General features: G+C 69.2%; 58 protein-coding genes and 1 pseudogene (1 of these 59 running past the window's edge). 23 read left to right on the top strand and 36 right to left on the bottom strand.

Going from position 1 to position 54,863, the window contains the following annotated elements:
• Together ABEA43_RS57635 and ABEA43_RS57630 are read right to left on the bottom strand one after the other, a co-directional pair.
• Positions 1 to 810: the 5' portion of a haloalkane dehalogenase gene (locus ABEA43_RS57635; RefSeq protein WP_345576182.1), read on the bottom strand. 156 nt of this gene lie to the left of the window's left edge; the window shows 810 of its 966 coding nt (coding positions 1–810); it begins with the start codon at positions 808 to 810; the stop codon falls past the left edge of the window.
• Positions 811 to 837: 27 nt separating this feature from the next.
• On the bottom strand, positions 838 to 1,692 hold the full coding sequence (locus ABEA43_RS57630) for an NmrA family NAD(P)-binding protein (protein WP_345576180.1): 855 nt from the start codon (positions 1,690 to 1,692) through the stop codon (positions 838 to 840).
• 148 nt (positions 1,693 to 1,840) lie between these two features.
• On the opposite strand from ABEA43_RS57630, the gene ABEA43_RS57625 reads away from it, so the two are divergent.
• Positions 1,841 to 2,002 carry a hypothetical protein gene (locus ABEA43_RS57625; RefSeq protein WP_345576178.1) on the top strand — a complete coding sequence of 54 codons (162 nt, stop codon included), beginning with the start codon at positions 1,841 to 1,843 and terminating at the stop codon, positions 2,000 to 2,002.
• Positions 2,003 to 2,339: 337 nt separating this feature from the next.
• Here ABEA43_RS57625 and ABEA43_RS57620 read toward each other — a convergent pair whose 3' ends face one another.
• The 5 genes from ABEA43_RS57620 to ABEA43_RS57600 all read right to left on the bottom strand — a co-directional run bounded on the left by ABEA43_RS57620 (position 2,340) and on the right by ABEA43_RS57600 (position 7,352).
• Complete coding sequence (locus tag ABEA43_RS57620) at positions 2,340 to 2,963, bottom strand: MFS transporter (RefSeq protein ID WP_345576293.1); 624 nt, start codon at positions 2,961 to 2,963, stop codon at positions 2,340 to 2,342.
• Between the two features lie 7 nt (positions 2,964 to 2,970).
• On the bottom strand, positions 2,971 to 4,851 hold the full coding sequence (locus ABEA43_RS57615) for a CocE/NonD family hydrolase (RefSeq protein WP_345576176.1): 1,881 nt from the start codon (positions 4,849 to 4,851) through the stop codon (positions 2,971 to 2,973).
• A 519-nt stretch (positions 4,852 to 5,370) separates the two neighbouring features.
• Positions 5,371 to 6,147 (bottom strand): MerR family transcriptional regulator, encoded by a 777-nt coding sequence (locus ABEA43_RS57610; protein WP_345576174.1) that lies wholly within the window; start codon positions 6,145 to 6,147, stop codon positions 5,371 to 5,373.
• Positions 6,144 to 6,950, bottom strand: a complete 807-nt coding sequence (locus tag ABEA43_RS57605) for an alpha/beta fold hydrolase (RefSeq protein WP_345576172.1) — start codon at positions 6,948 to 6,950, stop codon at positions 6,144 to 6,146. Before ABEA43_RS57605 ends, ABEA43_RS57610 begins: the two co-directional genes overlap by 4 nt.
• Positions 6,951 to 6,983: 33 nt before the next feature.
• Positions 6,984 to 7,352, bottom strand: a complete 369-nt coding sequence (locus tag ABEA43_RS57600) for a recombinase family protein (RefSeq protein ID WP_345576170.1) — start codon at positions 7,350 to 7,352, stop codon at positions 6,984 to 6,986.
• On the opposite strand from ABEA43_RS57600, the gene ABEA43_RS57595 reads away from it, so the two are divergent.
• Positions 7,339 to 7,821, top strand: a complete 483-nt coding sequence (locus ABEA43_RS57595; RefSeq protein WP_345576168.1) for a carboxymuconolactone decarboxylase family protein — start codon at positions 7,339 to 7,341, stop codon at positions 7,819 to 7,821. The two genes, ABEA43_RS57600 and ABEA43_RS57595, sit on opposite strands and share 14 nt — an antisense overlap.
• A 385-nt stretch (positions 7,822 to 8,206) precedes the next feature.
• Here the strand turns inward: ABEA43_RS57595 and ABEA43_RS57590 are convergent, their stop codons facing one another.
• From ABEA43_RS57590 to ABEA43_RS57580, 3 genes are read right to left on the bottom strand one after another with little or no spacing between them, the layout of a single operon-like run.
• Positions 8,207 to 8,389 carry a hypothetical protein gene (locus tag ABEA43_RS57590; RefSeq protein ID WP_345576166.1) on the bottom strand — a complete coding sequence of 61 codons (183 nt, stop codon included), beginning with the start codon at positions 8,387 to 8,389 and terminating at the stop codon, positions 8,207 to 8,209.
• 6 nt (positions 8,390 to 8,395) lie between these two features.
• Positions 8,396 to 8,992, bottom strand: coding sequence for a hypothetical protein (locus ABEA43_RS57585; protein ID WP_345576164.1), 597 nt, complete (start codon positions 8,990 to 8,992; stop codon positions 8,396 to 8,398).
• A complete protein-coding gene (locus tag ABEA43_RS57580; protein WP_345576162.1) occupies positions 8,992 to 10,221 on the bottom strand; it encodes a M24 family metallopeptidase in 1,230 nt (409 codons plus the stop codon). The genes ABEA43_RS57585 and ABEA43_RS57580 overlap by 1 nt, the downstream gene beginning before the upstream one ends.
• Before the next feature lie 96 nt (positions 10,222 to 10,317).
• On the opposite strand from ABEA43_RS57580, the gene ABEA43_RS57575 reads away from it, so the two are divergent.
• Complete coding sequence (locus ABEA43_RS57575; protein ID WP_345576160.1) at positions 10,318 to 13,089, top strand: helix-turn-helix transcriptional regulator; 2,772 nt, start codon at positions 10,318 to 10,320, stop codon at positions 13,087 to 13,089.
• 328 nt (positions 13,090 to 13,417) lie between these two features.
• Here ABEA43_RS57575 and ABEA43_RS57570 read toward each other — a convergent pair whose 3' ends face one another.
• Positions 13,418 to 14,770 carry a hypothetical protein gene (locus ABEA43_RS57570; RefSeq protein ID WP_345576157.1) on the bottom strand — a complete coding sequence of 451 codons (1,353 nt, stop codon included), beginning with the start codon at positions 14,768 to 14,770 and terminating at the stop codon, positions 13,418 to 13,420.
• Between the two features lie 203 nt (positions 14,771 to 14,973).
• On the opposite strand from ABEA43_RS57570, the gene ABEA43_RS57565 reads away from it, so the two are divergent.
• The 3 genes from ABEA43_RS57565 to ABEA43_RS57555 all read left to right on the top strand — a co-directional run bounded on the left by ABEA43_RS57565 (position 14,974) and on the right by ABEA43_RS57555 (position 16,309).
• Complete coding sequence (locus ABEA43_RS57565; protein WP_345576153.1) at positions 14,974 to 15,483, top strand: hypothetical protein; 510 nt, start codon at positions 14,974 to 14,976, stop codon at positions 15,481 to 15,483.
• A 107-nt stretch (positions 15,484 to 15,590) separates the two neighbouring features.
• Entirely contained in the window at positions 15,591 to 15,803 is a 213-nt protein-coding gene (locus tag ABEA43_RS57560) for a sigma factor (protein WP_345576151.1), read from the top strand.
• 29 nt (positions 15,804 to 15,832) lie between these two features.
• Complete coding sequence (locus tag ABEA43_RS57555) at positions 15,833 to 16,309, top strand: hypothetical protein (RefSeq protein WP_345576149.1); 477 nt, start codon at positions 15,833 to 15,835, stop codon at positions 16,307 to 16,309.
• An 18-nt stretch (positions 16,310 to 16,327) separates the two neighbouring features.
• On the opposite strand, the gene ABEA43_RS57550 is transcribed toward ABEA43_RS57555, so the two are convergent.
• Positions 16,328 to 17,098, bottom strand: coding sequence for an SDR family oxidoreductase (locus tag ABEA43_RS57550; RefSeq protein WP_345576147.1), 771 nt, complete (start codon positions 17,096 to 17,098; stop codon positions 16,328 to 16,330).
• A 382-nt stretch (positions 17,099 to 17,480) separates the two neighbouring features.
• On the bottom strand, positions 17,481 to 18,281 hold the full coding sequence (locus ABEA43_RS57545; protein WP_345576145.1) for an alpha/beta hydrolase: 801 nt from the start codon (positions 18,279 to 18,281) through the stop codon (positions 17,481 to 17,483).
• A 61-nt stretch (positions 18,282 to 18,342) separates the two neighbouring features.
• Between ABEA43_RS57545 and ABEA43_RS57540 the strand changes: the two genes are divergently transcribed.
• From ABEA43_RS57540 to ABEA43_RS57520, 5 genes and pseudogenes are all read left to right on the top strand, one after another.
• Complete coding sequence (locus ABEA43_RS57540) at positions 18,343 to 18,687, top strand: aldo/keto reductase (RefSeq protein ID WP_345576143.1); 345 nt, start codon at positions 18,343 to 18,345, stop codon at positions 18,685 to 18,687.
• 121 nt (positions 18,688 to 18,808) lie between these two features.
• On the top strand, positions 18,809 to 18,985 hold the full coding sequence (locus ABEA43_RS57535; protein WP_345576141.1) for a hypothetical protein: 177 nt from the start codon (positions 18,809 to 18,811) through the stop codon (positions 18,983 to 18,985).
• A 14-nt stretch (positions 18,986 to 18,999) separates the two neighbouring features.
• The gene (locus ABEA43_RS57530) at positions 19,000 to 19,200 is read left to right on the top strand and encodes a hypothetical protein (RefSeq protein ID WP_345576139.1); all 201 of its coding nucleotides are present in this window, start codon (positions 19,000 to 19,002) and stop codon (positions 19,198 to 19,200) included.
• A gap of 75 nt (positions 19,201 to 19,275) precedes the next feature.
• A pseudogene (locus tag ABEA43_RS57525) lies at positions 19,276 to 19,368 on the top strand (DUF4277 domain-containing protein); the annotation flags it as partial.
• Positions 19,369 to 19,420: 52 nt separating this feature from the next.
• The gene (locus ABEA43_RS57520) at positions 19,421 to 19,732 is read left to right on the top strand and encodes a hypothetical protein (protein ID WP_345576302.1); all 312 of its coding nucleotides are present in this window, start codon (positions 19,421 to 19,423) and stop codon (positions 19,730 to 19,732) included.
• 118 nt (positions 19,733 to 19,850) lie between these two features.
• Here ABEA43_RS57520 and ABEA43_RS57515 read toward each other — a convergent pair whose 3' ends face one another.
• The 10 genes from ABEA43_RS57515 to ABEA43_RS57470 all read right to left on the bottom strand — a co-directional run bounded on the left by ABEA43_RS57515 (position 19,851) and on the right by ABEA43_RS57470 (position 29,757).
• Complete coding sequence (locus ABEA43_RS57515; protein WP_345576137.1) at positions 19,851 to 20,114, bottom strand: hypothetical protein; 264 nt, start codon at positions 20,112 to 20,114, stop codon at positions 19,851 to 19,853.
• Positions 20,115 to 20,150: 36 nt separating this feature from the next.
• A complete protein-coding gene (locus ABEA43_RS57510) occupies positions 20,151 to 20,627 on the bottom strand; it encodes an aromatic-ring-hydroxylating dioxygenase subunit beta (RefSeq protein WP_345576291.1) in 477 nt (158 codons plus the stop codon).
• Positions 20,628 to 20,632: 5 nt separating this feature from the next.
• Positions 20,633 to 21,946: an aromatic ring-hydroxylating oxygenase subunit alpha gene (locus ABEA43_RS57505; RefSeq protein ID WP_345576135.1), complete on the bottom strand. Its 1,314-nt coding sequence runs from the start codon at positions 21,944 to 21,946 to the stop codon at positions 20,633 to 20,635.
• A 96-nt stretch (positions 21,947 to 22,042) separates the two neighbouring features.
• Entirely contained in the window at positions 22,043 to 23,260 is a 1,218-nt protein-coding gene (locus tag ABEA43_RS57500) for an NAD(P)/FAD-dependent oxidoreductase (protein WP_345576133.1), read from the bottom strand.
• Positions 23,257 to 23,451, bottom strand: a complete 195-nt coding sequence (locus ABEA43_RS57495; RefSeq protein ID WP_345576131.1) for a ferredoxin — start codon at positions 23,449 to 23,451, stop codon at positions 23,257 to 23,259. Before ABEA43_RS57495 ends, ABEA43_RS57500 begins: the two co-directional genes overlap by 4 nt.
• Positions 23,452 to 23,542: 91 nt before the next feature.
• Positions 23,543 to 25,303, bottom strand: coding sequence for a thiamine pyrophosphate-binding protein (locus ABEA43_RS57490; protein ID WP_345576129.1), 1,761 nt, complete (start codon positions 25,301 to 25,303; stop codon positions 23,543 to 23,545).
• Between the two features lie 41 nt (positions 25,304 to 25,344).
• The gene (locus ABEA43_RS57485; RefSeq protein ID WP_345576127.1) at positions 25,345 to 26,790 is read right to left on the bottom strand and encodes an aldehyde dehydrogenase family protein; all 1,446 of its coding nucleotides are present in this window, start codon (positions 26,788 to 26,790) and stop codon (positions 25,345 to 25,347) included.
• Positions 26,791 to 26,951: 161 nt separating this feature from the next.
• Positions 26,952 to 28,007 carry an ABC transporter substrate-binding protein gene (locus ABEA43_RS57480; protein WP_345576125.1) on the bottom strand — a complete coding sequence of 352 codons (1,056 nt, stop codon included), beginning with the start codon at positions 28,005 to 28,007 and terminating at the stop codon, positions 26,952 to 26,954.
• Complete coding sequence (locus ABEA43_RS57475) at positions 28,004 to 28,858, bottom strand: ABC transporter permease (protein WP_345576123.1); 855 nt, start codon at positions 28,856 to 28,858, stop codon at positions 28,004 to 28,006. The genes ABEA43_RS57480 and ABEA43_RS57475 overlap by 4 nt, the downstream gene beginning before the upstream one ends.
• Entirely contained in the window at positions 28,855 to 29,757 is a 903-nt protein-coding gene (locus ABEA43_RS57470) for an ABC transporter ATP-binding protein (RefSeq protein ID WP_345576120.1), read from the bottom strand. Before ABEA43_RS57470 ends, ABEA43_RS57475 begins: the two co-directional genes overlap by 4 nt.
• A gap of 249 nt (positions 29,758 to 30,006) precedes the next feature.
• Between ABEA43_RS57470 and ABEA43_RS57465 the strand changes: the two genes are divergently transcribed.
• Complete coding sequence (locus ABEA43_RS57465; RefSeq protein WP_345576118.1) at positions 30,007 to 31,104, top strand: substrate-binding domain-containing protein; 1,098 nt, start codon at positions 30,007 to 30,009, stop codon at positions 31,102 to 31,104.
• A gap of 83 nt (positions 31,105 to 31,187) precedes the next feature.
• Here ABEA43_RS57465 and ABEA43_RS57460 read toward each other — a convergent pair whose 3' ends face one another.
• Complete coding sequence (locus ABEA43_RS57460) at positions 31,188 to 32,138, bottom strand: VOC family protein (protein WP_345576116.1); 951 nt, start codon at positions 32,136 to 32,138, stop codon at positions 31,188 to 31,190.
• A 264-nt stretch (positions 32,139 to 32,402) separates the two neighbouring features.
• Here ABEA43_RS57460 and ABEA43_RS57455 point away from each other — a divergent pair, with 264 nt between their 5' ends.
• The 11 genes from ABEA43_RS57455 (at position 32,403) to ABEA43_RS57405 (ending at position 43,266) form a co-directional block, all read left to right on the top strand.
• Positions 32,403 to 33,392: an ornithine cyclodeaminase family protein gene (locus tag ABEA43_RS57455; RefSeq protein WP_345576114.1), complete on the top strand. Its 990-nt coding sequence runs from the start codon at positions 32,403 to 32,405 to the stop codon at positions 33,390 to 33,392.
• 52 nt (positions 33,393 to 33,444) lie between these two features.
• A complete protein-coding gene (locus ABEA43_RS57450) occupies positions 33,445 to 34,461 on the top strand; it encodes a dihydrodipicolinate synthase family protein (RefSeq protein ID WP_345576112.1) in 1,017 nt (338 codons plus the stop codon).
• Between the two features lie 120 nt (positions 34,462 to 34,581).
• Positions 34,582 to 35,286: a GntR family transcriptional regulator gene (locus ABEA43_RS57445; RefSeq protein WP_345576110.1), complete on the top strand. Its 705-nt coding sequence runs from the start codon at positions 34,582 to 34,584 to the stop codon at positions 35,284 to 35,286.
• A gap of 152 nt (positions 35,287 to 35,438) precedes the next feature.
• Positions 35,439 to 36,251 carry a prephenate dehydratase domain-containing protein gene (locus tag ABEA43_RS57440; protein ID WP_345576108.1) on the top strand — a complete coding sequence of 271 codons (813 nt, stop codon included), beginning with the start codon at positions 35,439 to 35,441 and terminating at the stop codon, positions 36,249 to 36,251.
• A 43-nt stretch (positions 36,252 to 36,294) separates the two neighbouring features.
• Positions 36,295 to 37,257, top strand: a complete 963-nt coding sequence (locus tag ABEA43_RS57435; protein WP_345576106.1) for a cyclase family protein — start codon at positions 36,295 to 36,297, stop codon at positions 37,255 to 37,257.
• Between the two features lie 38 nt (positions 37,258 to 37,295).
• A complete protein-coding gene (locus tag ABEA43_RS57430) occupies positions 37,296 to 38,762 on the top strand; it encodes an NAD-dependent succinate-semialdehyde dehydrogenase (protein WP_345576104.1) in 1,467 nt (488 codons plus the stop codon).
• Positions 38,763 to 38,819: 57 nt separating this feature from the next.
• On the top strand, positions 38,820 to 39,710 hold the full coding sequence (locus ABEA43_RS57425) for a fumarylacetoacetate hydrolase family protein (protein WP_345576102.1): 891 nt from the start codon (positions 38,820 to 38,822) through the stop codon (positions 39,708 to 39,710).
• A complete protein-coding gene (locus ABEA43_RS57420) occupies positions 39,707 to 39,988 on the top strand; it encodes a CoA transferase (RefSeq protein ID WP_345576100.1) in 282 nt (93 codons plus the stop codon). Before ABEA43_RS57425 ends, ABEA43_RS57420 begins: the two co-directional genes overlap by 4 nt.
• Positions 39,985 to 41,487 (top strand): carboxyl transferase domain-containing protein, encoded by a 1,503-nt coding sequence (locus ABEA43_RS57415; RefSeq protein WP_345576097.1) that lies wholly within the window; start codon positions 39,985 to 39,987, stop codon positions 41,485 to 41,487. The genes ABEA43_RS57420 and ABEA43_RS57415 overlap by 4 nt, the downstream gene beginning before the upstream one ends.
• 521 nt (positions 41,488 to 42,008) lie before the next feature.
• Positions 42,009 to 42,731, top strand: coding sequence for an SDR family NAD(P)-dependent oxidoreductase (locus tag ABEA43_RS57410; protein ID WP_345576095.1), 723 nt, complete (start codon positions 42,009 to 42,011; stop codon positions 42,729 to 42,731).
• Complete coding sequence (locus ABEA43_RS57405; protein WP_345576092.1) at positions 42,721 to 43,266, top strand: MarR family winged helix-turn-helix transcriptional regulator; 546 nt, start codon at positions 42,721 to 42,723, stop codon at positions 43,264 to 43,266. Before ABEA43_RS57410 ends, ABEA43_RS57405 begins: the two co-directional genes overlap by 11 nt.
• Positions 43,267 to 43,384: 118 nt before the next feature.
• On the opposite strand, the gene ABEA43_RS57400 is transcribed toward ABEA43_RS57405, so the two are convergent.
• From ABEA43_RS57400 to ABEA43_RS57345, 12 genes are read right to left on the bottom strand one after another with little or no spacing between them, the layout of a single operon-like run.
• Positions 43,385 to 44,578 carry an MFS transporter gene (locus ABEA43_RS57400; protein ID WP_345576090.1) on the bottom strand — a complete coding sequence of 398 codons (1,194 nt, stop codon included), beginning with the start codon at positions 44,576 to 44,578 and terminating at the stop codon, positions 43,385 to 43,387.
• Positions 44,579 to 44,628: 50 nt separating this feature from the next.
• A complete protein-coding gene (locus ABEA43_RS57395) occupies positions 44,629 to 45,417 on the bottom strand; it encodes an amidohydrolase family protein (RefSeq protein WP_345576088.1) in 789 nt (262 codons plus the stop codon).
• A complete protein-coding gene (locus tag ABEA43_RS57390) occupies positions 45,404 to 46,120 on the bottom strand; it encodes a maleate cis-trans isomerase family protein (protein WP_345576086.1) in 717 nt (238 codons plus the stop codon). The genes ABEA43_RS57395 and ABEA43_RS57390 overlap by 14 nt, the downstream gene beginning before the upstream one ends.
• Entirely contained in the window at positions 46,117 to 47,490 is a 1,374-nt protein-coding gene (locus ABEA43_RS57385; RefSeq protein WP_345576084.1) for an MFS transporter, read from the bottom strand. Before ABEA43_RS57385 ends, ABEA43_RS57390 begins: the two co-directional genes overlap by 4 nt.
• Before the next feature lie 3 nt (positions 47,491 to 47,493).
• Entirely contained in the window at positions 47,494 to 48,327 is an 834-nt protein-coding gene (locus ABEA43_RS57380; RefSeq protein ID WP_345576082.1) for a fumarylacetoacetate hydrolase family protein, read from the bottom strand.
• Positions 48,328 to 48,330: 3 nt separating this feature from the next.
• Positions 48,331 to 49,110, bottom strand: coding sequence for an SDR family oxidoreductase (locus ABEA43_RS57375; RefSeq protein ID WP_345576080.1), 780 nt, complete (start codon positions 49,108 to 49,110; stop codon positions 48,331 to 48,333).
• Positions 49,095 to 50,081: an amidohydrolase family protein gene (locus tag ABEA43_RS57370; RefSeq protein WP_345576078.1), complete on the bottom strand. Its 987-nt coding sequence runs from the start codon at positions 50,079 to 50,081 to the stop codon at positions 49,095 to 49,097. Before ABEA43_RS57370 ends, ABEA43_RS57375 begins: the two co-directional genes overlap by 16 nt.
• Entirely contained in the window at positions 50,078 to 51,010 is a 933-nt protein-coding gene (locus ABEA43_RS57365; RefSeq protein ID WP_345576076.1) for a VOC family protein, read from the bottom strand. Before ABEA43_RS57365 ends, ABEA43_RS57370 begins: the two co-directional genes overlap by 4 nt.
• Positions 51,011 to 51,859 (bottom strand): hypothetical protein, encoded by an 849-nt coding sequence (locus ABEA43_RS57360; RefSeq protein ID WP_345576074.1) that lies wholly within the window; start codon positions 51,857 to 51,859, stop codon positions 51,011 to 51,013.
• Complete coding sequence (locus tag ABEA43_RS57355; RefSeq protein ID WP_345576072.1) at positions 51,856 to 52,737, bottom strand: ABC transporter substrate-binding protein; 882 nt, start codon at positions 52,735 to 52,737, stop codon at positions 51,856 to 51,858. The genes ABEA43_RS57360 and ABEA43_RS57355 overlap by 4 nt, the downstream gene beginning before the upstream one ends.
• Positions 52,734 to 53,540 carry an HpcH/HpaI aldolase family protein gene (locus tag ABEA43_RS57350; RefSeq protein WP_345576070.1) on the bottom strand — a complete coding sequence of 269 codons (807 nt, stop codon included), beginning with the start codon at positions 53,538 to 53,540 and terminating at the stop codon, positions 52,734 to 52,736. The genes ABEA43_RS57355 and ABEA43_RS57350 overlap by 4 nt, the downstream gene beginning before the upstream one ends.
• Before the next feature lie 8 nt (positions 53,541 to 53,548).
• Positions 53,549 to 54,592: a sialidase family protein gene (locus ABEA43_RS57345; RefSeq protein WP_345576067.1), complete on the bottom strand. Its 1,044-nt coding sequence runs from the start codon at positions 54,590 to 54,592 to the stop codon at positions 53,549 to 53,551.
• Positions 54,593 to 54,863: the final 271 nt, after the last annotated feature.

Here is a 54,863-nt window from a genome sequence, read left to right as displayed (position 1 = left end):
GTAGTCCCTGTCGCTGAACGCGACCAGGAACGGGGTGTGCAGGCTCTCCAGCACCTCCCACGCCTTGCGGTTCGCGGGCGTCGCCTCATCGACGGGCGTGATCGGGATGAGCAGCGGGAACTGGCGCGCCCCTTGCAGGTACGACTCGTCCGGGAACGGCGCGTTGTACGCGGCGCCCACGGCCGGGTCCAGCGCGTTCACGGTGCCCCTGTCGATGACCTTGGCGATGTCGAACGGGTTCGACCGCTGGCTGAGCTGCAGCCAGATGGCGAAGCTGGCGACAAGCTCCTCTTCTCCCGTGGGGAAAGAGGTGTTGGTCGCCAACACGCGACGGAACCGGCCGGGGTTCTCGGCCACCATGCGAATCCCCAGCAGGCCGCCCCAGTCCTGGCCCACCAACGTGATGTCGTGCAGGTCGAGGCGGTCGAGCACCGTCTCGGTCAGCCAGCCGACGTGGCTCTGGTAGGTGTAGTCGAACCGGTTGCCGGGCTTGTCGGACTTGCCGAAGCCGACGAGGTCGGGGGCCACGCAGCGATGCCCGGCCGCGACCAGCGGCGGGATGATGTGCCGGTAGATGTAGCTCCACGTCGGTTCGCCGTGCAGCAGCAGAACCGTCTCCCCGGACGCCTTGGCCGGATCGCTCGGTCGTTCGTCCACATAGTGCACGCGCAGCCGGGTGCCGGCGCCGTCGTTCGCGTCGATCTCGACGTAGTGCGGCGTGAACGGGTAGTCGGCCAGGCCCTCGAAACGTGCCTCCGGCGTGCGTAACACCTGGATGCCCTGCCGTGTGGTGCGCTCTGCGTCAATCATGGTTTTCTCCTTCGTCTCTGGCCGGTGTCAGTTCTGGAAGGCGGCGGCATGGTCGGCGACCCACTCGCTGAAGGTGCGCGCGGGGCGGCCGAGGATCTTCTCCACCTCGTCGGTGACGCCCTCGGCGGGCCCGGCGCCCCGGGCGTACCTGGCCATCAGGGCCTCGATGAACGGCTTCGGGAGGCCACGCTGGATCATGCTCTGCTCGAATGCCTCCGGCGGAACCTCCTGATAGCGCAGCGGCCGGCCGATCACCTCGCCGATGGCCGCCACCAGCTCTTCGTGGGACCGGGAGCGCGGGCCGGTGAGCCGCACCTTCTGGAAGGTCAACTCGGCGCTGAGCAGCGCGCGAGCGGCGACCTCCGCCAGATCCCCTTCGTGGATCAAGGGCTCGGCGAACGCGGCGTACGGGCCGCGGACGACGTCACCGGCACGGACCTGAGGGGCCCACGTGCGGAGGGTGTTGACGGCGAAGGAGGCGGACCGCAGGCTCACCCAGTCCAGGCCGCTCGCGACGGCGGCGTCCTCGGCCTCCTTGTTCCTATCCCCCTGGAAGCGGGACGGCTGGTCGGCCAGGTCGTCGTCGACGTTGACGGCCGAGAGCGCCACCACTCTCCCGACGCCACGCTCCTTGGCGAGCGCCAGCAGGTCGGCGGCCGCTTCTCCCACGGCGCGCGGGTGCAGGAAGAGGGAGGTGACGCCCTCCAGAACCGCGCCCATGGTGTCCGGCCGCGACGGGTCGCCCACGACGACCTCGACGCCGGCGGGCAGGCCGGCCGCCTGCGGGTCGCGGGTGACGGCACGCACCTTGACGCCTTCGCCGGCGAGCACGCCGACCAGGGGGCGTCCGACGGTGCCGGTGGCACCGGTTACCAGGATCATGGCAGGCCTTTCCTTGAAGAACTTTCCTACGAGACTCATATTATATGAGTTAGGTACAGGATGTGCGGCGGGGGTCGGCTCGCCGCGTTGGCGCCGGCCGGACCGGCCCCGCGTTGTCGTCAGGAACCCGAGCAAGCTCACCGCGGACGTGAGCGACCCCGACCTCGTGACGCTCGCGTCCGCGATCGAGGGCGCAGACGCGGTGCTGTCCGCTCTGGGCCGCGAAAGTCCGCAGCGGCCGAGCCGGCGCGGCGCACCTCATGCTCAGGTGAAGTCCTACGCCGCTGAGTACGCCGCCACCTGGCGGTGACCCGGCCAGCCTCATTCGTCCCAACAGTCGCGCTCGGCCGGCCATTGCGGCGTCGGGACACCGGCCCCACCTGGGCGCCGAGGCCCGCGCGATCCAATGGATATGAGCGAGATCCCGGCAGCGAGCATGCCGATCGTCCAGCGGGTGGCGGGCCCGCCGGTTCGTCAGGAAGCCGTGTGAGCTGCGTGGTCTCCGGTATGGCGGCCCGTGTCCGGCGATTCGGCCTCGTGGGGCGGCGGCTCTTGCGGGCCTCGGGGCCGGACAGGAGCGGTGCTGATCAAGAAAGCGACCAGGACGAAGATCGTTGCGACGGCGAAGGCCGCGTTGATGCCGTGTGTCATGCCCCCGTGGCGAGCGGCCACGCCGTACACGGAGACGAGCACGGAGACGAGCACGGCCATTCCCAGCGCGCCGCCGACCTGCTGCGTGGTCTGAAGCACGCCGGAGGCGATTCCCGAGTCCTCGCGCGCACACCGGACAGGACGGTGAGCGTGAGCGGCAGGAAGCTCAGTCCCGCGCCGACGGCGAACAGCGTCAGCGGCACCAGGGCGCCCAAGACGTAGCCGTCGTGGACGGAGGGGCGTGTCAGCCAGGCCGTGGCGACGGCGATCAGCGGCAGGCCGGTGAGCGTCAGCCTCCGGGTGCCGAACCGGGAGATCAGGCGAGGGGTGACGCGCCCGAACGCGAACAGCAGTCCCGGCATGGGCAGGAACGCCAGCCCGGCCGCCAGCGGCCCGAGCCCCCGGGCGTTCTGCAGGAACTGGCCGAGGAGGAACAGGAGCGCGAGCGTCACCGCGGCCAGGAGCAGCATGTTGAGATAGGCGCCCGAGCGCGGCCGGTCGGCGAACAGGCGCGGAGGCGTCAGGGGATCGCGCAAGGCGCGCATCTGGCGTGGGGAGAAGGGATCTGTGACACCGAGGTGGTGCCGGCGGGCACCACCTCGAAGATCGCGAGTGTCGATCTTGCTGTTACTTGCTGGTTGTGCCGGTGACCAGCGGCAGCGAGATCGACGTGCCGGCCAGGTCGACGGTGACCTTGGCCCCGGTGCCGGGTTCGACGTTGCTGCTCTCGTCGAGGTTGAGGTCGTCGTTGGTTCCGGTCAGTATCAGGCCCAGCCGGTGCCCGGCCTTGAACTCGTAATCCAGCGGCAGCATCTTCCAGGTGACCTGGTAGGCCTTGCCAGGCGTCAGCGGCGCCTGGCGGCTCAGCGACTCGTGGTTCTGCGCGTCCAGGATTCCCCGGGTGACCACGTGGAAGTCGGAAGTCGCCAGGTTGTCGCCGGCCTTGAGGTAGCAGCCATCGTCATCGTCCGTGCTCTGACCGGCGCAGGTTTCACCGCCGATGAACTTCAGGCCTTCCGCGGACGTCGCGCTGCGTTCGCGGTAGTCGATGCGGGCGTCGGTGCCGTAGTCGACGAGCGCGACACCCAGGTTGGCGGTCGGCTCGTCCAGGGTGACCCGCAGGCTCACCGACGGCGTCCCGGACAGCCGCATCGCCTTCTTCAACGGCGGGGTCAGGAAGGCCAGCCGGTGGGGGTCGGCGGTGTCGGGGTTGTCGGCCATCGCGATCTCAGTCTGGGCGGTGTCGAGGTAGCTGCCGGTCCCGGTCGAGGGCTTGCGGCCCAGGGAGCCGTCCTGCTGCGGCCGCAGGGTCGTCGTCCGCGCCGCGGGTGCGGGCCAGTCGGCCTGGGTGATCCACCGGTCCGGACCGAGCTGCACGTCGACGCGCGGCCGGCGCGTGATGTCGTTGGAGACGCCCATGAGTTCGTGGTCGAACCACTGGTGCAGGGTCTCTACCCACACCTCACGGCGGGCCCAGAACGGGTCGAGGTGCCCGTACTGCGTCACCCACGCCTTGCGCTGCACGTCGCGAGGCAGTTGGGTCCACCAGGTGGAGAACTGGTCGGCCATCACGTTCCGGTCCTGCATCCCCATCACCGAGAAGACGCTGGCGCGCACGTTGCGCGCCTTCGAGACCGGCCCGGTCCGGTAGTCGAGCTCGCGCCAATAGGCGTTGTCGTTGCCGGTGGCGTCGTCAGAGCCCTCGCTCATGCGCCGGCGCACCGCCGCGCACTTCTCGTCCGGATCCTCGTCAATCCGTGCGGCCATCCAGGCCTGCCCGTCCTTGATGTCGGTGAGCGTGCCGTTCGCGCGCCACATGTCGTACCAGCTGCTCGGCCCCGCGATCGGCACGATCGTCTCCAGCCCTCGCACCCCGGTGCCGGCGACTGCCATGGCGAGGGCACCCTCATAGGAGTGCCCGATCATCCCGGTACGGCCTGTGGTCCAGGACGCCTTGACCGGAGCGCCCTTGGCGTCGTAGGCGACCGCGCGGCCGTTGAGCCAGTCGACGACCGCCTTGCCGCCCAGCACGTCGGACGGACCGCCGCTCGTCGGACAGCCGTCCGACAACCGGGTGCCGATCATGTCAACGGACACGAACGCGTACCCGCGCGGCACGAAGTAGTTGTCGTAGAACATCGGAAACTTCGTCAGGTTCCCGTCCGCGCCGTACTTCTTCTTTTCGACCTCGAAGCCGACACCCGGCTCACCGAAATACGGGCTCTGGTGCATGATCACCGGAACCTTGAGCCCGGAACCGGACTCCTTCGGCCGGATGATGTCCACCCGGACCAGATCCTTCTTACCGTCGCCGTCACTGTCGACCGGCGCCTGCACCCGGACGTGCTCACGGATGGCGTCGGCGTAGGAGAAAGCGGGCTGCGTGAGCCCGCCGGAGACTTTGATCTTCGGTTTCGCCGTCGCGGCCGCGGCGGGAGCAACGTGGACCACGAGCGGAATCGCGAGTGCGACTAGAGCGAGGAACCTTCGCCGTTTCAAACTGGACATGTGCCCTCCTCAGGGCTGGTAACTGCTATCGATGAAGCGCCACAGCACGGGGATCCGGCGAGAACCTCGGGACAAGCCCGTCAAGCGGCGTCGAGGACTTCGGTGATCTTGCCGGCCATGTCCGCCAGGGTGAGGCTGGGCCGGCTCTGGTGGGTGCGGGCGGCCGCTTCGACGGCGACGAGGACGGCCCCACTCGGGTCCGCGCCACCAGCCGCAAAGTAACCCTATGTGACTACTTTCGAGCGATCTGGCCACGAACTCACTCGTCAGGCCAGCCGCAAGGTAGCAGAGAGTTATATAGCGGATCGACCGTGAAGTGGGACGAGGGCGCGGCTCCGGCCGATCGGGAACAGCCCACCTCGAGCATGAGTACCCACGCTCATGACCCGGCGGCTGAGCAGGAAGAAGCCGCTGACATGGGCCCGAAAGCCAACGGCTGCGCCGTGGGCCGCCAGAGTGCCCTGGCTCAGAAGGCCGGAGTGGGGCCCGACCTACGCGGTGGAAGCCAAGGATGCGATTTCAGAGTTCAGTCAAGTCGATGCCGGCCGAGCGCAGACGCGTTTCGATCAACGCGGTCAGCCGGGTCCAGGCCGGCTTCTGCTCTTGTCCGTGGTGAGTGAGCAGGCTGTACCGGATCGCACTGTCGGTGCGGGCCTGGAGTCCGGCCGGGATGGGCAGCAGTGCGGGATGGGCGAGGAAGTGGTCCGCGATGGCCGTGGCGAGTTCGTCGATGCGGGGGTCGTCCGGCTCCCACTCGGCGGCCCGCCACATGCGCTTGATCAAGGACATGTACCGAGGATCGTCGAGGGCGCGCTCGATCCGGGAGATGTAGTCGTCGAAGCCCTCCGGCACCAGGGCTTTGATCAGCACCAGGCCCTCCCGGGCCATCGTCACGTCGTCCGGGGTGAAGCCGAGATCGGCGGCCCTGTCCAGGAGGGCGAGAGCGCGATCGGGCAGCAGGGCCCGGTCTCCGGCGGCGAGCTGGCGCAGCGTGTCACGCCGCGCGATCAGATCGTCGATCCGGTCGGTGAGGCGCCGTTCGACGTCGACGAGTGCGTCGGCGAACCGGTCGGGATCGGCGTCGAGGACCGCCCCGATCTCGGCCAGCGGTACGCCGGCGGCGGCCAGCGTCCGGATCTGGACCAGTCGCAGCAGGTCAGCCGATCCGTAGCGCCGGTAGCCGGAGCTGTCGCGGCGGGGTTCGTCGATCAGTCTGTGCTGGTGGTAGTGCCGGATGGCTTTCACCGTGACGCCGGCGAAGGCCGCCGCCTGGCCGATCGTGACGCCGTCCGTCATCTGCTCTGCCGGCCCCGTGCTCGTGGCGTGCCGGCGAGCTCGCGAACCGCGTCCGCGACCGCGCGGAAGTCCTTGCGCACGATCTTGCTGTGGTTGCTGGCAACCTTCGCACTCACCTCGATGTTCGGGTTGCGGGCGAGCACCGGGTCGAGGGTGGCGCGCGCGCTTTCCATTTCATCATGGCCGCCCCCGAGGTTGGCGCCCGTGGCGACGACGTACCGGACCGGGACGGTCACACCGTCCAGGATCGGGCCGAGAGCGGCGCTGATCTCGATGAGCTCGATGTTGCTCTGGGCATGCTGCTCGGCGGACATCTTCGCGGCCATGCCCAGCCTGGAGAGCAATGGCAGCAGCCAGCGCATCCGGCGCCAGAACTGCCGGACCCGTTCCGGGGGAGCGTCGGGGTAGTCGTGCGGGTAGGCGCCGTCCACGGGCACCACCCCCAGGGCGCGGTCCGGATTCCGGCCGGCCCAGTGCACCGCGACCGCCGCGCCGTAGGACCAGCCGACCACAATCGCCCGGTCCACACCCCTGGCCGCAAGGACGCTGCCGACGTCACGGACATGCGTCTCGAATGAAGCGGCCGCGGCCGAACGCCTCGATCGGCCGCGGGCCCGCATGTCATAGGTGATGTGCCGGCACTCGCCCCCGAGCTCAGCGATGACCTGCCGCCAGTACGCCTGACTGGCGAACTGACCATTGAGGTAGATCACGCAAGGGCCGGGTCCACCGGTGTCGGTCACGGCCAGCGCGGTGTCGTCGACCGGCACCATGCCGGTCCAGGCGGAGTTGAAGTTGCTCACCCGTTCAGCGTGCACCCTGACCTAGGGTCAAGGTCAAACCCAAGCGCAGGCATCGCGCACATTCGCTGAGGGGGCATGCGACCAAGCGCCTGACGTCGTCTGAACGCAAGGCGGGCAGTCACTCGGGACCGGTAGGCCAGTCACAACAAGGCGAGGGCGACGGCCCCCGACCCGACCGCGCGCACGGGCGGAGGCCAGGCCGTCCATCGTGTTGGCGACGATCAGTTCGCGCTGCAGCTCGGCCAGGACCGACAGCATGCCGAACATTGCGCGGCCCTCCATCGTGCCGGTGTCGATGCTCTGCTCGATCACATGCAGTTCCACCCCGCGCATCCGCAGGTCCGCCCCGAGGGTGACCAAGTGTGAGATCCAGAATGGAAGACCCACCATGACGACGCCCACGATCCCGCAGGAGAGCCTCCAGGCGCGGCTGCCCAACCCCACCACACTCATCCCCGAGCTGGGAGGGGTCGCCGGAGCCCTGTTCAAGGCCACCGGGAACGGCTCGATCCCGAAAACCACGATCAGCCTGGTCCAGCTGCGCGCCGGCCAGCTCGTCGGCAACACCTACCTGACCGTCCTGCACACCAGCGACCTCCGCAAGGCAGGGGAAGCGGAAGAGCGCACCACCGCCGTGGCGTCCTGGCAGGACGCGCCCTACTTCACCGACGCAGAGCGGGTCGCACTGGCGCTCGTGGAAGCCGTCCTCACCCGCTCCGACGACCTGTATGCCCAGGCGTCCGCCCACTACGACGACAAGGCACTCGCCACGCTCATCATGACGATCGGCCAGGTCTTCTTCTTCATCCCCCTCGCCCTCATCGGCAAGCGGCTCCCGGGCGTGTCGCCTGCGGAGCAGTGGAGGAAGTAGCACCCAACATGCTCAGCGTGAGGACACGGCAGTCGTTCCTCACCCTGAGTGCTTCCAGCTCAAAGCCAGCTCGCAAGTGACCTGACCCGCGCAAAACCGAATCGGGTGCAGCCCGTGTGCTCAGTGACCTAAGCGATCAAGCAGAGAGCGCATATCCGTCCCTGGTAGCCGGAGTCCCCAGCGCAAGGACCGCCCGAAACGGAGCCTGGCTGTCCCTGGTCGGCGCCGTTCGCTGGAAGATGCTCGCCGACCTCCTCGGAGCCGCCGACAGCACCGCCAGTAACTGGTACAAGGCGAATGGAACAGATCGTGCAAGCCACATCGCCAGTCGGCTCCGCCAGGACGCAAGATCTCGCGGTCCCAGGTAGTCAGGCCGGCTGAGAACTTATCGGTTCTCGTAGCGGCGGTAGGTGGCCAGGATGTTGAGCCGGTGCAGGTCACGGCAGAGGGCAAGCATGCCCCGCTCGGCGAGTCCGTGCGGCACCGGGTACCGGGCGAGGGCGGCAGATAGCGTGGGGTCGAGCCGGTCGGCCCACGGGCCGGTGCACGCCGCGAAGGTTGCGGCCACGGCTGATCAGATGGAGGCGGTCGCTGGCCGGGCGTCAGGAGTGGCGCTCGCCTGAGGGCGGGAGGCGGTCCAGAGGCGGTGCACGAGGATCGGGCCGATGACCCAGTAACCGAGCGAGGTGACGATGCCGGGGAAGGCGAGGTCGCCCGAGACCAGGTCGTAGATCGGGTGGCCGATCGCATTGCCCATCGCGCCCATGATGGCGAAGAACCAGGCGATGAGCAGCGGCACCCGCCAGCCGCGGTAGATCGCGAGCGCGCCCATGGCGAAGGCCGCGTAGGAGAACATGTTGATCCACACGAACAGGGGCAGCGACATCGCCTGCGCGCCGAAGACCTCGGTCGGCCAGCGGCGGTTGAACCCGTTCATGAACTCCTCTCCGAAGTGCAGGAACTGCCAGGCCAGGCCGATGAGGTAGATCGGCAGCACCCGGGAGGCGTCCGGCGGCCGGCGGTCGGTGGTGGCGAGGTGGCAGCCGTAGGCGATCACCATCGCCGGGATGAAGGTCAGCCACAGCGCCAGCCCCGGTGACAGATACGCGAACAACACGATCAGGGCGGCGGCCAGGACGCCGGCGGCCACAGCGGATCGGTGGTGGGTCATCAGGTGCTCCTCATGAGGTGGGTGGTGATGGTGTTGAGCTCGATCGGTACGTTCTGGCCGACCACGACGGTGCCGCCGATGCCGGCCAGACGACGGCCGTAGGCGCAGCTGGGCGTCAAGGCGAAGGTCATCCCCGGGCTCAGCGGCAGGTCGGAGCCGATGGTGGGCTGCTCGGTGAGCAGCCCATAGCGCGCTGTCTCCGGCAGCGTGCCGAGGCCGGCGCCGGACCCGCACGCCGCTCCGCAGGGGTTGACGGCGTGCACGAGGGGGTGCGCGTACCAGCCGCCCGTTTCCTGGAGCGGCCGCCGCATCGCGGCCACGACCTCGCCGAACGTGCGTCCGGGACGCAGGACCGCCAGCCCCGCCTCGTAGGAGGCGCGGGCCGCCTTGGCCGCCGACTCCAGCTCGGGATGGATGCCGCCGACCGCGATGGCCACCCGTTGCCGGGTCTCGCGCATGCCGTACGAGCAGAAGGTCTCGGCCAGGACCAGGTCGCCGTCCTCGATCACGCGGGGCGTCTGCGGCCGGTACGACCAGGCGGGCGGACCGCATGAGACGAACTCCTTGCCCGACGCGATCGACATGCCCGATGCCACGGCCCCCCGGCGTAAGGATTCGGCCATGCCCGCCGCGTACACGGCGGCCTCGGTGACACCGGGCCGTACCGCCCGCAGCATGGCCTCCGCCATCGCCTCCCCGATGGCGGCAGCGTGGCCGATGACCGCCAGCTCTTCGGCGGACTGGCTCAGGGTGCGCGTCACGAAGGCGGCCTCCATCGGCTTGAAGGTGAGTTGGGGGAACTGCTGGAGCACCGAAGACCACAGCGTGAACGGCATGAGCGGATCGGCGTGGAAAGGCGGGCAGGGCTCCAGACCGAGCACGCCGATCGCCGACCTGCCGAGCCCGTGCGCACGCAGCACCTCGGCCACGCCGTGCGCGTGCTTGGCGACCAGCACGTTCTCCGGCCTGATCCACACCGCGTCGCCGCGCGCGCTCGCCTCGAGGTGGTCGCCGATGTGCGCGGGCGAGCGGACCAGCGCGACGGGCTCGTCGGCGCGGGGGAAGACGACGATCGCACCGGGACGGTCGTTGGTGAAGAACACATCGGGCGCCCACTCCACCGGCCCGCCGTAGACGACGAGCGCGTCGACGCCCTCGGCGTCCATGAGCTCTCGGGCGAGATCCCAGCGCCGGTCCCGTTCCGCCAGGGAGTAGGTGGGAAGATTCATGCCGCCGACGCTAGGGCGATGCCACCCGCCCGGAATCTGCCACATGACCGGTCATCCCGGCGCGGGCATAGGTAAGGGCATCAATAGGATCGTCCCGTGCTGTACGGGCGTGGGGCTGAAACCGATCGAATAGACCGTTTGCTGGCAGAGGCCAAGGACGGCCGGAGCGGCGTTCTGGTGCTGCGCGGCGCAGCAGGGATCGGTAAGTCGGCGCTGCTCGATCACGCAGCGCGAAAGGCGTCCGCCACGGGCATGCGGACGGTGCGCAGGGTGGGCATCGAGAGCGAGACCGAGCTGGTGTTCGCCGCGCTCCACCTGCTGCTGCGCTCCGGCCTCGACCGCCTCGACCGGCTCCCCGCCCCGCAGGCGGACGCGCTGCGGGGAGCCTTCGGGCTGGCCCCCTCCAGCGCGGCCGATCGCTTCCTGGTCGGTCTCGGCGCCCTGACCCTGCTGTCCGAGCTCGCCGGCGACGGGCCGCTGCTGTGCCTGGTCGACGACGCCCAGTGGCTCGATCACTCCTCGGCCGACGCCCTGCTCTTCGCCGCGCGGCGGCTGGAGGCGGAAGGAGTGGCGCTCATCCTATCGGTACGAGACGGCAGCCACACGTTCCGGCGGTCCGGCCTGCCCGAGATGCGGCTCGGCGGCCTCGGCCCGGAGGATGCCGCCGCGCTGCTGGGCGACACCGCCGATGCACTGGCGCCGCACGTCAGGGACCGCATCCTCGCCGAGAGCGGGGGCAATCCGCTCGCGCTCATCGAACTGCCCGCCGCGCTCACGCCCGAACAGCGGGCCGGGCACGTCACCCCGCTGGCCTACCACCTGGGTCCGCTCCCGCTCACCGGCCGGATGCAGGAGGCCTTCCAGACGCAGATCCACGCCCTGCCGGAGCCCGCCCAGACACTGCTGCTCGTGGCGGCCGCGGAGAGCACCGGCGACCTCGCCGTCATCCTCAAGGCCGCGCAGCGGCTGGGCGTCCGCGCCGACGCCGTCGAACCGGGGGAGCGGACCGGGCTGATCCGCGTCGACGGGGGACTCGCCTTCCGCCATCCGCTGATCAGGGCGGCCGCCTACCAGGGGGCGCCGTTCACCAGGCGTCTGGCCGCGCACTGGGCCCTGGCCGACGCCCTCGACGGCGCCACCGGCGGCAGCGGGGACGCCGACGCGCGCGCCTGGCACCTCGCCGCCGCCTGCACCCAACCTGACGAAGCCGTCGCCGCCGAGCTGGAACACGCGGCGGAACGGGCCAGGCGCAGAAGCGGCCACGCCGCCACGACCGCCGCCTACCAGCGGGCGGCGCAGCTCACCCCCGACCCGCGGCACCAGGTGCGCCGGCTGATCAGCGCCGCCGAGGCGGCGATGGACGCCGGGCAACTCCTGCAGTCCCGCGCGCTGGCCGACCGCGCCGCCCGGCTCACCGACGATCCGCGCGAGCACGCCAGGCTCGCCGGGGTACGCGCGGCCATCGAATTCGAGCAGGGCTCACCGCGCGTCGCGCACGGCATCCTCACCACCGCCGCCGCCCCCATCGCGGCCACCGACCCGGCCATGGCCGCGTCCATGCTGCTCGAAGCCGTCCGCGACGCCTGGTTCGCCGGCGCGCCCGATCTGGCCGGGCAGGCCGTCGACCGCGTCCACACCCTGGCCCTGCCCTCCGGCCATCCCCTCCAGCCGGTCATCTCCGCGATGACCGGGCTGTCGGCCCTGCTGGCGGGCGACGCCGCGCGCGGGCTGGTGCCCATTCACGCGGCGCTCGCCGACGCCAGGCGATCACCGCCCGTCGCGCCCGGCGAGCGGCTCATCATCGCGTCGATGGCCTTCATGGTGGGCGACGACGAGACGTCCATGGACCTGTCCGCCCGCCTGACCGACGACTGCCGGGCCCAGGCACTGATCGGCTGGCTGCCGCACGCGCTGCAGAACCTCGCCAGCAGCCAGCTCTACCTCGGCCGGTTCCAGGACGCGAACGCGTCGGCCACCGAAGCCGTGCGCATCGCCGACGACACCGGGCAACACCATCGCATCGATCACCTGCAGGGCGTGCTCGCCTGGCTGGCCGCGGTCTCCGGCGACGAGGAGACCTGCGAACGCCTCACGGCTGGCGTCCGCGCCCACGCCACCAGGCACGGCAACGTGTCGAGCCTGGCCTGGGCGGTCTGGGCGCAAGGCCTGCTCGCCCTCGGACAGGGCAGGACGCAGGCAGCCCTTGACCTGCTGGAGGCCGGCATCACCGGCACCATCCGCTACCAGCTCACGACCACCCTCTTCGTGCCCGACCTGGTGGAGGCGGCGGTCCGGTGCGAGCAGGCGGGACGGGCCAAGGCGCCGCTCGCCAGATTCGGGCAATGGGCCGAGGCCACCGGGCGGCCCTGGGCACGCGCGGTCGCCCTGCGCTGCGAGGCGCTGCTCGCCGTGGGCGAGGAGGAGACAGAGCGCCACTACACCGAGGCCGTGGGCCTGCACCTGAACGGAGGGCGGCCGTTCGAGGAGGCCCGCACCCGGCTGCTGTTCGGCGAATGGCTGCGCCGGAGCCGGCGCAAGGCCGATGCCAGGATCCAGCTCCGGCAGGCCCTGGACACCTTCGAACGCGTCGGCGCCGGCCCCTGGGCGACCCGTGCCCGCGCCGAGTTGCGTGCCACGGGAGAGGCGGCCACCGACGTTCGAGCGACAGGCGCGGCCGGCCTGCTGACCCCTCAGGAGCTGCAGATCGTCCGGCTGGCCGCCCAAGGCGCCACGAACCGCGACATCGGCGCGCAGCTCTTCCTGAGCCCGCGCACCGTGGGCTACCACCTCCACAAGGCCTTCCCCAAGCTCGGCGTCGCCTCCAGAACCGAACTCGCCAGGCTCGACCTCAGCGACCGGAACAGCTGACCGCTCATGCGGTTCGACAAGGCGACCCTGCCGGAACCGAGGTCCTGAGCTACTGTTTGGCCGCGGCGCTTACCGCCCTCCTGTCTCAGCTCGGCTGCGTCCAGGTGAAGCCCGGCGACGAACGGCCCGCAACCGTTCCTGCCCTCACCGGGATCTATCCGGCGTTGTGCGCCGCGACCGCGCTCACAGCGCTGCGCGTCGTGCTGCGCCGGTGGCCCCGACGAGAGGCCGCCCATGGCCATCCTGCGCCAGGAGATCGACCAGGCGACCCTCGCCGCCGGGCTGGACCGGCCTGGGACGGCGGACGCCGGATGACGCTTCGACCGCCTCAACCTGGGGCGGCGTGGGAAGCATCTGGTGCCGGGCGCACCGCCAAAGTCTGAGTGGGCCCGCCGATGCGGCGCCAGGCACCGGTGTCGCGGGACCAGCAGAGGATCTCCGAGCGATCCTTGCTCAGGACGTACACTTCCTGCCGGCCGACCTGCACCTCCGCGCCCGCCTGGCCGATGTCCTGCCAGTTCTGGTTCGCGGCGGCGGTACTCAGCGCCATGAGGACGCGCAGCCGTTTCCCCGCCGGATCGGTGGAGAAGAGCCCTGCGAGGCCCCCGTACAGTTCGCCGGCCGGGCCTCCCGCGTAGATCCAGGGTTGTCCCGGTTGCTCGTCCAGCCAGAGATTGACCGCGATCCGTTCCGGGGTGAGGCCGTACAGGTGTTTCCCGGTGAGTGCGAACGAGGCGCCCGGCGCGCCGGTGTGGGCCCACTGGTCGGGGCGTCCCGCGTATCTGAAGATCGAGCCGTTCTCCAGGGCGATCGCGAACAGGCCCGGCTCACCGCCGTACAACCGCGCGGCGGAGCCGCCGATCCGCGTCCACGACATGCCTTGCCCGTTCCAGACATGGATGGACTGGCGGTCCGCCGCCAGCCGGTAGACGTGTGAGCCGCCGACCGCGAAGTCGGCACCCGGCTCGCTGACGGGCAGCCAGCGGCCGGGACGCCCCTCGTACCGGTAGAGCCTGTGGTCCATCCCCGTCGCGAACAAGCCCGCGGGTCCGGACCAGAGCTGCCGTGCGGCGTCGCCGATCTTCGTCCATCCGGCCGCGTCCTCGCCGTCCCACTGGAAGACGCCACGGCCGCCCGGCCGGATGGCGAACACGCCGGTGCCTGAGAGCGGCACGGCCGTCGCGCCGCCGGCGCCGGGGGTACCCGGTGCGTCCGCGGTACTGCCCACGTCCGCCGGATTCCACACGACCAGGAGCACGAGCAGTGCGAGAAGCACGGCTCCGGCGCCACCGCCGATGAGCGTCAGGGGACGGCGTCGGCCCGCCTGTGGTGCGGGCTCTGTGCTCGCGGGAGCCGGCGGAGGCTCGGCGATCGACGGAGCAGCAGGCGGTGCTCCCACCAGGGCCGCCGTGTGCAGCCGCTCGGCGGTCTCCATGCGTGCCTCGCGGGTCCGCTCGTCCGGCGTGTGGTCCCGCACCAGCCGCCTCAGCAGCTCCAACGGGATGATCTTCTGGCCTGAACGGTATTCACCCCAGAGCGTCTTGCCGACGTGGTAGCGCCCGGCGAGCTCGCGGACGGTCACGCCGCCGGTCAGCGTCAGCAGGAACTCCGCCAGCGCATTCGCCTCGTTCGTGCTTCCCCTCGGTCCGCCCTGGGGCCTGCCCGCCCTGCGGTTCACCACCGTCGCCCCCTTCCTCCAACGATCAGTGCAACAGAACGGTTGTCCGCGGACAACTCATTGTCCGGAATTGACCTGGGACTTCGCTCCGAACGGTTACGGACAACCGGGCGCGCCACGCAGCCTCGGAGATGCCAGGCGATCATCGCCCGGCCGGAGGCGGAGTGCCGGACCAGGCAGGTCTGTCACGAAACGAGAGGACGTTCATGATCAGTAGAGACGTGGCACGGTTCGCGTCAGCAGCCCTGCTCACCACCACCCTTGTCGCATCACCGGTCTCCGCCTCCGCCGCGCAGAGCGCGTACACGCCTGAGCAGATCTGCGGAAGCGGCTTCGGAACGGTGGCGGGCGGCACCAGTCCGGTGACCGACGTGAAGGGCGTCGTCCGGGGCAGTGTCCACCTGCTCTACAACGCGCGTACCGGAGAGAACTGCGTCGTCACCATCAAGTCCAGTTTCGTGGGGCAGCCCACCCTGACCAGGGCGGTCCTGTTGCGCCAGGGCACACTCGAAGGGTCTCAGGACCAGGGAGTTTACAAGTACTACGCGGGCCCGGTGAAAGAGCAGGCCAGGGGCAGATGTGTGCAATACCGGGGGTATATCACCAACATGCGCGCCGGCGAGAGATCGACGGGCTCCACCATTCACGCTTACGGCGGATCGCTGGAGTACGGCAACTGCGGCGGAGGAACGAAGCGTCTGAGGGGCCTGTCCTGAACCAGGCACGCGGCCCGGGGGGTCGCCATGGCGAGCGATCCGAACGCCGCGACCCCGCCGAGCCGCACGCCGGATCCAGAAGACGCGCTTAAAACCGGCTCACTCCCTTGACCGCGAAGGACGTCGACCGGTTCGAGACCTCCAGGTCGCGCCTGGAGACCATCGCCTATCGCCTCCTCGGTTCCGCCGGGGAGGCCGAGGACGTCGTGCAGGAGACGTTCCTGCGCCGGCAGGCCGCATCGAGGTCCCCGAGGCCTGGCTGCCTCAACCAGCTCGCCTCCGCGCGGCGTTCCTGGCCGAGAACGGCGGGCTGCTTATGAGCGGCCGGCAGACTTCACAACGCGATGCGATGGGCTTCACACAGGCCGAGAAGGACGTCGCGGACGTGATGATCTGGCTGCGCTGCAACCACGGGCGCGAGGCCAGCTACGCCGACATCGCCGCCGGCGTCGAGATCCCTGACGGCCACCGGCTGCGGCGGGCCGTCAAGGTCACCCGCGTGGTCGCGGCCAACCGGGGCGATCGCCTGGAAAGATTCCTGCCCTCGCAAAGCCCCGCCCGGCGCCGGGTCTTCGTCACCCGCGTCCGTCCACGCCGGCCCAGTCGTACGAGCGGCTGTGGGACGGATACGGGTGCGGCCAAGCGGGGAAGGAGGCGTGGTCGCCGTCGAGCTGTGGAGGCCGACACCCGCCCTCGTCCCGGTCGGGCCAGGCACGACGCAGCCTCCGCTGGTCGCCGTCACCGGGAGCACACTGGGGGAGCCGGGAGCTGGCCCCGCCCCGATCAGGGTGTACGACGTCAGCACCACCCCGGCCACCCCGCGTGAGGAGGATGGAAACGCTTCTTACATGTGCGGGCCGAGGAAGCAACCGCCGGAGGCGTCGATGACCTGCCCGGTGACCCAGCGGCCCCCGTCAGAGGCCAGGAAGCCGACCACGTCGGCGATGTCCTCGGGCTGGCCGACCCGGGGGATCGCGTTACTGCTCGCGACCATTTCCTGGGCCTGCGGGTTCCCGCGTATCCACGGGTTGGCGTCGGTCTCGGTGGGGCCTGGGGTGACGGTGTTCACGGTGATGCCGCGGGCCCCCACCGCGTTGGCCAGAGTGTGGCCGAAAACGTTCACGGCGGCCTTGCTCATCGCATACGCCAGTTCCGGTAGCGCGATCCGGGTCGCCGCCGAGGATACGTTGATGATGCGACCGCCGTCGTTCATCAGGGGAAGCGCCCGCTGGGCGATGAACAACGGAGCCTTGGTGTTGACGGCGAACAGCCGGTCGAACTCCGCGGGGCTGATCGACTCGATCGTCCCCGGGGCGCCGATGGCGGCGTTGTTGACTACTATATCCAGCCGCACCTGCCCAATCCGTTCGCGCAGCCCAGCTTCCAGCCCCGCGAACAGCGTGTCCACGTCGGCGGGAACACCCAGCTCCGCCCGGACGGCGAAGGCGTTTCCGCCAGCGTTCTCGATCAAGGAGATGGTCTCCCGGGCGGCCGTCTCATTGGACCCGTAATGCACAACCACCAGCGCGCCGTCGGCCGCCAACCGCTGCGCGATGGCCCGGCCGATGCCCCGCGAGGCCCCTGTCACCAACGCCGTCTTGCCCTTGAGGGTCACTGCTTCCTGCCCTTCTTTTCGGTCTGTCGCGTGCTCTGCGACGTGAAGCCTGGCCAAGCACGCTGACAACGCAGCGACAACCTGCTGACAGTTCACACCCGTGATCGAAGGGGTTACACGCGAGCGGCTCGGCCCCTGTTCGCACGATGCGCCGCAGCTTCTGCCCCTCTGGGGTCTGTGAGCCTGAGCGTCCGAGTCCGCGGGCTACGTCGTACCCGCTACCGGGGCTGACCAAGACCCGCCTCCAGCACGTGCTCACTGCCATGGTCTGCACCAGGCTCACCTGGGCGACCGGCTGACCGCCACCCCGAGCCAGCCGCTTCCGCATCCTGTGTCAGGCCCCCATAGAAGATCGCCGACAGCGTCACGGCGTTACTTCAGGTCATGTCCTGCGTACGCCGAGCGCCCAGCCGAGAGCGTGATCGGCGACATTCCGCCACCCTTCCTCGACGATGAGCAGATGCGAACGGCAGGGGAACTCGTGATAGTCCGTACGGGCCGCAGAACGGCGGTACTTGCGTGCGATGGCCCGCACCAGGGACGGCGGGATGACGTGGTCCTCACCTGCGGCGATGAGCAGCAGCGGGGCCCTGTCGGCGTTGCGGTAGTCGACTGTCGTGGCGGCGTTCGGAGTGACGTTCGCCAGCCCTGCCTGGAACAACATGCGTCCGGATCCGGGGACGACGTACCGGTCGTAGGCGGCTTGGACCTGATCGGGGCTGAGCGTGTTGGCGAAGGCGTAGGTGAACTGCGCCAACGACAGCGGCACCGCCCGGCGCCGGTTCGCCGGGTTGGACACCGCCGGCCAGTTGGAGCGCAGCGTGGACAGGGGAAGGCGCAGCACACCCTTGGGCATGCCGGAGCCGATGGCGACACCGGCCGTCCCGAACCCGCGGTCAAGCAGGAGTTGCACGATCAGTCCGCCGTAGGAATGCCCGATGAGAACGGGCGGTTCGTCCAGCCCGCTGATCAGCCGTGCGAAGTGCTCGACGATCTCGGTGACGCCGAGCCCTACCACGGGTGACGGGTCCGCCCGCAGCGCCTCGACGCCGGCCTCCATGCCTGGCCAAGCCGGCGCCACCACCGTATGGCCGAGTTTCTCGAAGTGCCCGGCGAACTTCTCCCAGCACAACGGGGTTACCCAGAAGCCGTGGATCAGCATGATGGTGGAAGTCTTTGTCATGACGCATGGCCTCCGTAGAAACACCGATCGTTCAGTTTGCCGCCTCCAACTGCTGGGCTGCATGCAGTTCTCCGGCACCGCCGACTTCACTCGCCTGATCATCAGGCCCATCGACCGGGAGCCCGCCACCGCGGTTGTACGGGCGGCGCTCGACGGCGGCGTCAGCTGGTTCGACACCGCCGAGATGTACGGCGGCGGCCAGCCGGAGGAAGTCCTGGCCTCCGCGCTGATGGAGTGCGGCGTCACGCCCGGACAGGTCTTCATGGCCACCAAGTGGGCTCCGCTGGGGCGCACGGCCGCGAGCACCACCCGCACGATCGGCGACCGCCCGCGCCACCTCGGCGGGTTCCCCGTGGACCTGCACCAGATCCACATGCCGACCGGCTCGCTACCGCGATGGAGCTGATCGCGGAGCAGGGCGTTCAGGGGTTCTCGCCGGCGCAGGCGAGCAGGAAGCTCGGGGTCGCGGTCAGCGCCCGCCGACCGCGAGGGGCTGCTGGTGGCGGTGAAGGCCCGCGCGGGGGGAGTTGCTTGTCGCGGCCGTGATGGCCGAGCGCGCCGGCGACTCGCCCGAGGGCCGGGTCATGGCCGTGGCCAGGGGGTACGTACGCTTCGCCGCCAAGCACCGGGTCCTGTTCGAGTCGCTGTTCGGCACCCTGCCCCCATCGGGGAGCCGGAGACGGAGCGGGCCATCGAGCCCGTAAAGGAAGTCTTCGGCTTGGCGGCGATGGCGCTGTCGGGCGGCGACGGTGAGGTCGCCGAGCGACTGGGGCTGGCTGTGGCCGCCACCGCCCACGGCCACGGGCTTCTGCACGCGGGGATGTTCGGCACGGGGGAGGACTCGGTGGACACGGCGGTACGGCGCGCCGCCGCCGCCACGCTCGCCCTGGTCTCAGGGCGGGCCGCGCTGATCGGCTAGTCCCGTTTTCCGCACGCCGGGTTGATTGAAGATCGTCGGGTTTGCTGTGCTGATCGTCGTCTCGGAGCATTACCGGTGGTGGCCGCGTTCTGCTCGCGGTTGCGGATCCGGGAGCTGGTGGATGCGGCTTGTCCGGTGCGGGACGTGGCCGAGTTGACGCACGGGCAGGTGATCGAGGTGCTGGTGACCAACCGCCTGACCTCTCCGGCTTCGCTGGTGCATGTTCCACCCGGCTGGCGACGGCATCGTGTCCATGGTGCCCGCCGTCGGCGCGGGGGTGATCGGCATCCAGGCCCGCTCCGCCGACAGCCCGATCATGCGGCTGCTCGGCGAGCTCAGCCACCCCGGCGACCGCCGCCCACATCCTGGCCGAACGCACGATTTCGTCCGCGCCCACCTGCGGGGCGATGGCTCCGGTCCGGCCACTCTCGGCTCCAGGGTCGCCGCCGACCTGCTGCACCAGGGCGCCCGCCGCCTGATCACCGCCACCCGCGAATGGGCCGCGCAGATGAGCACTGACCTGCCCGGATGACGCGGCCCAGCCCACGGGACGCCCGGTACAGGCGATTCTTACCCGAGTGGTTCCCGAGGCGGCACAGCAGCGTCATCGACGACATCCGGCCCTCGCTGTCGCTCAGATGCTCAGGTGACTAGTCCGAAACGATCAGGTTGGGGTCGGCCAGAGACTGCATCACGTCGTCGGGCATGTAGACCAACGCCAGCAGCACGAGCGGATCGATGCAGCGGGCCTGGCCGGACGCCACGTCTTTCAGCACTGCTCGGGGTGCGTGCCCTGATGTGTCGACCGATATCTCGATGGCGGCGAACTCGTTGCCGACCACCACGCCGTCGCCGTAACCGTCGAGCGGGTCGGCGCGGTCGTCTCTTGGCTTGGAACCGTTGAGGCCTGTCATGGCATACCCCGAGTCCGGTGTCTCGTCCAACGTCGATCAGATCAGGAACGTCATGTTGCCCAAGGGTTGGTCGGCGTCGAGCAACATCACCTTCTTCTGGCGCAGTTTGAAGCCCGAAGGTGAGCGCCGCAGCGTGTAGTGGCAGCGGGCGGCGTAGAGCGACTTGCGGCCCAGCCGTAGCTCGACCATGATCGCTCGGGCGGTGGCCTCGATGGTCTCGTCCTCGCCTTGCGGGTTGACGACGCGGATGTTGCCGATCACCCGGCATACCTTCGACTGGGGCTCCTGCGAGTGGGCTCCTCCCGCTGTCAGCCGGAAGCAGCGTTCCTCGAGACGGGCCCGATCGTCGTAGACGATCGAGACGTGCTTCGTCGGGTCGTAGTCGTCGAGGTTGCAGGGCACCCAGTAGGTGCACGGGTCGTCCCACAGTGCGAGCCACTTGTCGTAGGCGTTCGCGTCGGCCAACTCGGCCTCGAGGAGCAGGAAGTCGGTCACGTCGGCGAGCAAGGTCATGTCGGTCACTTGGCCTCATCCACGGTTCGCGCGGTGACGTCGACCGCGATCTCGGGGCCGGCGCTCATCGCGCGCAGCCATGCCTGCATCTGGGCGCGCTGCGGCACCTCGTCGGTGACGTTGCCGACCAGCTTGCCGTCCTCCTGCGGTGCGACCGCCAGCCCGCGGGCGAGGACCAGCCAAGGGATGTAGTCGGACTGGAGGCCGATCTGGTTGCGCTCGAAGATCTCGGTGTCGTCAGGGGTGCCGAAGCTGGCAACGCCGCTGAACCACTCGAACGAGCGGATCCTCTCGGTGTTGACGGAATCCGGCACGCCGTCCAGCATCGCCGGATAGCTCATCACCTCGGTGCGTCCGGCGGCGAGCGGGCGGATGACGCGTACCTGAGATCCGATGAGCTGCAGGTTCGGCCAGACGTGGATGTGCACGTCGCGGGACCGGCGGATGACCTCGGGCGCGTCGTCCCCGTAGGTCTCGGTCATCAGGCGCATGTACGCGCGGCCGTCCTCGGTGTCGGGGATGCCGGCGGCGATGGAGGTGTTGGAGGCGGCCCCGACGGCGACCTTGTCCTTCCCGGTCAGGTCCAGCCTGCTGTGTCCGTTGCCCAGGTCCCAGCTCTCGTTCGACGACTTGTCGGAGTTGCCGGCGCCGCGGTTGTAGGAGGCGCCCTGCTTGCGCTGGCGCAGGTCGAGGACCGTCTTGTGGGTGAAGTTGGTGTGATAGCCGTCCATGCCGACGAACTTCCAGTTGCCATGGAATTTCGACTTGGAGGTGCCCGCGGACAGGCTCACGGTGCCCGCGGGTGAGGCCTTGACGAAGTCCTCCAGATAGCCGGCCGCCGCCCCCAGGTGCTCGGTCAGCGTGGGGCCGTCCCCGGCCATCGACGCGAAGACGAACCCTGAGGCGGACCCGACCCGGGGGACCCGGGCCAGGCCCAGCGAGGCTTTGTCGAGGGCGTCGTAGCGGGATGGGTACGGCACGCCGACCAGGTCGCCCGAGGAGTTGTACGTCCAGCCGTGGTAGGGGCAGCGGAAGAATGAGGCGTTGCCGTACTCGTCCATGCACACGGCGGCGCCACGGTGCCGGCAGCGGTTGAAGAAGATGCCGATCTCACCGTCGGCGCCTCGCGAGACGATGACCTGCTTCTTGCCGATCCACTTCGTGCAGTAGTCGCCCGGCTGGGGGATCTCTGACTCGTGTGCCACGAACACCCAATAGCGATAGAAGATGTTCTCAAGCTCGGCCTGGTAAATGTCTTCGCTCGTGAAGACCGCGGAGTGCACGCGGTCCGGCTGAATCAGGTCAGCGAAGCGAGTCATGCCCCAACCTTTCTCTCCCACATCCGGATTCCGCCACCGGGTGCGATGACCTGCGGTGACACCGGAACGACACGGACTGTATCCACTCTTCAGTATTCAGACAAGAGTGCTATCAAAAGCCGTCATGATCTCCTCCAAAGATGCTCTAGCGGCCAGCGAGCGACGCAACGCGAGGATCCGTGACGGCGCGTTCAGTCCGAAGGCGCCGACCACTCCCTGATCGCGGAGATACAACGCGACCATGCTGTCGTCGGCCGGATCGTCGAGCACGATCCGCACCTCGTCGTCGGCGCGCGGCCGTCCGACGATCTGCAGCCGGGTCCCGTACTGGTCCGACCACACGTACGGGACCGGCGCATAAGCGCGTGGAGCGTCCGGATGAGTGATGTTCCAGGCCACGATGCCCGCCTGTTCGACGGCGTTCGTCCAGTGCTCGATGCGCATCGACTCGGTGAACAGCGGGTTCGGCCACCGTGCGACGTCGCCGGCCGCGAAGACGTTCGGCGCGTCCGCGCGGCAGTACTCGTCGCAGACGACGCCGTCGGCGACGTGAAGTCCCGACCCGGCCAGCCAGTCCGTGTTGGGCGTGGCGCCGATGCCGACGACCACCACGTCACAGCTCAACGCCGTGCCGTCGTCGAGGACGACGCGCTTGCCGCCCGCGCCGTCATCCTCGATGCCGCTCACCGAGCGGCCCAGGAGGAGTTGGACGCCCTTGCTCTCGTGCAGCCGCGCGAGCCGTTTGCCGACGAGGTCGCCGAGCACCCGGCTGAGAGGGAACGCGAACGGCTCGACCACGGTGACGCTCGCCGCCCGCGAGGCCGCCGCCGCGGCCACCTCCGAACCGATGAAACCGGCTCCTACGACCACGACCCGGACCGGCGCGCCGACGGCGTCGCGAAGACGCACCGCATCCTGCACCGTACGCAGGTAGTGCACACCGGGGCCGGCAGGGGCGAAGGGCAGCTCGCGCGGCGCGGCGCCCGTGGCGATGACCAGGTCGGAGTACGCGATCACGGTGTCATCGGTCAACCGCACCGTACGCGCGCCGACGTCCAAGCCGGAGGCTCGGCAGCCTCGCCGCAGGTCGATTCGCGCCTTGTCCAGATCCGCCGGAGAGCGCAGCATGACCGATTCGACGTCGGCGCCCGCTGTGAGGACCTGCTTCGACAGCGCGGGACGATCGTAGGGGAGGTCCTGGCCCGCTTCGAGGATGGTGATGCCGCCGTCGAAGGAAAGGCGGCGCAGCCCCTCGGCCGTCCGCACGCCGGCGATGGAACCGCCGATGATCAGGACGTCGCTGTGGTCGGTCATTCCTCGACCTCGATGGCCTCTGCGGGACAGGCGAAGGCCGCCGTACGCGCACGTTCCTGTTCGGCCGGCTGCACCGTCCCGTCGCCGATGAGCTGGGCACGGTTGTCACCGCCCATGCGAAACAGATCGGGCGCGAGGGCGATGCACTCTCCGAACCCGCAACACTTTTCGAACTCGATGTACAGCTTCACGAGAACTCCCTGATGTCACCTATGCGCCGCCCCGCCGCCGGCCCGGCGAGAGGCGCCCGAAGGCCCTGCCCGCCGTGCCGACGGGACACGATCAAGCCCGGCCGTAGCCGTACGGATTGACCCGGACGTCCACGACGACCGTGCCGCCGGCGCTGACCTCGTCGAACGCCTTGCCGAGCGCCGGTTGAAGCTCGCTCGGGTCGAGGATCGGGCCGTACGCCGACAGCCCGTGACCACGAGCGATCGTCGCCAGGTCCGGGTCGGGATCGCGCAGGTGCTGTCCCACGGTCCGGTTCTCCACCGGGCGTGAGCGCCGCTGCGCGACCTGCTGCTGGTGTCCCTCGTCGTTGAAGTAGGACCGGTTGTTCGCGACGATCACCAGCAGCGGCAGCCGGTAATGAGCGGCGGTCCAGAGCGCTGAGCTGCCCATCAGGTAGTCACCGTCGCCCAGCACCGCGACCGGTACCCGGCCCGTCCCGTCCAGGGCCAGCGCGGCCCCGACGGCGATACCGGGCCCGGAGCCGACGCCGCCGCCACCGTCGCGGCCGAGGTAGTCCAGCGGGCCGGCGAACAGCGCGTCCTCGCCGGACCAGCCCAGCGGCAGCGTGGTGTAGGTGATCTTCCTGCCGGAGGCGGCCTCGCGGATCGCAGCCGCGAGATCGGACATCAAAATGGGGTCGCCTTCGACCTGTGGGCGAACGTCCGGCCGCGTGGCCGGGAACGCCGGAGGCCAGTCCGGCCGTTCGACCGGCGCCATCTCGCCCACGCGGGCCAGCAGGGCCGCGACCATCTGGTCCGCGCCGGCCGTCACCTCCAGGTCCGAGGAGACCAGCGCGAAATGATCCTTGGTCCACCCGTTGAGCAGGGCCCCCAGGTTCTTGCAGTTGACCACCCGGGGCCGTGGGCCGTCGCCGAACGCGGCGGTCAGGGTTCCCGACAGCTCCGTCCAGTTCAGGCTGAGGATCAGGTCGCTCTGACGTACCAGCTCCAGACCGGTTTTGCTCAGCCGGCCCGCCCCGGGCGTGGCGGGGTGGCGCGGATGTTCGACGGGGAAGGCCGCCGGCATGCGCATGTCGGTCAGGCAGCAGGCGTTCAATGCCTCGACCAGGGCCACGCGCCGATCCCACTCCTCCTCGGTGCGGCCGGCCCGGCCGAGCAGGATCAGCGGCCGTTCGGCCGCGGCGAGCATCGCGAGGATCTCCTCGACCGTGTCCGCGTCAGGCGCCGGGTCGGTGGCGAGCGGATACCGTCCGGGCTCGGGAACCTTGACGGAGGCGTCGAGCTCGCACTCCTGGATCTCCGAGTCGAGGCAGATGTAGACCGGGGCGGACGGCTCCGTCCGCGTGAGCAGATGGCCGCGCAGCAACGACTCCAGCGCGGCCTGCACCGAGCCGGGCTGGTCGTCCCATTTCACATAGTGGCGGACGATCGCCGCCTGGTCGGCGGAGGTGTGGACCCAGTCGATCCAGGGCCGGCGCTTCGCGGCGTCCAGCGGGCCGGTCGCGCCGATCAGGACCATGGGGGCCCGGTCGCAGTAGGCGTTGTAGATCGCCATCGCGGCGTGCATCAGCCCCACGTTGCTGTGCAGCCCGACGAGCATCGGCCGGCCGGTCACCTTGGCATACCCCTGCGCGACGGCGACGGAGTGCTCCTCATGCAGGCACACGACAAGCTGCGGCCCGGAGTTGCCGAGGTAGTTCACGAGGCTGTCGTGCAGTCCCCGATAACTCGAGCCGGGAACCATGGCGATGTAGGGCAGGTCGAGCCGGCTGAGCAGCTCCGCGATGGCGTCGCTGCCCCACTCCATGGGCGGACGTTCGGTGATCGGCACGTTGATGAGCTCAGGTTTCACGGAAACCCCCTTCGCATCTGCCCGGCAGTCGCCGCCCGTGCTCACACACGAACGTGCACCGTCTTCGTCTCGGTGTAGCTGAGCATCTCGTCGAAGCACTCCTCACGGCCGACGCCGGAGTTCTTGAAGCCGCCGAACCCGGTGCCGAGGAAGTGCCGCGACACGCCGTTCACCCAGACGTAGCCCGCGCGCACATCGCGCGCCGCCCGCATGGCCAGGCTCAGGTCGTTGGTCCAGATGGAGGCGGTCAGGCCGTAGTCGACGTCATTGGCCAGCCGCATCGCCTCATCGACGTCCCGGTAGCGGACCAGGGACATCACCGGGCCGAAGATCTCTTCCCGGAAGATGCGCATCTGCGGGGTGACGTCGGCGAAGACCGTCGGGCGCAGCCAGTAGCCGCGCTCGAACCCGGGACCCTCCGGGCGGGCACCGCCGGCGACCAGGCGCGCTCCGTCCTCGATTCCCGCCTGGATGTAGGCGAGAGCCTTCTCGTACTGCGCCCGCGAGTTCATCGGGCCCGCACCGGACTCCTCCTTGGCGGGATCGCCCTGGACGATCGCCTCGGCCTTGGCGACCACCCGCTCCAGGACGGCGTCGTAGAGCGAGTCCGGGAGCAGGATCCGGCTCATCGAGCCGCAGGACTGCCCCATCCAGCCGAAGTTCATGCCGGCGACCGCGTTCGAGGCGACCTCGTCGGGATCGGCATCGGGGAACACGATCATCGGATTCTTGCCGCCCAGCTCAAGGCTGACGTGCTTGACGGCCACCTCGGCCGCCGCACGCTGGATCGCCATCCCGGTCGGCACGGAGCCGATGAAGGAGATCCGCTTCACCAGCGGGTGACGCACCAGCGGGACGCCGGCGCCGGCTCCGTCGCCGGTCACGATGTTGACCACGCCGGGCGGAAGCGTCTCCCGCACGATCTCGGCGAGCACGGTGGCCGACAAGGGCGACTGTTCCGACGGCTTGATCACCACGCAGTTGCCCGCCATGAGCGGGGCCCCGAATTTCGCTGCGAACAGGATCGGGTGGTTGAACGCCACGATCCGCCCCACCACCCCGTAGGGCTGGCGGACCGAGTAGTGCAGCGCGTCGGCGCTGGCGGGGATCGTCTCACCCTTGAGCTCGGTCCCGAGACCGGCGAAATACTCGATGCCCCGCACCGCGCTCGCGACGTCGTGACGAAGCTTGGCGATGGTGTTGCCGGTGTCGCGGACCTCGATGTCGAGGATCCGCTTACCCTCTTCCTGCAGCCGCCGCGCATAGCCGCGCAGGGCGTGGGCGCGTTCGGTCATCGACAGTCCGGCCCATGCGTCGAAGGCGCCCAGCGCAGCGTCCACCGCGGCGTTGACGTCCTCCGGTCCAGCAGCGGGTACGCGGCCGATGACCTCCTCGGTGGCCGGGTTCACCGACTCCAGCCAGTTGGAGGTCCGGCTCTCCACGAGCTCGCCGCCGATGAGCATCCGCCCATCAATGGGTTCCGACACCTGTACTCCTTGTCTTCACGTTCTCGGTTCGGCATCCCAGCGGGACGCCTGGAGGGTGGCCTGGATGCGCGGTCAGGAATCCGGGGCCGGTCCGGTCGTGGCCGTGTGGCCGGCGCACGACCGGTTCGGGTGGTCCCGGACGTCCGGCTCCGGTCGGTCGCTCAGCCGGACAGGTCCACGAAGATCTTGCGCCAGTCGTCCGGCACGGGCTGGCCCGTCGCCTTCATGAAGGTGACCAGCCTTTCGGCGGACTGCTCGTTGACCTGGGGCTGCTTGGCGATGGCGCCGCCGTCTCGCTGGTCCTGGACGCCCGCCAGCACGGCCTCCTTGGGGCTGCCCTTGAAGTGCGTGTTGTAGATCCACTCGTCGACCGCTTTGGGGTCCTCGTAGACCAGCTTCTGCGCCTCCCCGAGAGCCTGTCTGAAGTCGGCCACGAGCTGCTTGTTGTTCTTGTAGAACTCCGGAGTGACCGCGACGACCGACGTCACGGTGTTTCTCAGCTCAGGTACTTCGCCACCGCTGACGTCGATGAAGACCTTCGCGTAGCCCTCCGCCTCCGCGACCTGCGGGTAGGGCGAGCCCATGCTGCCGGCGACGACCTTCTCGCTCTTGAGCGCGGCCAGCGTCCCTGGAGCGGAACCCAGCGAATTGAGCTTGAAGCCGTCGTCAGGCAGACCGGCGAGCTGGAACATGTACTTGGCCATGTAGCTGCTCGACCCTTGGGGGCTGGAGACGCCCCACGGCTTGCCGGCGAGGAACTTCATCTTGTCCTTCAGCGGAGAGTCGTCCTTCAGGCCGCTCTTCTTCCATTCGGCGGCGGTGATGAGGACCGACTCGGGGAATCCGTCTCCGATCTGCGCGATGATCGGAAACTCCTGGCCCTGCTGCAGGGCGGCCACCGGGTTGACCGACGAGGTGATCGCCATGTCGGTGCTGCCGCCGAGGGTCGCCTGCAGGCCGCCGGCACCGTGAATCTCGACGAACTCCGTCTCGATGTTGTGCTTCTGGAAGATGCCGTTGCCCTGCGCGTACAGGACGGCCGAGTTCATGGTCGAGATGAACGGCGCCGCGATCCGGATCTTCCGGTTGCCGGTCTTCGCGTCCGCCGTGATCGTCTGGCCGCCGCTGCCGCAGGAGGTCAGCGCCGATGCCCCGAGCAGAACGCTCAAGGCGATGCGCGCCAGCCCGTACCTTCTCGTGGTGCTGGACCTGCTCATTCCTGCACTCCTTCGCCTTGCCACAGCGCCACCTTGCGCTGGATCATCCGAAGAACCGAATCGATGGTCATCGCCGTGATGGTGATCGTCAGCACTGCGACGAGCACGCCCGCGGAGTCGTAGCGCTGGCCGGAGTCGAGAGCCCGGTAACCCAGGCCCTGCGAGGAGGCGACGAACTCGCCGACCACAGCACCGATCAGCGCGATGGGGAACGCGACTCGCAGGCTGGTGAGCAGCCAGGTCATCGCCGAGGGAAGATACAGGCCGCCGATGATCTGGCGCTGGCTCGCGCCCATCAGCCGGAACTGGTCGAGCAGGTTGCGATCGATGCGCCGGGTGGCGTTCCACACGTTGTAGAAGATCACCCACATGCACGAGAACGTCGCGACGAACACCTTCATGGTGAGATCGACGCCGACCCAGACCACGATGAGCGGGGACAACATGATCTTCGGAGTGGAGTAGAGCATGGAGGCGAACGGTGCGATGACCCGCGAGACGGACTCGTAGACGCCGAAGAGCAGGCCCAGCGTGCTGCCGATCAGCGCACCGATCACGAAGCCGAGGCCGCAGGCGCGCATGGTGTAGGCCAGGTCCGAGAGGAGCTGACCGCTTTCCATGAAGTCGCCGAAGCGTTCGACGACGAGCGCCGGGCTGGAGACGATGAACACGGGGAAGATCCGGCCGCTGACGAACTGCCACGTCCCGCAGAGGACCACCACGATGACGACCCGGATGCTCCAGAGCCTGACCTGGTCGACCAGTCGCTCCCGGCGCCGGTCCCGCTCCTCGGCCGATGCCGCCGTACCGGACGACGGCCTGGACACCGATTTGGGTGCCACTGTCGTCATGAGACTTCCCTCCCGCCGCGGGGCGCGGCAGTCATGGTGTGGTCGCCGTCGCGTTCGGCGGCGGAGTTGCTCAGAGCGACACCGTCCGCGGACAGGTTGCCGGCGATCGTCTTCCACAACCTGGCCTCGTGCACCGCGTACGCGGGCACCTGCCGGAGCTCGACGGCCGAGACCTTGCGCGGGAGGTCCTCGAGCTGGTCGATCTGGTCGATACTGCCCGGCGCTCCCGCCATGGCGACCACCTCGTCACCGAGGGTCAGCGCCTCGGAGAGGTCGTGGGTCACGAAGATCGTGGTGAGATCGGTGCCCTCGATCCTGGACTTCAGGAACTCCTGCATGCGCACCCGGAGCACGGCGTCGAGGGCGCCGAACGGCTCGTCCATGAGCAGCAGCGCCGGCTCGGTGACCAGCGTGCGCGCGAGCTGGACGCGCTGACGCATGCCGCCGGACAGCTCCCGTGGGTAGGCGTTGAGCCAATCGCCGAGACCGACGCTCCCGGCCATGTCGGTCGCCCTGTCGCGCCGCTCCGCTCGCGGCATGCCGTTGATCTTGAGCGGAAGCGCGATGTTTCCCAGGACCGTCTTCCAGGGCAGCAACGTCTCCCGCTGGGTGACGTACCCGATCCCGGGGTGGAGCTTGCTCCATTCCTTCCCCTGGTAGCGGAACGCTCCATCGGTGACCTTCAGCAGGCCCGAACACACGTGCAGGAGTGTGGACTTGCCACATCCGCTGGGTCCGACCACGCAGACGAAGCGTCCCTTGGACACGGTGAGGTTGATGTTCACCACAGCAGGACGGACGGTGCCCTTGCCGGGGTAGCACACCGTCACATCGTCGAACTCCACCACGGGCACCCCAGCGGTGCCGGTGTCGGCGACTTGAGGCGAAACGTCGCCCAATTCTCAGCCCTCCTCAACGTGCCTCAGCTGCTTGAGCAGCCGGGAACGCGTTCTCCGATCGGGTTATTGCCATCCACTAACGGTTGCTGTCTCATGCTGTGTCGGCTGCCGGAGCCTGACCGAGCCATTGCTCCATCACGTAACGGTCCAGGTCACGTGCGTGACGGTGTCAGGTGTATACAGATTACTGATGCCGGAATCGGTGTCAAGGGTTACATCGGTATTGCCGTCGCGTGACAAACGACTGTCGTGCAAGGGCAACGCGGCGCGGTCGCGCGGCCGGTCGATCTCGCGAGCCAGGCCCTGGCCGAAAAGCTGGCAACTGTATACTCTTTCCCCAAATTGCAGTCCAACCTGGAGGTCGGAATGACGTTGCAGCTGCGCGGCACCTTCTCGCCGAATCCGCTGGTGGCGCCGCTCGTCGACGGAACCGTCCAGCCCAAGGGCATCGAGATCAGGTGGGAGGGCGGTCAGGCAGGCGACCTGCACTCGATGCACCTTCGTGACAGCGCGCACGACGTGTTCGAGTTCTCCATCTCGAACTTCATCGTCACCCGCCAGCGGCCGAAGGACCTGTGGGACTGGGTGATGATCCCGGTCTTCGCCAGCAAGGCCACGCTGGGGCTGAACACGTGGGTGAACACCGGCGCGGGCATCGAGAGCGGCGCCGACCTGTTGGGCAAGAGATTCGGGATCCCCGACTACACCATGACCGCGGGCCTGTGGTTCCGCGCGCAGCTCGAGGTGCTCTGGGGCATCCGCCCCCAGGACATCGACTGGTACATCGGACGGCAGGGCGAGGAGAGCCATGGCCGGCAGATGGGCTTCGAAGCGAACCCGCCCCAGGGCGTGCGCCTGCATTGGACCGGCGCCGGTGATGTGAATCGCATGTTGCAGAGCGGCGAGCTTGACGCGTCGTTCCCGGCAGGCGGGACCGTCATCGACACCTCGACCGGCAAGGTGGCGCGGCTCTTCCCGGACGGAGGCCGCCGGTTCATGGCGGACTTCCGGCAGAAGACGGGTTTCCTGCCGGTCAACCACGCCGTGCTGGTGCAGCGGCGTCTGGTCGAGAGGGAGCCGTGGGTGCCCGAGGCGCTCTTCGAGGCGTTCGAGGCCGCCAAGCGGGAGGCGTACCGGCGTGACCGCGCGGCCGCCGGGGTGTTCCGCGAGGGGAACGACGACATGGACTGGCAGGCTTCGGCTTTCGGCGCCGACCCCTTTCCCTATGGATTGGCCGCCAACAAGGCGATGCTCGACATGGCCGCACGGCAGTCGAACCTCGACGGGCTGACGGTGGATCGCTGGGACGTCGAACAGTTCGTCGCGGAGAGCCTGCGGGGCACATGAGGTCGTGCCGTGCCGTCCCACCGGCGCCCCGGCGGAGGGCGCGGTGGAACGGTTTCTCAAGTCTCGAGCCGGGACCACCGGCCTCAGGCGATGGAGTTCGCCATGTCGGCCAGGTTGCTTTCCTCGGGTGTCCGGGGGAGGGGCGTGTCCGAGGTGGCACCCAGCGGCGCGTTCTTGCTCAGGCCCGGGCTGCCCGCCTGCCACACGTCACGTGTGATCGGCGATCCCTCCAGCAGGCGGGGCCGGTGGTCGGGGTCGACGATGTCGTGCTCGGTGCAGAACTCGAAGGAGATGCCGGCCATGGGGTCGGCGATGTAGACGCTGATCGAACCGGACGCGGCATGCCGGAGCACGTCCTTCTGCAACTGCGCGCCCTGGCGCAGCGCGATGTTCCTGGCCCGCATCACGTCGTCGATGTTCTCCACGAGGATGCAGAAGTGGTCCATGGACGCGGCGCGCTGAGGGCTCGAACGGAAGATGCCGAGCGAGTGGTGGTAGTTGTTCGCCGACCGCATGAACACCGCATTGCGCTTGATCCAGTCCGAGGCCCGGAATCCGAGGACGTCCGCATAGAAGCGGTGCGCCGCGACCGGGTCGGCGGAGAACCACACCGCGTGCAGCATCTCCGTCATGCGCACGGCGTCCTGGGCCGGCTTCACGGCACGGGACAACATGTCGGTGTAGACATCGACCTCGACCCCGTCGGGGTCGGTGAACCGCAGGCCGCGATCGATCCCGTCACCTTCGAGGTCGCCGATCTCCGCGAACCGGATGCCACGCTCGTCCAGCCGGTTGGCGACATCGGACAGGGCGTCGTCGCCCGCCAGTTGAAAGCCCACGCGCAGCAGCCCGCGCCGGTGCTGGTTCTCCTCCAGCCGCAGCCAATGGTGATCGTAGCCGCCGCCGAGGAAGCTCGTTCCTTGCGCGGCGTCGTGCACGGTGAGATGGCCGACGTTCGCGTAGAACTTCGTCGACTCGGCGACGTCCGGGACGCCCATCACGACGTATCCGAGGCGCTCCACTGACTGCTCCATGATTGCTCCCATTTCCGCCGTTGCGGCCTTATTTGCTGCCGTCTGGGTGATTCTCGTCCTTCTGCAGCGGCGAGGCCAGTAGGGATCTCGCCAGCGGGGGTCCGCCACGGAGTGCCCGCCTTGATGTGGCTCACCCGGCGACCACTTGACGCGTGCAGAGTTGTCACTAGAGTGTATACAGTTGCCGAGTTGGTCAAGGGCCGCGGGCCCGATCGGCCGATTCCGTTCTACTCGATCACCGTGCCGCTTCCTCTAGGAACTGTCATGACTCTTCTGCTTGACGACCGCTCTGTAAGTAGCGTGCTCGACCCTGCCTCGCTCGTCGAGGCGATCGACCGTGCCATCCGGACCGATGCCGAGGTCCCCGCCGACGTTCCTGGACGGATGAACCTTTCCGGTGGCGGCCGGTTCTTCCGCGTCATGCCCGCGGTGGTGCCCCAGTCGGGCGTCATGGGCCTCAAGACGTTCTTCGGCGGCAACGGTGTGGGCGTCCGATACCTGATCATGCTCGCCTCGCTCGAGACCGGCGAGGTCCTGGCGATGATGGACGCCTGTTACCTGACGGCGGCGCGGACCGCCGCGACGAGCGCGGTCGCCGCGCGGGCCCTGGGGGTCAAGGCGACGCGCCTGGGCGTGCTCGGGTCCGGCTTGGAAGCCGAGGCTCATCTGCGCACCTTCGCCGCGGTCAGCGAGATCGACGAGATCAAGGTGTTCAGCCCGAACCCGGCGAGCCGGGAGCGGCTCGCCGGCCGCCTGCGCGAGGAGCTCGATCTGCCGGTGGTGCCGGCCGCCACGGCCGCCGAAGCGTGCGCCGGAGTCGAGCACGTCATCACCGCGACGAACACCGGCTATGGGGGCCCGATCGCCTGTGAGTCCGACTGGCTCGCGCCCGGCCTGCACATCAGCGCGATCGGCTCCACCCATCGCGACCTGCGCGAGCTCGACACGGCCGTCTTCGGGCGAGCGGGAACTCTCGTCTTCGACGCCGATCCTGAGCAGATCGCGGACGAGTCCGGCGACATCCGCAGGTTCGCCGACGAGGGCGGCAGCCTCGGGTCCGTCCTGCGCCTCAGCGACCTGCTCCAGGGCAAGACCGCGCTCCCTGAGGACACGCAGGGAGACCTCACCATCTTCAAGTCCGTCGGCACCGCTCTGCAGGACATGGTCGCCGCCGAGCTGGTGTATCGACGCGCGGTCGAGGCCGGCCTCGGGGTCGCGTGGGACGACCTGGCCGTACCCAAGAGCCGCCGCTGACCGTCGCAGCACGCTTCCACCTCCATCTGTGACAAGGAGAACCAACCACACCATGACGATCGCCATCGGTAAGCACGAGGTGCGGGACTGGGCCCATGAGCACTTCCACGGGGTCAACAACGTGGTCATCCCGAGCTTCTCGGCCGATCTGACCCGCCTGAACGAGCGCGGCATCCGCCATGACGTCCGGCGGGTGATCGAGCTCGGGTTCACGGGCACGTTGCTCGTCAGCGAGGTCAACATCACGCTCGACGAGTACGTCCGCTTCACGGAGATCGCCCACGACGAGGCGGGGGACCGGCTCAACCTGATCTTCCACGCCTCGTTCAACACCCTGGAGGAGAACATCGTCGCCGCGCGGCAGGCCGCGGCGGCGGGAGCCCGCCTCGCGCTGCTGTCCTACCCGCCGGGCTTCTACCCGAAGTCCCTGCAGGAGCTCTACGACTACACCAAGGCGTTCTGCGACGCGACCGACCTGGCGGTCATCCTCTTCCCGATGACGCACTGGGGCTTCGAACGCCTGCACTCCGCCTCATTGCCGGTCGACATGCTCACGGACCTGGTCGACGCCGCGCCGAACGTCGTCTCGGTGAAGGCCGAAGGAGGATTCCCGTCGGTCGCCGGCTTCGCGCACGCCTGGCATCGGCTCTCGGAAAAGGTGCTGATCACCATGCCGATCATCCAGGAGGCCATCGCGCTGGCCGCGCTCGTCCCGCTGCGAGTGATCGCGACCTCGAACACCGAGTACTATGGCGACACCGCTCCGCGGATGCTGGCCCTGGCCCAGGAGGGCAAGATCGACCAGGCCATGGACCTGCTCTGGAAGATCGCCCCTGCGTGGCGGGCCAACGGCAATGTGGCACCGGTCCCGCATGCCCATTCCGTGAACCGGGCCGCGTGGAAATATCAGGCGTGGCTGGCGGGCTTCAACGGCGGCCCCATGCGCGTACCGGCGAACCGGCTGCACAGCGGTGAGATGGCGGCCTTCCGGCGGGCCCTGGTCGACTCGGGGCTCTGGGTGACCCAAGACCCCGACGAGGACTATTTCGTGGGGCGTAATCCGGAGTGAACCGTGGGATGCGACCGACTCGCGCGCTGGTTTCCTGGAAACTGTATACGTTCGAGACTATATACTTGAGGGGTGCCGAAGAGTAATGAGAGAGCGCCGAAGAAGTCGACATCCTCTCCCATGAGCGGCAAGACACTGGGCAGCCTCGACCAGACATCGATCGCGGGTATGGGCGCTGTTCCGCGGACGACGCTCGGAGATCATGTCTACGAGCGGGTCCGTGACGCCATCATCCGGGGAGAGATCCCGGCAGGCACCGAGATCAACCAGGTCGAGCTCGCCAATGCCATGCGTGTGAGCCGTGTTCCGGTGCGCGAGGCCCTCCGGCGCCTCCAGGCCGAACGGCTGCTCGATGCGAATCCCTTCCAGCGCTACGTCGTCACGAAGCTCTCTCCTGAGCAGATCCTTGAGCTTTTCGACCTGCGTCAGACGCTGGAGATCTTCGCCGCGCTCCGTGCCCGATCACGTGCCGACTTCCTTGAGGCCGACCTTCCGGCGGCGCGGGACGTCGCCCGTTCCATGGATTTGGACATGTCGGCGGAGGAGTGGCTGCAGACGGACATGAAGTTCCATCGTCTGCTCTACGGCCGTGACTCCGCTGCGTCCAGCATCATCGATGAGGTGCGGTTTCGGATCTACCGTTATGTGCACCTCGCGGCTCCCGACCTCCCGCGTCGCAAGGAGGTGCTCGTCGAGCACGAGGCCATCCTCGACGCCCTCGAACGCGGCGACGAGGACAAGATCCGCGCCCTGATCGAGACCCATGTCGGGCACACGCGTGACCGGCTGGTTCGCCTGGGATCGTTGAAGGACGAAGGCGAGTAACCGGCGGCCGAGGGACCGTGCCGCCAGGGCCGATGACTTGGCGGCCGCCGTTCCGTGCGGCCCGTATCACCTGTGAAGCCCTTGGCAGCGACGAGGAAGCGTCACTATATTTTTTCGGCGAACTGAATACACTATTCTGTTGAGAGGAAGCCGTGAGTATTAGCGACCGCCGGGTCGGCACGTTGGGCAGCGAGCTCACGTTCGCGGGTCAGGCAACGCGGGCCCTTCTCGGCCACAGGCCGGGGCTGGCCGGCCCGGAATACTTCCCGACCATGGACGGTGTCGTCGCCGCGCTGCTCGACGGCAGGATCGACGTCGGTGTGCTGACGTCCGAGACCTCCAACACCGCATGCACCGAGACCGCCACCCGCATCCTCGCCGGAGAGGGGCTCTTCGTCAGCGACGAGATCGTGGTGCCCTACCACTGCGCCCTCCTGGGCAAGCGGGGCAGCCGCCTGGAGCACATCAAGCATGTCGGCGGACACGGCTCCATCCGGCAGTGCCGGCGCTTCCTGGAGGAACGGCTACCCGCCGCGACCGTCGAAATACACCGGCAGAACTCGGTGGCCGCGGCGCGAGAGGTGCTCGAGAGCGACGGCTCCATGGCCGTGATCGGCACCGAGGCCGCGGCGCGGGCGCTCGGACTGGAGATCATCGAGCCCGACATCGACGACGGCAGCGCCGGCGGGTGGTGGGCGCTCACCACCGCGCTGGAAGTCTCACCGGGCGCCGACCACCTGGCGATCCGCGTCGAGGGCAGCGGCGAACTCGAAGAGGTCCTCGCACTTCTCGCGCCTCTCGGGCTGGCCGTGCGCACGATCACGAATGCGCCCACCGGCGAGATCTTCCGCTATCGCTATCTGCTGATCCTGCGCACGCGCAGCGGCGGGCCCCTCACCGGCCGGGAGATCGACGCCTTCGGCTCCCGGGTGGTCGGCGTCTTCAGCACGACGACCGCTTCTTAACCGTTCCGCCCGCCGTACGGGTGATCATGACCATGGAGGTGACATGTCCGACTTCGATGGAGCGGATGTTCTCGAGGACTACATCAACCAGTGCACGAACTGGGGACGCTGGGGCGAGGACGACTCGCTGGGGACGATGAACTATGTCGGTCCGGAGGAGGTGAGGCGGGCCGCGGCCATGGTCGAGCACGGCATCACCGTCTCCTGCTCGCTCCCTTACGACCAGCGAGGCCCTCAGACCGGAACCCTGCGGGCCAACCCGCGCAACGTGATGACGGCGACGGGGGCAGATCATCTCGCCGGCGCACAGGACATCCTCCCGGCCGGATTCGGCCCGGCCAAGGGCTACGGACGCTCCGACGACATCCTCATCGTGCCCAACCAGGCCGGCACCCAGTGGGACTCGCTCTCCCACATCTTCTGGAAGGGGAGGATGTTCAACGGGCACTCCGCGGGCCTCGTCTCCTCCAGCGGGGCGGCCAAGAACGGCGTGGAGAACTACGCGGGCAAGTTCGTGATGCGCGGCGTGCTGCTCGACGTGGCCCGGCACCTGGGCGTGGACGCTCTGGAGCCCGGTTACGCGATCTCCGTCGAGGAACTGGAGGCCACGGCGGCAGCCGAGGGAGTGCAGATCCGGCGCGGGGACGCGGTGCTCATCCGCACCGGCTTCCTCCAGGCACGCCGGCACGCGTGGGGCGACTACGCGGGCGGCGCCGCCCCCGGGGTGTCGCTGCACACCGCCCCGTGGTTCCACGCCTGGGAGATCGCCGCGGTCGCCTCGGACACCTGGGGCGTCGAGGTTCGTCCCAACGAGATCGACTGCTTCCAGCCCTTCCACGTCGTGGCACTGGTCCACATGGGGCTGGCGATCGGCGAGATCTTCGACTTCCAGGAACTCGCGGCCGCGTGCGCCCGCTACGAGAAGTACGAGTTCCTCTTCACCGCGCCCGCGCTGCCCATCACCGGCGCGTCCGGGTGTCCCGTAGGTGCCGTCGCGGTGTTGTGACCGGCTGCCGCCTTGACTCCGTAAGAAAGAAGGAACCGATGACCGCGCCAGCCACGCCCGCCCTCGCCCCGTCGCTCCCGCACGTCCCGTCGACGCTGCTGATCGCCGGGCGCTGGCGCCCGGCAGCGGGTGGGGCGACGTTTCCGGTGGACAACCCCGCGACCGGACAGACGCTGATCGAGGTCGCCGACGCCGACGAGCGGGACGCGCTGGACGCGATCAGAGCCGCCCGCGATGCGCAGCCCGCGCTGGCCGCCCTGTCTCCCGCCCGGCGCGCCGCGCTGCTACGCCGGGTCGAGGCCGCGTTGCGCGCGCGTGAGGACGAGCTCGCGCTGCTCATCACGCTGGAAATGGGCAAGCCGATCAACGAGTCTCGCGGGGAGGTGGCCTACGCCGCCGACTTCTTCGGCTGGTTCGCCGATGAGGCCCTGCGCATTGGAGGCGACTATCGCCTGTCACCCAGTGGGCTGACCCGCATCCTCGTCCAGCACAGAGCAGTGGGGCCGTGCCTGCTCGTGACACCGTGGAACTTCCCCTTGGCGATGGGCGCGCGCAAGATCGCTCCCGCGCTCGCCGCCGGCTGCCCCTCGGTGCTCAAACCAGCCGAGCAGACGCCGCTGACCAGTCTGCTGCTCGCGCGGATCATCGAGGAGGCCGGCGCCCCCGCGGGTTCGGTCAACGTCGTCACCACCTCCCGCCCGGCCGCGGCCGTCGGCGCGATCATCGAGTCCGGGCTCGCCCGCAAGCTGTCCTTCACCGGGTCGACCGAGGTGGGCAAGCTGCTCCTGGCCCAATGCGCCGCCCACGTCATGAGGACCTCCATGGAGCTCGGCGGCAACGCCCCCTTCATCGTGTGCGCGGACGCCGATCTCGACGCCGCGGTCGAGGGCGCGTTGCTGGCCAAGATGCGCAACGTCGGCCAGGCGTGCACGGCCGCCAACCGGTTCATCGTCGCCGAGCCTCTCGCCCGCGAGTTCACCAGCAGGCTGGCCGGCCGCATGGGAGCGATGACGGTCGCCGCCGGGTGGCAGGACGGCGCCGAGGTCGGGCCACTCATCGACGACGCGGCGGTGGCGAAGTTCGAACGCCTGGTGGCCGACGCTCTCGGCCGGGGCGCGGTGGTCGAGGCGGGGGGCGGGCCGGCGAACGGCCGGTTCGTGGAGCCCACCGTCCTGAGCGGCGTGGCGCCCGGAACGGCCCTGCTCGAAGAGGAGATCTTCGGGCCGCTGGCGGCGATCACGACCTTCCGCGAGGAGGCGGAGGCGGTGAGCGCGGCCAACGGCACCCCGTACGGACTGGTGAGCTACGTGTACACGCGTGACCTGCAGCGCGCGCTGCACATGGTCGAGAACCTCGCCAGCGGCATGGTCGGGGTCAACGTCGGCGTCGTGTCGAACGCGGCCGCGCCCTTCGGCGGCATCAAGCAGTCCGGGCTCGGGCGCGAGGGCGGCCTCGAAGGCATCGCGGAGTACCTCGACACGACGTACGCGGCGCTTCCCGCCTGACGACGGGTGCGTACGTCGCGGACAGCAAGCACGAACCGGCAGATTGAGGAGGCATCGATGCCGATGCGCATCGTGGGGTTGCGCCATACCGACGGATCAGTCCACGTGGGGACCCTCACGGACGACGGACGCCAGGTCGGAGTACTCACCGGATTGGCGGAGTTCTGGGCCGAGCCCCGGCGCTGGCTGGCCGGTGAGCCGGACAGCGCCCAGATGGCAGCCGTTCTGCCGCTGGACGAGGTCGAATTCGTCCCGCCGGTGCTGCCCGGCGCGCGGGTCATCTGCATCGGGCTGAACTACCTCAAGCACGTCGCGGAGGGTTCCTACGCGAGCGAGGGGGTGCCCCGGCACCCCACGCTGTTCGCCCGGTGGCCGAGCTCACTCACCGTCGGCGGCGTGGGCATCCCGGTGCCGCCCGATGAGGACGGTGTGGACTGGGAGGGTGAGGTGGTGGCCTGGGTCGGTGACACCCTCGTCGACGCCACGCCGGACAAGGCGCTGGCGGCCGTGGTCGGCTACTCCGCGTTCAACGACGTGACCTCGCGCCGGGCGCAGAAGCTCACCTCTCAATGGACACTGGGCAAGAACGGCGACCGTTCCGGCCCGCTCGGGCCGCTGGTGCCCGCCGCCGTCGTGGGCGACCTGCGCGACGGGCTCACGGTGGAGACGCGGGTCAACGGCACCATGGTGCAGCAGGGCCGTACCGACGAGATGGTCTACACGGTCGGCGACACGCTCTCGCTCATCAGCCGGACCCTGACCCTCCGCCCCGGCGACCTGCTCGCCACCGGAACCCCGTCCGGGGTCGGCTACTCCCGCACGCCACCGTGGCTCCTGCGGCCCGGGGACGAGGTCGAGGTCGTGGTCGAACGGCTCGGCGTGCTGCGTAACCCGGTCGTGGCCAACCAGGCGCGCCATGAGAGGCCGGGATCGGGCGCGTCCGTATGAGCGCCTCTCCGGGACCCGAAGCGGACGGGCCGCGCAAGGGCGTGCTCGTGGTCGACCTCTCACGCGCCTTGGCCAGACCCCACGCGACGATGATGCCGGGTGACCTCGGCACCCGGGCGGCCACGATCGATGCGCCGGGCCCCGGAGACGACACCCGCGGCTGGGGACCGCCCTACGGCGCAGACGAGGGGGAGCGGGAGCCGATGTACTTCCTGTCGGCCGACCGCAACCAGGACGGGCAGTCGGTGCGGCGCCGGGCCGGCGCTGAGACCCCATGACGCGTCGGCTGGGCGCCCTCGAGCTGATCGAGGCGAACACCGATCCGGACTCCTGGCATTCGTGGGATGCCCCCGTCCGGCCCGCTGAACGTGACCCCGAATACGAGAAGGCACTGGCGCAGGCTCGGGAACGGTCGGGAACGGACGAGGCCGTGGTCACCGGCCGGGCCCGGATCGGAGGGCACGAGGTGGCACTCATCGTGAGCGAGTTCCGCTTCCTCGGCGGGTCGATCGGCCGTGACGCGGCCGGACGCATCGTGACGGCCATGCGCCGCGCGACGGCCGAGCGGTTGCCCCTCATCGCCGCGACCTCCTCCGGGGGCACCCGAATGCAGGAAGGCACACCGGCCTTCGTCACGATGGTGGACATCTCCCGAGCCGTCGTCGAGCACAAGGCGGCCGGGCTGCCGTACCTGGTGTATCTGCGGCACCCCACCACGGGCGGGGTGTTCGCGTCGTGGGGGTCACTCGGGCACGTCACTGTCGCGGAGCCGGGCGCGCTGATCGGCTTCCTGGGCCCCTCGGTCTATGAGGCGCTCGAGGGCCATCCTTTTCCCAGTGGCGTGCAGGTGGCCGAGAACCTGGCCGCCAAGGGCGTCATCGATGCGGTCGTACCCTCCGACCGGCTCGCCGAGGTCACCACGAAGGCACTCGCCTCGCTGACTGCGCCCGTGCGTGTGTCCCGGCCAGGGCTCCCGGGCACCTCCGTGCCGGCACGCCCGGGGGACGCCTGGAATTCCATCCGGCTCAGCCGTCATCCTGGCCGTCCAGGGGCCCGTGAGCTGCTGCGCATCGGGGCTGACGACGTAGTCTCCCTGTCCGGGACGGGCGCGGGCGAGCCCGGCTCTCGCATGCTGTGCGCCCTGGCCTCCTTTCAGGGGGTCGGATGCGTGGTGATCGGCCAGGACCGGCGTGCCCGGGCCGGCGGCGGTTCGGTGGGCCCCGATGACCTGCGCGCCGCGCGCCGCGGCATTCACATCGCCCAAGAGCTGGGGCGCCCGTTGGTCTGCGTCATCGACACCCCCGGCGCCGAGCTCTCGGCAGAGGCGGAGGAGCAGGCTCTCGCGGGCGAGATCGCACGTTGCCTGGCCGACCTCGTCCAGCTCACTGTGCCGTCGGTGTCGGTGCTCCTGGGGGAGGGCTGCGGCGGGGCAGCTCTCGCTCTGCTGCCGAGCCGAGCGTGTATCGCCGCTGAGCACGCATGGCTGTCGCCGCTGCCGCCAGAAGGCGCGAGCGTGATCCTGCACGGTGACACCCGGCTGGCGGCCGAGATGGCACGCCGGCAACGTGTCGGCTCCCATGATCTGCTCGCGGACGGGGTGGTGCGGGTGGTCGTGCCAGAGCCCGTTCCCGCGCACGAGAACCCCGAAGATTTCTGCCGGAGGGTGTCGGCCGAGATCGGATCGCAGCTTCGCCACCAGCTCACCCGCCTTCCGCAAGACCGCAGAACCGGACGGCGTGCTCGGGGCGGGACCGCGACCGGACCGATGCCGGCGTAAGCCGGCGCGGCCGTGGTCCCGTACAGGCGCTTCTCTGCGCACCAGCAACACGCGGCGGGCAGAGCCCGCCATGGCGATCTTCACCCGTCTCCTCAGCCTCTTAAGCGCTCACCAAGGAGGCGTCGGTGAGCCGCCCCTCTCGCCGTCGTGGCCGGCCCCGTGCATGCCCGGACGACGTCCTGCTGCAAGCCGTTACGCTCCGCAAGAAGGGCGTACGGCTAATCGACATCTGCAACTTCTTCAACGCAGAGAACATCCCCATGCCTGGCGGCAGGCCATCGAGGCACCTCAGGTTGGGCAACACCGTTGTTGCCCCTGCTGCGCCGCACCCAGCGTCTTGAGCTGGGATCCCACCACCGTGGTTCGCTCTCACAACTGGCGAGACGAGGTGAGGCAAGCATGCGCCGACCCACTTGACGCACATTTCTCGCTACGTAGAGTCACTCAAGATTGCCCCGAATCCCACCGTTTCAGTTCCTTTGCTAGGCTGACTTTAGGCCTAAACTCAAGGAGGGATTGGCATGACGCGGACGATCGTGGTCAGTGGCGGCGGCACCGGCATCGGCAAGGCAGTGGCGGCGCGCTTCGCGGACGACGGGGACCGGGTGGTGATCATCGGCCGCCGCGCCGACGTGCTGGAGGAGGCGGCCAAGGAGATCGGCGGCACGGCGCTGCCGGCAGACCTGAGCGAGCCGGCGGAGGTCGAGCGTGTGCGCGCCGACCTGGCCGAGCGCTTCGGCATGATCGACGTGCTGGTCAACAGCGCAGGCGGCAATGTCGAAGGCCACGGCGGGCTCGACGGCGTCACGGAGCGGTGGACAGGCAACTTCCGGGCCAACGTCCTGACGTCGGTGCTGCCGACCGAGGCATTTCGCGATCTGTTGCACCCGTCGGGGCGGATCGTGTTCATCAGCTCGATCGCGGCCTTCCGGGGCTCCGGCGGCACCTCGTACGGTCCGATGAAGGCGGCCCTGCACCCGTACGCGTTCGACCTCGCCGCCGCCCTCGGGCCACGCGGCATCACGGTGAACGTGGTCGCCCCGGGGTTCATCGCGGACACCGAGTTCTTCGGCGGCACGCTGGACGACGAACGCCGCGCGACGCTCGTCGCACAGACCCACACCGGCCGGGCTGGGGCGCCTCAGGACATCGCTGAGACCGTGCATTGGCTAGCCTCGCCCGGCGGCGGGCACGTCACCGCCCAGATCATCCAGGTGAACGGCGGGGCCGAACGTGGCCGCTGAGCCGCCGCGCGACGGGGCCGACGCCATCCAGGACGCCTGGCGGCGCGAGCTGCCGGGTGTCCCGGTGGAGTCGATCGGGGTCATCACCCGGATCTGGTGGGCGGCCAAGGTCTTCGGCGACGAGCGCCGCCGTCTCCTCGCGAACCTGGGGGTGGACGTCGCGACGCTGGATCTGCTGTCCACGCTGCGGCGCTCCGGCCCGCTGTATCGGATGAGCCCGGGCGAGCTGGCCGATGCGTGCATGGTGACGCGCGGCGCGATCACTCAGCGCGTGGAGCGGGCGGTCAGGGCCGGGCTGGTCGAACGTACCACCCCCGGGTCGGGCTACCACGCGCGCGCGATCACCCTCACCGACGCGGGCAACGCCCTGCTCGAGCGTGTCGTCGCCGACCTGCTCGCGGCCGAGGACCGCCTCGTCGGCCATCTCGCACCCGAACGCCGCGAGCAGCTCGCCGACCTGCTGCGCGAACTGCTGGCCGGACTCGGCGGCTCGAGTCTGTCCGGGCAGGTCGGAGAGTCCGCTTCTGGGCCGTAAGCGACCGAGCTTGCAGCTCCTCACCGTCTATGTCCCCTCGCTCTTCGGGATCGACGGCGCCTATCCCACGGTCGAAGGCGGTAAGGAGGTCGTCCGCCGCGCGTGTGTCAGTGCCGTGTCAGGCGGAGGCCTCCGTGGTGGCGGGAACGGGCTCCTTGGCGCGCCACAGGGGGAGTGGGATCAGTTGCAGAGCGACCATGACCACGACCAGGATGATGCGGATGGTCCAGCCGCCGTCGTAGAAGCTGGCGAAGATGGCAGGCGGCCCGAGCAGGACGCCCAGGTAGGTGGCCTGGGACACCAGGCCGCTGGTGGCGCCCAGGGTCTCGGCGCTCGGCGCGGCGCCGGGGGCGAAGGTCCAGATGAGCCCGTTGAGGGTGCCGATGCCGAGTGAGAAGACGCACACGGCGGCGCACGCGCTCAGGAAGTTCATGGTGGGCAGGTAAAGGGTCATCCCGCCGATGAGCGTCACCGCGCCGCTGACGGTCGCGATCCGCTTGGCCGCCATGCCGCCCTTCAGCAGGTAGCCGACGGACAGGCAGCCCGCGGCGACGAACACCTCGGCGATGGTTCCGACGGCCGCGGCCTGCGGGATCGACACCGAGAACGTGTTGTGCAGGTAGACGGTGAGGGCGGTCATGATGCCCGTCTGGATGAACGCGGACGCGCCCGAGGCCAGCGCGACCCGGTAGGGCGGCAGGCTCTTCAGCACCGTCATGATGTCTCGCAGGGTGCGGGCGGGCGCGTCGGTGGTCTTGCCCGGCAGGAAGAAGGCGGCGACGACCAGCGCGGCCATGACGAACGCGTGCCCGCCGAAGGCCCATCGCCAGTTCTCGCCGTGTCCGGCGAGCGGGGCCACGAGGGTGAGCGTGATGCCGATGCCCACCGCGGTGTGCGCGGTCCAGAAGCCGAGGGCGATCGCGCGCCGCGTCCCGGTCGTCGTCCGCATGATCATCGTGACCGCGCCGACCGTGAGGGAGAGGTATCCCACGCCCTCCACCAGGCGGCCGGCGAAGACGGCCGTCGCGCTCTGCGCGGTGAACACGATGATGTTCCCGGCCAGGGCGAACGCCGCCCCTGCGAGAAGGACCTTCTTGTCGCCGATCCGGTCGATGAGCCATCCGCCGAAGACGGCCGCGATCGCGGTGATCAGGGAGGGGATGGAGATGACCCATCCCGACGTGGCGGACGTCAGGCCGAACTGCTTGGAGATGTCGCCGACGACCGGGACGGTCTGCGTCACCAGCGACGTTGCGACCACGCCGTAGATGAACAGCAGGATCAAGCTGGGCCACTTGCCGGGTTTGAGCATGGAGAACTCCGTTGCGCAGGGGGTGAAAGCGTCAGTACCAGTCGAAAGGGTCAGTGCCAGTCGAGGAGGCGGCAGATGTTGCCGCCCATGATCAGTTCGAGGTCGGTGTCCGGGAGCCATGGCAGGGCCTCTGGCAGGTGGGTCACACACCGGCGGTACGGATGATGCAGCCGTGACAGGTCGCTGGCCCACACGATCCGCTCGGGCCCGAAGGCGTCGCAGACCTGCCGCAGCACCTTGTCCAGCGAGGAGAAGGGATACGGGTCGAGCGCGTAGTCGCCCACTCCGGCGGCCTTGACGTGGACGTTGGGATGGGCGGCCAGGGCCAGCAGCTGCGGCAGGTGCTCGAAGGCCTCCGGCCCGGTGGCGCCGCGGGGGACGGCCAGGTGATCCACGATGATCTTGAGAGAAGGATGTCGTCCGGCGATGCCGTTGACCAGCTGCAGCGATCCCGGTATCAGCAGCGCGACGGCCAGTCCCAGGTCCTCCGCGACGGGCCAGACACGGTCGAACCGGCCCTCCAGCAGCGGGGCGAGGCGCTCCGGTGTGTTGAACAGGCAGCGCAGGCCCAGCATGCCGGGCAGGTCGCGCAACGCCGCCGGGTCGTCTCCGGGTTTCAGCAGGCCCATGACGGCGAACCGGTCGGGCGCGGCTTGGGCCAGCTCCACCGAGTAGGCGTTGCCGTGCGGATCCCACAAGGGCGGGACGAGCACGACGCGGTCCACCCCCGCCCGGGTCATCTCCGCATCGAGGACGTCCCGGGTGATGGGGGAGCGGCGGTGGTGGCCGGTGGATTCGCCGCTCGACCATGCGTGCACCTGAGCGTCAACGATCGGCATGGAAGAGCCCTCCCGCTCCGCTGATCTCCCCCGTCCAGCCGGCCGCCCGCAGGACGGCCCACAGTACGGCCTGGTTGCTGGTCACCACCGGCCGGCCGATGGCGCTCTCCAGCGCGTCCGCCGCCTCGAATGCGCGCACATTCGCGCACGACAGCAGCACCGCGCCGATGGAGTCGTCGATCCGGCCGCGCACGGACTCCGCGATCTGTCCGGGCTCCATCAGCGCCGCCGCCTTGGCGTCGAGGAAGCCCAGGGAGACGGTGCTTTTGACGGTGAAGCCGGAGGCGATCAGCGACTCCCGCTCGATCTGCGAGAACTCTCCGGTGAACGGGCAGATGTGCAGGATGTTCTCAGCCCGCAGGGCGGCGAGGGCCGCCTTGATGGCGACCATGGTGTTCGTCGCCGGGATCCCGAGCCGTTCCGTCATACGCCGGGCCAGGCGGGCGTCGCAGTCGCCGCCGAAGGCGACGCTGGCCCCTGTGCAGTTGAAGACGATCGCGTCGGGGCCCATGTCGGCGGCCAGTTCGGCCTCCTCGGTGGCTTCGAGGTAGGCCCGCATGAGGCTCTCCGTCGTGACCCTGCCCGCCTCCTTGCGGAGGCGGATGCGGTGCACGTGGTACGGGACGGGGCAGAAGGTACGGAAATCGTCTTCGGCGATGGTGTTCAGGGACGGCAGGACCATCCCGATGCGTGGTGTGCTCATGTCGGCTGCTTCTCCAGCGCTCCGTCGATCTCCTCCAGTGACTTGCCCCTCGCCTCGATGCCGATGGTCAGGTACGTCAGGCCGCAGACCAGCAGGCAGGCCGCCAGGAACAGGAAGGCGGGCACGACCGCGTCCGTTGTCGCCTTGGGGGTGACGATGTTGCCGGAGCCGACGATGACGGCGAGCCCGACCGGGCCGAGGATCTTGCCGATCGAGCCGGCCAGCCCGGCGTAGCCCGAGCCGCTGCCGCGCACCTTCGACGGCCAGATCTCGGTCGAGTATAGGGCGCAGACCGAGAAGCTGCCGTCGGCCAGGACGAACCCCAGCAGCAGGGGCAGCCAGAACAGCGAGGCCGGCAGGAGATCCCCATGGCCGGCGAACCCGGCCAGGATCGTGGCGGCGCAGGCTCCCAGGGCGAGGTAGCCGCCGGTTCGCCTGCGGCCGATCCGGTCCGCCAGGCGCGCGGCGAGCAGGCGCGAGACGGCTCCGAGGACGGTGAAGAGGATCATCACCTTGGAGGCGTCAGCCGGCGGGACCCGCATGACCTGGGCCATCAGCATCGGCGCCCACAGGACGATCCCGTAGTAGCCGGTCAGCAGGCCCAGGTTGATGAGGGTCGTGGTGAGCACGTTGCGGGGGTAGCGGAAGAGCCCCAGCCAGCCTTCGCCTGCCGCCGGCTGCTCCACGTGCAGCGCGCCGGTGTACTCCGGCACGTCCAGTGCCCAGGCGATCGACCTGCGGGCCTCCGTTTCCCGGCCCCGCAGGCTGAGCCACTTCGGCGACTCGGGCAGGGAGAACGCCCCGATGAGCGCGATGAGCGCGGGGACGGCTCCGAGTGCGAAGGTCCACCGCCAGCCGATGGCCGGGATGATGAACGCGCCGCTGAAGGCGCCCAGGAGCAGACCGCACGTGGTGATGGAGGAGACGACGCCGGTGAGCATGCCGCGCCGCCGCGGCGGCATGAACTCGTGCACCAGGGAGATCTGGATGAAGTAGCCGGCCGTACAGAATCCGACCACGGTGCGCAGCGCCGCCATATAGACCCAGCCGCCGTCGGGTGTGAACGCCAGCGCCAGGCTCGCGACGGCGAGCACGAGCAGCGAGACGACGAAGACGGGCTTGCGGCCCAGCCGGTCGGCCACCAGCCCCCAGAAGACGCCGCCGAGCACGGCGCCGGCGCCGGAGGCGAGCAGGACGACGCCCATCACGCCGTACGTGAGTCCCCACGGCGTGATGAGGAAGGACATGATGAACCCGATGAGATAGGCGTCCCAGAACTCCAGCATGCTGCCCACGCCGATGAGGCCGAGCAAGGTGCGCTGGTTCTTCGTCAGCCGGGTCTGCTCCTGGAACGGGCTCCACTGCTGCATCGCTCAGTCCCCTTGGACGCGATTACGAAGGACCCCGATGCCTTCGACGGATACTTCACAGACGTCGCCCACCTGCAGGAAGACCGGCGGCTTGCGGGAGAACCCCACGCCGCTGGGAGTTCCCGTCGCCAGGATGTCCCCGGTGTGCAGGGGCGCGATCGATGAGACGTACTCGATGAAGCGCGGGATCTTGTGCACCATGCTCGCGGCCACGTCGTCCTGCATGACCTGGCCGTTGAGCCTGGTCGTGATGCGCAGGGCGTCGACGTCGCCGACCTCGTCCCTCGGGACGATCCACGGGCCGATGGACCCGCTGCGGTAGAAGTTCTTGCCCGGGGTGATCTGCCGGGTGTGGAACTGCCAGTCGCGGACGCTGCCCTCGTTCATGATGGTGTAGCCCGCGATGTGGTCGAAGGCGGCGTCCTGGCCGATACGGAAGCCGGGCTTGCCGATGACCACGGCCAGCTCGCCCTCGTAGTCGAACTGCTCGCTCACGCCGGGATGGCGCAGCGGCTGCCCGTGGCCGGTCAGCGAGTCACGCGAGCGCGCGAACAGGGCAGGCTGCTTGGGCAGCTCCTGCACGCGGCCGGCGGCCTGGACCTCGTCATGGTGCTCGACGTAGTTGAGGGCCAGGCACCAGATGTGGACGGGGTCGGCGATCGGCGGCAGGAAGGTGATCTCGTCGAGGCTGTGATCGGCACGGTCCTGGTCCACCTGCACGCCGCTGACGAGGACGTCCTTCAACGAGGCGAACGTGCCGCCGAGGTCGACGACGCCCCGGTCGGTGACGACCCCGAAGGTGTCCCGGCCGTCGACGGAGAAACTCAGATATTTCACGACTTACACCAGCCCCGTGTACGAACCGCCGTCGAGCTGCAGGTTCTGCCCGGAGATGTAGCTCGCCTGCGCGCTGCACAGGAACGCGCACGCGTCCCCGAACTCCGTCGGCTCACCGAGCCGCTTGGCCGCGATGGTCTGGGCGATGCGGGCCTTCGCCTCCTCGGGCGTGATGCCCTCGCGCCGGGAGATGCGCTGGGCCATGTACTTCTGCCGGTCGGTGTCGAACCGCTCCGGCAGCAGGTTGTTGATGGTCACGTTGTCGACGACGCTGTCGCGCTGCACGGACTTGCTGAGCGCGGTCAGCCCCGCCCGGACGGCGGCCGACAGGCCCATCGTGGCGCTCGGCGACTTCACCATCGCGGAGGTGATGTTGACGATCCGCCCGAAGCGGCGGGCGCGCATGCCCGGCACGTAGTGCTTGATGAGGAAGATCGGCGCCAGCATGTTCGCCTCGACGGCGGCCAGCCAGTCCTCCCGGTCCCAGTCGTCGATCTTCCCCGGCTCCGGCCCGGCGTTGTTGTTGACCAGGATGTCCGGCTCGGGGCAGGCACCGATGATCGTCTCGCGCCCGGCGAGGGTGTCGAGGTCGGCCGGGATGATGTCGGGCCGCCTGCCCGCGACGGCCTCGATCTGGTCGGCGGCCTTGGAGAGGGCGTCGGCGGTGCGGCCGTTGATGAACACGCGACAGCCCTCACGCGCGAGGGAGGTCGCGCACGCCAGGCCCAGGCCTCGCGAGGACGCGCAGACCAGCGCCGTCCGCCCCGCTATTCCGAGATCCATTGCCTCATCCTTGGATAGACGTTCAGGTGGTTGGTGAAGAACACGCGCTCGTCGAGGTGCGGGCTGGCCAGCACATAGCGCTTGGTGTCGTCGTAGCGGTGGCCCGTCTGCGGGTCGATGCCCTTGACCGCGCCGATCATCTCCGAGCCGAACAGGATGTTCTGCGCCGGGATGACGTCCAGGAGCAGGTCGATGCCCGCCTGGTGATAGACGCAGGTGTCGAAGTAGACGTTGCGCAAGATGCCCTCGTCGAGCGGCTTGAGCCCCATGTCCTGGGCGAGTCCCCGGTAGCGGCCCCAGTGATAGGGGACGGCGCCGCCGCCGTGCGGGATGACGAAACGCAGCGTCGGGAAGTCCTCGAACAGCTGCGGCGCCAGCAGCAGCTGCATGAACACCGTCGTGTCGCCGTTCAGGTAGTGCGCGCCCACGTGATGGAAACAGGGGTTGCTCGACCCGCTGACGTGGATCATGGCGGGCACGTCGAGCTCGGCCATCTTCTCGTAGAGCGGGTAGTAGATTCGGTCGGTGATCGGCGGATCCGTCCAGTAGCCGCCGGACGGGTCCGGGTTCAGGTTGCAGCCGACGAACCCCAGCTCGGTGACGCAGCGCTCCAGCTCCTTCACCGATGCCGTCAGGTCCTTGCCCGGCGACTGCGGGAGCTGGCAGACGCCGGCGAAGTTGTCCGGGAAGAGCGTGCAGACGCGGTGGATGAGGTCGTTGCAGACCTCCGACCATGCGATGCTCTGCTCCAGGGTGCCGAGATGGTGCCCCATCTGCCCCGCGATAGGGGAGAAGAGGGTCAGGTCGAGCCCGCGTTCGCGCTGCTCCTTGAGCTGGCGCGCCAGGAGCGCCTCGCGCAGCTCGTCGTCGGAGATGTTCAGATCTGGGCTCGAACCGTCGAGCTGGCGGGCCCGCCACTCGTGCAGCGTCCGGGGGACGGTCGTGAAGTGGCCGTGACAGTCGATGATCATGCGTTGACCTCCACTGACAGCGGGGTGGCCTGCTCGACGAAGCGGCGAGGAGGCCGCTCGCCGGTGTCGTAGCTCATCCCTTCGCCGATCCTGACGCGGTTGAACTTGCTGTCGGCGTTCAGCCGTTCCTGCGAGATCCAGTGCTCGTGCATCTGCTCGTACGGGCTCATCCAGTAGTTGAAGATCTGGCTGCCGAGCGCGTGCCTGCCGATGCCCCGCACGTGGTCGGCGCCCTGCAGCAGCATGTGGTCGTAGCCGAAGAAGATGTCGTCCACCCCCTCGACCTCGAACGACACGTGGTGCATGCCGGTACGCCTGCCGCGGAGCATGAAGATCACGTGGTGGTCCACCAGCTCGTCGCCGAGGTCGACGCGGGCGAACCGGCCGAGCAGGTCGTCCTCGTCCAGGACGAGGTCGTCGCTCGGGATGACGCCGAGCGTGGTGTGGAACCAGTCGATGACCTCGGACAGGTTCTGCGCCATGTAGGCGGTGTGCGCGATGCGCCGCACGCGCGCCGGTCCCACGACGCGGCTCTCGGCCTCGCCCGAGCGGGTGAGCGGGCGCTCGGGCAGTGGATCCGCACGTTCCCTGCCGGTGACGAGCTCGATCCACAGCCCGTTCGGGTCGCGCAGCCGTACCCTCTTGCCGCCACCCGGCGCGTCGAGGGTGTCGATGCCCTGCGCGCCCGGCAGCCTGGCGGCCGCGTGCAGCAGGTCGGGGTCGGCGAGCTCGTAGGCGAAGCTGGCGACGCCGGGCTCGCCCAGCTCGGTGACGTGCAGGAACGGGCTGTCGCCGATGCCGCGCATGTACAGCCGGGTCTCGGTGCGCTCGACCGGGACCATGCCGAAGTCTTCGAGCCACGCCTGCATGCGGCCGAGATCCGGCGCGGTCAGCCGGACGTAGGCCATTCCTTTGATCAGAGAGGACATCTATGTCTCCAGTACGTTGATCACGTTTCCGTACAGCTCCTCGGCCGCGTACCGCCGGGAGATGAGCCCCTGCTCGTGGGCGAACCTGATGCCCATCTCCAGGGAGGGGCGGATCTCCTCGAACCCGGCCGGCTTGTCGTCGCGGATCTCGCACAGCAGGCGGAAGACCTCGCGTACGGCGTCGCCGTCGGACTCGGCGATCTCCTTCCTGATCGCGACCATGTGGTTGATGGGGACGGCGCCGGTGCGGGCGTGCCATTGCGACGCGGCCCGCTGCGGATCGGGGATGAGGGGGCGGATGCCCGGGTCGCCCGACAGGCCGCCGCCCGCGACGATCGCGTCGACGTCACCGGCGAGCAGCAGCGCTTCCAGGCCGAGGCCGGAGTCGATCCGGCTGACCCAGGCCGGGTCGTGGTACTCCTCGACGTGAGCGCCTTCCTGGGCCAGCCACCCGACGTCCTGGACGCGCACGCCGTACTCGTCGGACAGGATGCCGCGCACCCATGTCGGCGTGGTCTGCGCGTACGAGCGCATCGCGACGGCCCGGCCGGCCAGGTCCCCCGGCGTCAGGCCGGAGCCGGCGCGGCACAGGATGCTCTTGTGGTGAAACCCCCCGTTCATCACGAACGGCAGGAGCACGTACGGCTTGCCGTGCTCGTAGGCCACGAGAAACGTCATCAGCGCCAGCTCGGCGACGTCGTAGCGCAACTTCCTGACGACGTCCTTGAACGCCTTCTGCGCCACGTCGACGTCGGCGAAGTCGAGCTTCACGTGCGGCGATGAGAGGCCGCCGCTCTTGAGCGGCTCGGTCTTCGGATACGTGCCCATCATGGCCGTGAGGTGTCTCACCGGTCCTCCTCGAGAAAGACGCGCTCGATCGGCGGCTCGCCGGGGATGAGGCCCTGCCGGTGCGCGTAGCGGACCAGCGCGGCCAGGGAGGTGGCGTTCTGCTTCAGCCCGTAAGGCAGCGGGTCGCCGACCAGCTCGCCCAGCGCCCGGTAGCGCAGGTCCTCCGAGGTGGTGGCCGCGCGCGCCAGGTAGTTCTCCTTGGCGCGGGTGAACGCCTCGAACAGCGCCTGCGCCAGGTGGCACAGCTCCTCGCGGATCACGATCACGCCGTGCAGCGGGTAGACGCCGGTCCGCTGGAACCACTCCCGCTCGCGCTCCCGCGCGTCGGGGATCAGCTCGTCGCCGAGGTCCGCACCGGCGAGCCCGGCGAAGGCGGCGTCGAGCTCGCCGCGATCGGCGAGGTCGGCCAGGGATTCGACGCGCTGCACGTTCGGCGGCAGCGTGGTGCCGGGGACGTTCTCCTCCTCCTGGGTCAGCCATGTGACCTTGCCGAGGTCCAGGCCGTACTCCTCGGCGTAGATCCCCCTCGTCCACACGGCCGCCGTGACCGCGTACGCGCGCACGCCGACCCGCCGTCCCTCCAGGTCCTTGGGGTGCCCGATGCCGGAGCCCGGGCGCGTGCGCACTCCCGCGTGCCGGAACCGGCGCGTCATCGGGATGGGCAGCGCCGTGATCGGCGCGCCCGCCGCCTTGGCCATCAGGTAGGACGTCGGCGCCATCTCGCAGATGTCGTACGGCTGGCGCCGAGCCATCTCACGGTAGGCGTCGGGCATCCGCTTGACGTCGGCGAACTCCAGCTCGCAGCCCTCGACGGCGACCGTGCCATCGCGCAGGTCCTGCACCTGACCGTGGGGGCCCAGGACGATCGACAGCCTCACAGCAGTCCCCGGCCCTTCTCCAGCGCGGAGAAGTCGCGCCGCGGATAGGTCATGAGGAACCGGTAACCCTCCTCGATGACCCGGGCCACGTTGTCCTCGTTGACGTGCGGGTGCCCGACCGGGACGTTGTAGGCCTTGCCGACCTCCAGCACGTGGTCCATCAGCCGCAGCAGCTCGGGGTTGTCGTACTCGCGTGGGCAGCCCAGCTCCTGCGTCAGGTCGCCTTCGCCGATGAGCAGCACCCCGATGCCGGGAACCTCCTTGAGGATCGTCTCGAGGTTGTTCACCGCGGCGCGGTCCTCGATCATCAGCACGACCAGCAGCTCGCCGTCCGGTGCCAGCGGCCAGACGTCGGCCCGCTTGTAGTACTCCCGCTGTGGCAGCCCCCAGTAGCGGGCCGCGGCCAGCGGGGCGTCGCCGCGCAGGCCGTCCGGCGGGTACCGGCAGGCGGCGACGGCGTTGTATGCCTCCTCCGGCGTGCTGATCCGCGGCCACACGATCCCAAATGCGCCCAGGTCCAGGGCCTGCTTGGCGAACCACAGGTTCATCTCGCTGCCGCTCGGCGGGATCCGCACCAGCGGTGTGACGGGGTTCCCCCGCACGACTCGCTCGCGCAGCAGCAGGAACTGCATCGCCTCGCGCAGCGCGCGGATGTCCCACGGGTTGTGCTCCAGCTCGAAGACGACACCGTCGTTCGCCGACTGCGCGAAGGTGACCGCGCTCTCCACCTCCGCCTGAATGAACGAGGTGAAGGTGACGCCCTGCTCCAGGGCCTTGATGACGCCGTTCAGTCGCTCTGTCATGGCGCGCCCTAGAGGATCGCGCCGCAGAAGGCGTCGCCGGCGTCCTCGGGAAGTTGTCTCTCCGTCCAGGTCTGAGAGCCGTCCAGGGTGTAGAAGACCTGTCCGTGCCGGGTGACCGTGACGACGCCCGCCGGGTCGGTGACGTGCACGCCGAACCCCATGATCGTGCTGCGCGCCTCGATCGCGGAGTCGGCCCGCTGCCAGCTCTCGCCCAGGTCCTCACTGCGGTAGAGCGCCCCGGCCTCGCTACGCGAGGAGATGCTGAAGCATGCGTACAGCGTCTTGGGGTCGTCGGCGACGACCCGGCAGTCGCGCGTGTAGGTGAACGGCGCGTACCTCCCGACCTCCAGGTCACGGAACGACTTGCCCCGGTCGGTGGTCTCGAAGATGCCCAGGCGGCAGATGTAGAAGACCGAGTCCGGCTTGGCCGGGGTGGTGCAGACCGAGTGGCCGTCGAACATGCCCTCGGTGTCGTCGTCGGTCAGCTCGGTGTTCTTCAGGTGCGGGAGCTTGGCCAGGGCCTGGAGGCCGTCCGGCTCGCCCCGCCAGGACCGGCCGCCGTCCTCGCTGACGAGGAACCCGTTGATCTCCGAGGCGGCGTACAGCACCTGCGGGTCGGTGGGGTGGAAGGCGATCCGCATCGCCCGCGAGCCGCCGAAAGAGATGTCGAACCGCTCCGGGTGCTCGGCCGCACACTTGGCCCACGTCTGGCCGCCGTCCCCGCTGCGATAGAAGCCGACCGGCGAGGTGCCGAGGAACAGCACGTCGGGATCGTGCGGGCTGACCACCACGCTCCAGAACTGGACCTGTTCGTCGGTCACGTGGATCTGCTCCCAGGTTTCCCCGGCGTCGGCCGAGCGGTACAAGCCCTTGCGCGCCGCGGCGAAGACCAGGCCCTCGCGTGTCGGGTGCGGGGTGATGGCCTGGACGGCGGCGTCTCGCGGGATGCCGTCGGCAGGCTCCCATTGGCCGCCGTCCCTCAGCCTGTACAGCGAGCCGACCGCGTCAGGCCGGGTGACAGCGGTGCCGACCAACATGAGGTTTCGCATCATGATCTCCCCTGAAGTGATCTCACCGGTGGGTGTGGGTCACCGGTGCGGCCACCGTAACGGGGTGTTGGCAAAATCGTCAACGATTCTGTTTGCATATGTGCTAGCACGATTGATGGCATACTCTTGTGGAGTAATCGAAGGTGCTGTTTTCTTGAGGCAGGCGATGTTGGTGGCCGCGGATGGCCAGCTGAAGGCGGGCAAGCACGGCAAGGCGATCGCGGTGGACGGCCTTCGGGCCGCCATCCTGCGCGGCGACATGGTGCCGGGCCAG

The organism is Nonomuraea rosea (assembly GCF_039539705.1).
Classification (GTDB): Bacteria; Actinomycetota; Actinomycetes; order Streptosporangiales; family Streptosporangiaceae; genus Nonomuraea; species Nonomuraea rosea.
Note: the sequence above shows the minus strand (reverse complement) of the source record. Positions and strands in the feature narration are given on the sequence as shown.

What these genes read in the sequence shown, in the direction of transcription:
- ABEA43_RS57630 (WP_345576180.1), bottom strand. Translation starts at nt 1,692, where the DNA reads ATGATCCTGGTAACCGGTGCCACCGGCACCGTCGGACGCCCCCTGGTC.
- ABEA43_RS57615 (WP_345576176.1), bottom strand. Translation starts at nt 4,851, where the DNA reads ATGTCCAGTTTGAAACGGCGAAGGTTCCTCGCTCTAGTCGCACTCGCG.
- ABEA43_RS57610 (WP_345576174.1), bottom strand. Translation starts at nt 6,147, where the DNA reads ATGACGGACGGCGTCACGATCGGCCAGGCGGCGGCCTTCGCCGGCGTC.
- ABEA43_RS57595 (WP_345576168.1), top strand. Translation starts at nt 7,339, where the DNA reads ATGACGACGCCCACGATCCCGCAGGAGAGCCTCCAGGCGCGGCTGCCC.
- ABEA43_RS57585 (WP_345576164.1), bottom strand. Translation starts at nt 8,992, where the DNA reads ATGACCCACCACCGATCCGCTGTGGCCGCCGGCGTCCTGGCCGCCGCC.
- ABEA43_RS57580 (WP_345576162.1), bottom strand. Translation starts at nt 10,221, where the DNA reads ATGAATCTTCCCACCTACTCCCTGGCGGAACGGGACCGGCGCTGGGAT.
- ABEA43_RS57565 (WP_345576153.1), top strand. Translation starts at nt 14,974, where the DNA reads ATGATCAGTAGAGACGTGGCACGGTTCGCGTCAGCAGCCCTGCTCACC.
- ABEA43_RS57555 (WP_345576149.1), top strand. Translation starts at nt 15,833, where the DNA reads ATGGGCTTCACACAGGCCGAGAAGGACGTCGCGGACGTGATGATCTGG.
- ABEA43_RS57545 (WP_345576145.1), bottom strand. Translation starts at nt 18,281, where the DNA reads ATGACAAAGACTTCCACCATCATGCTGATCCACGGCTTCTGGGTAACC.
- ABEA43_RS57540 (WP_345576143.1), top strand. Translation starts at nt 18,343, where the DNA reads ATGCAGTTCTCCGGCACCGCCGACTTCACTCGCCTGATCATCAGGCCC.
- ABEA43_RS57520 (WP_345576302.1), top strand. Translation starts at nt 19,421, where the DNA reads ATGTTCCACCCGGCTGGCGACGGCATCGTGTCCATGGTGCCCGCCGTC.
- ABEA43_RS57515 (WP_345576137.1), bottom strand. Translation starts at nt 20,114, where the DNA reads ATGACAGGCCTCAACGGTTCCAAGCCAAGAGACGACCGCGCCGACCCG.
- ABEA43_RS57510 (WP_345576291.1), bottom strand. Translation starts at nt 20,627, where the DNA reads ATGACCTTGCTCGCCGACGTGACCGACTTCCTGCTCCTCGAGGCCGAG.
- ABEA43_RS57505 (WP_345576135.1), bottom strand. Translation starts at nt 21,946, where the DNA reads ATGACTCGCTTCGCTGACCTGATTCAGCCGGACCGCGTGCACTCCGCG.
- ABEA43_RS57500 (WP_345576133.1), bottom strand. Translation starts at nt 23,260, where the DNA reads ATGACCGACCACAGCGACGTCCTGATCATCGGCGGTTCCATCGCCGGC.
- ABEA43_RS57480 (WP_345576125.1), bottom strand. Translation starts at nt 28,007, where the DNA reads ATGAGCAGGTCCAGCACCACGAGAAGGTACGGGCTGGCGCGCATCGCC.
- ABEA43_RS57475 (WP_345576123.1), bottom strand. Translation starts at nt 28,858, where the DNA reads ATGACGACAGTGGCACCCAAATCGGTGTCCAGGCCGTCGTCCGGTACG.
- ABEA43_RS57460 (WP_345576116.1), bottom strand. Translation starts at nt 32,138, where the DNA reads ATGGAGCAGTCAGTGGAGCGCCTCGGATACGTCGTGATGGGCGTCCCG.
- ABEA43_RS57455 (WP_345576114.1), top strand. Translation starts at nt 32,403, where the DNA reads ATGACTCTTCTGCTTGACGACCGCTCTGTAAGTAGCGTGCTCGACCCT.
- ABEA43_RS57450 (WP_345576112.1), top strand. Translation starts at nt 33,445, where the DNA reads ATGACGATCGCCATCGGTAAGCACGAGGTGCGGGACTGGGCCCATGAG.
- ABEA43_RS57445 (WP_345576110.1), top strand. Translation starts at nt 34,582, where the DNA reads ATGAGCGGCAAGACACTGGGCAGCCTCGACCAGACATCGATCGCGGGT.
- ABEA43_RS57435 (WP_345576106.1), top strand. Translation starts at nt 36,295, where the DNA reads ATGTCCGACTTCGATGGAGCGGATGTTCTCGAGGACTACATCAACCAG.
- ABEA43_RS57430 (WP_345576104.1), top strand. Translation starts at nt 37,296, where the DNA reads ATGACCGCGCCAGCCACGCCCGCCCTCGCCCCGTCGCTCCCGCACGTC.
- ABEA43_RS57425 (WP_345576102.1), top strand. Translation starts at nt 38,820, where the DNA reads ATGCCGATGCGCATCGTGGGGTTGCGCCATACCGACGGATCAGTCCAC.
- ABEA43_RS57420 (WP_345576100.1), top strand. Translation starts at nt 39,707, where the DNA reads ATGAGCGCCTCTCCGGGACCCGAAGCGGACGGGCCGCGCAAGGGCGTG.
- ABEA43_RS57415 (WP_345576097.1), top strand. Translation starts at nt 39,985, where the DNA reads ATGACGCGTCGGCTGGGCGCCCTCGAGCTGATCGAGGCGAACACCGAT.
- ABEA43_RS57410 (WP_345576095.1), top strand. Translation starts at nt 42,009, where the DNA reads ATGACGCGGACGATCGTGGTCAGTGGCGGCGGCACCGGCATCGGCAAG.
- ABEA43_RS57400 (WP_345576090.1), bottom strand. Translation starts at nt 44,578, where the DNA reads ATGCTCAAACCCGGCAAGTGGCCCAGCTTGATCCTGCTGTTCATCTAC.
- ABEA43_RS57395 (WP_345576088.1), bottom strand. Translation starts at nt 45,417, where the DNA reads ATGCCGATCGTTGACGCTCAGGTGCACGCATGGTCGAGCGGCGAATCC.
- ABEA43_RS57390 (WP_345576086.1), bottom strand. Translation starts at nt 46,120, where the DNA reads ATGAGCACACCACGCATCGGGATGGTCCTGCCGTCCCTGAACACCATC.
- ABEA43_RS57385 (WP_345576084.1), bottom strand. Translation starts at nt 47,490, where the DNA reads ATGCAGCAGTGGAGCCCGTTCCAGGAGCAGACCCGGCTGACGAAGAAC.
- ABEA43_RS57375 (WP_345576080.1), bottom strand. Translation starts at nt 49,110, where the DNA reads ATGGATCTCGGAATAGCGGGGCGGACGGCGCTGGTCTGCGCGTCCTCG.
- ABEA43_RS57370 (WP_345576078.1), bottom strand. Translation starts at nt 50,081, where the DNA reads ATGATCATCGACTGTCACGGCCACTTCACGACCGTCCCCCGGACGCTG.
- ABEA43_RS57365 (WP_345576076.1), bottom strand. Translation starts at nt 51,010, where the DNA reads ATGTCCTCTCTGATCAAAGGAATGGCCTACGTCCGGCTGACCGCGCCG.
- ABEA43_RS57350 (WP_345576070.1), bottom strand. Translation starts at nt 53,540, where the DNA reads ATGACAGAGCGACTGAACGGCGTCATCAAGGCCCTGGAGCAGGGCGTC.
- ABEA43_RS57345 (WP_345576067.1), bottom strand. Translation starts at nt 54,592, where the DNA reads ATGATGCGAAACCTCATGTTGGTCGGCACCGCTGTCACCCGGCCTGAC.